General features: G+C 35.2%; 49 protein-coding genes and 2 pseudogenes (2 of these 51 running past the window's edge). 38 read left to right on the top strand and 13 right to left on the bottom strand.

The features are described 5' to 3' along the window. The 6 genes from rsgA to AC4BC5_RS07270 form a co-directional block, all read left to right on the top strand. On the top strand, positions 1 to 592 hold the 3' portion of the coding sequence (gene rsgA / locus AC4BC5_RS07245) for a ribosome small subunit-dependent GTPase A (protein ID WP_490497432.1). It extends 290 nt beyond the left edge of the window; the window shows 592 of its 882 coding nt (coding positions 291–882); its start codon lies off the left edge, out of view; it ends in the stop codon at positions 590 to 592. 10 nt (positions 593 to 602) lie between these two features. Further along, on the top strand, positions 603 to 1,253 hold the full coding sequence (gene rpe, locus AC4BC5_RS07250; RefSeq protein ID WP_490497433.1) for a ribulose-phosphate 3-epimerase: 651 nt from the start codon (positions 603 to 605) through the stop codon (positions 1,251 to 1,253). Beyond that, positions 1,253 to 1,888: a thiamine diphosphokinase gene (locus AC4BC5_RS07255; RefSeq protein ID WP_490497434.1), complete on the top strand. Its 636-nt coding sequence runs from the start codon at positions 1,253 to 1,255 to the stop codon at positions 1,886 to 1,888. Before rpe ends, AC4BC5_RS07255 begins: the two co-directional genes overlap by 1 nt. 130 nt (positions 1,889 to 2,018) lie before the next feature. After that, positions 2,019 to 2,876, top strand: coding sequence for a rod shape-determining protein MreC (gene mreC, locus AC4BC5_RS07260; protein ID WP_490497435.1), 858 nt, complete (start codon positions 2,019 to 2,021; stop codon positions 2,874 to 2,876). 2 nt (positions 2,877 to 2,878) lie between these two features. Next, complete coding sequence (gene mreD, locus AC4BC5_RS07265) at positions 2,879 to 3,388, top strand: rod shape-determining protein MreD (RefSeq protein WP_490497436.1); 510 nt, start codon at positions 2,879 to 2,881, stop codon at positions 3,386 to 3,388. Positions 3,389 to 3,588: 200 nt separating this feature from the next. Then, positions 3,589 to 4,980 carry a C40 family peptidase gene (locus AC4BC5_RS07270; RefSeq protein WP_490497437.1) on the top strand — a complete coding sequence of 464 codons (1,392 nt, stop codon included), beginning with the start codon at positions 3,589 to 3,591 and terminating at the stop codon, positions 4,978 to 4,980. A 36-nt stretch (positions 4,981 to 5,016) separates the two neighbouring features. Here the strand turns inward: AC4BC5_RS07270 and AC4BC5_RS07275 are convergent, their stop codons facing one another. Further along, on the bottom strand, positions 5,017 to 5,700 hold the full coding sequence (locus AC4BC5_RS07275) for a prepilin peptidase (protein WP_490497438.1): 684 nt from the start codon (positions 5,698 to 5,700) through the stop codon (positions 5,017 to 5,019). A 152-nt stretch (positions 5,701 to 5,852) separates the two neighbouring features. On the opposite strand from AC4BC5_RS07275, the gene AC4BC5_RS07280 reads away from it, so the two are divergent. The 3 genes from AC4BC5_RS07280 to rpsI all read left to right on the top strand — a co-directional run bounded on the left by AC4BC5_RS07280 (position 5,853) and on the right by rpsI (position 7,371). Continuing rightward, on the top strand, positions 5,853 to 6,338 hold the full coding sequence (locus tag AC4BC5_RS07280) for a Dps family protein (RefSeq protein WP_490497439.1): 486 nt from the start codon (positions 5,853 to 5,855) through the stop codon (positions 6,336 to 6,338). A 178-nt stretch (positions 6,339 to 6,516) separates the two neighbouring features. Beyond that, complete coding sequence (rplM, locus tag AC4BC5_RS07285; RefSeq protein WP_338070869.1) at positions 6,517 to 6,963, top strand: 50S ribosomal protein L13; 447 nt, start codon at positions 6,517 to 6,519, stop codon at positions 6,961 to 6,963. A 15-nt stretch (positions 6,964 to 6,978) separates the two neighbouring features. Next, complete coding sequence (gene rpsI, locus AC4BC5_RS07290; RefSeq protein ID WP_016173833.1) at positions 6,979 to 7,371, top strand: 30S ribosomal protein S9; 393 nt, start codon at positions 6,979 to 6,981, stop codon at positions 7,369 to 7,371. 157 nt (positions 7,372 to 7,528) lie between these two features. On the opposite strand, the gene AC4BC5_RS07295 is transcribed toward rpsI, so the two are convergent. From AC4BC5_RS07295 to AC4BC5_RS07305, 3 genes are all read right to left on the bottom strand, one after another. Then, complete coding sequence (locus AC4BC5_RS07295) at positions 7,529 to 8,764, bottom strand: tyrosine-type recombinase/integrase (protein WP_490497440.1); 1,236 nt, start codon at positions 8,762 to 8,764, stop codon at positions 7,529 to 7,531. Between the two features lie 70 nt (positions 8,765 to 8,834). Continuing rightward, the gene (locus AC4BC5_RS07300) at positions 8,835 to 9,110 is read right to left on the bottom strand and encodes a helix-turn-helix domain-containing protein (RefSeq protein WP_490497441.1); all 276 of its coding nucleotides are present in this window, start codon (positions 9,108 to 9,110) and stop codon (positions 8,835 to 8,837) included. Positions 9,111 to 9,163: 53 nt separating this feature from the next. Then, entirely contained in the window at positions 9,164 to 10,435 is a 1,272-nt protein-coding gene (locus tag AC4BC5_RS07305) for a replication initiation factor domain-containing protein (protein ID WP_490497442.1), read from the bottom strand. 143 nt (positions 10,436 to 10,578) lie between these two features. Between AC4BC5_RS07305 and AC4BC5_RS07310 the strand changes: the two genes are divergently transcribed. Beyond that, positions 10,579 to 11,382 carry a helix-turn-helix domain-containing protein gene (locus AC4BC5_RS07310; protein ID WP_490497443.1) on the top strand — a complete coding sequence of 268 codons (804 nt, stop codon included), beginning with the start codon at positions 10,579 to 10,581 and terminating at the stop codon, positions 11,380 to 11,382. A 316-nt stretch (positions 11,383 to 11,698) separates the two neighbouring features. Here the strand turns inward: AC4BC5_RS07310 and AC4BC5_RS07315 are convergent, their stop codons facing one another. Together AC4BC5_RS07315 and AC4BC5_RS07320 are read right to left on the bottom strand one after the other, a co-directional pair. Beyond that, a complete protein-coding gene (locus AC4BC5_RS07315) occupies positions 11,699 to 12,259 on the bottom strand; it encodes an SLATT domain-containing protein (RefSeq protein ID WP_490497444.1) in 561 nt (186 codons plus the stop codon). A 17-nt stretch (positions 12,260 to 12,276) separates the two neighbouring features. After that, positions 12,277 to 13,095 (bottom strand): SMODS domain-containing nucleotidyltransferase, encoded by an 819-nt coding sequence (locus tag AC4BC5_RS07320; RefSeq protein WP_490497445.1) that lies wholly within the window; start codon positions 13,093 to 13,095, stop codon positions 12,277 to 12,279. Between the two features lie 217 nt (positions 13,096 to 13,312). On the opposite strand from AC4BC5_RS07320, the gene AC4BC5_RS07325 reads away from it, so the two are divergent. The 3 genes from AC4BC5_RS07325 (at position 13,313) to AC4BC5_RS07335 (ending at position 15,493) form a co-directional block, all read left to right on the top strand. Then, entirely contained in the window at positions 13,313 to 14,470 is a 1,158-nt protein-coding gene (locus AC4BC5_RS07325) for a hypothetical protein (RefSeq protein WP_490497446.1), read from the top strand. Positions 14,471 to 14,676: 206 nt separating this feature from the next. Beyond that, on the top strand, positions 14,677 to 14,892 hold the full coding sequence (locus AC4BC5_RS07330) for a hypothetical protein (protein WP_207110722.1): 216 nt from the start codon (positions 14,677 to 14,679) through the stop codon (positions 14,890 to 14,892). Further along, on the top strand, positions 14,885 to 15,493 hold the full coding sequence (locus AC4BC5_RS07335; RefSeq protein ID WP_490497447.1) for a Fic/DOC family protein: 609 nt from the start codon (positions 14,885 to 14,887) through the stop codon (positions 15,491 to 15,493). Before AC4BC5_RS07330 ends, AC4BC5_RS07335 begins: the two co-directional genes overlap by 8 nt. A gap of 432 nt (positions 15,494 to 15,925) precedes the next feature. On the opposite strand, the gene AC4BC5_RS07340 is transcribed toward AC4BC5_RS07335, so the two are convergent. Next, positions 15,926 to 16,312, bottom strand: a complete 387-nt coding sequence (locus AC4BC5_RS07340) for a tyrosine-type recombinase/integrase (RefSeq protein WP_490497448.1) — start codon at positions 16,310 to 16,312, stop codon at positions 15,926 to 15,928. Between the two features lie 322 nt (positions 16,313 to 16,634). Here AC4BC5_RS07340 and AC4BC5_RS07345 point away from each other — a divergent pair, with 322 nt between their 5' ends. Beyond that, on the top strand, positions 16,635 to 19,424 hold the full coding sequence (locus tag AC4BC5_RS07345; protein WP_490497449.1) for a DNA methyltransferase: 2,790 nt from the start codon (positions 16,635 to 16,637) through the stop codon (positions 19,422 to 19,424). Between the two features lie 247 nt (positions 19,425 to 19,671). Here AC4BC5_RS07345 and AC4BC5_RS07350 read toward each other — a convergent pair. Beyond that, positions 19,672 to 20,356, bottom strand: a pseudogene (locus tag AC4BC5_RS07350) (transposase); the annotation flags it as partial. A gap of 179 nt (positions 20,357 to 20,535) precedes the next feature. Between AC4BC5_RS07350 and AC4BC5_RS07355 the strand changes: the two are divergent. From AC4BC5_RS07355 to AC4BC5_RS07380, 6 genes are all read left to right on the top strand, one after another. Continuing rightward, entirely contained in the window at positions 20,536 to 21,435 is a 900-nt protein-coding gene (locus AC4BC5_RS07355) for an AraC family transcriptional regulator (protein WP_490497450.1), read from the top strand. A 192-nt stretch (positions 21,436 to 21,627) separates the two neighbouring features. Continuing rightward, positions 21,628 to 22,935, top strand: coding sequence for a xylose isomerase (xylA, locus tag AC4BC5_RS07360; protein WP_490497518.1), 1,308 nt, complete (start codon positions 21,628 to 21,630; stop codon positions 22,933 to 22,935). Between the two features lie 19 nt (positions 22,936 to 22,954). Further along, positions 22,955 to 24,466: a xylulokinase gene (xylB, locus tag AC4BC5_RS07365; RefSeq protein WP_490497451.1), complete on the top strand. Its 1,512-nt coding sequence runs from the start codon at positions 22,955 to 22,957 to the stop codon at positions 24,464 to 24,466. After that, complete coding sequence (locus AC4BC5_RS07370; RefSeq protein WP_490497452.1) at positions 24,466 to 26,115, top strand: glycoside hydrolase family 43 protein; 1,650 nt, start codon at positions 24,466 to 24,468, stop codon at positions 26,113 to 26,115. Before xylB ends, AC4BC5_RS07370 begins: the two co-directional genes overlap by 1 nt. Positions 26,116 to 26,133: 18 nt before the next feature. Continuing rightward, positions 26,134 to 27,369 carry an MFS transporter gene (locus AC4BC5_RS07375; RefSeq protein ID WP_490497453.1) on the top strand — a complete coding sequence of 412 codons (1,236 nt, stop codon included), beginning with the start codon at positions 26,134 to 26,136 and terminating at the stop codon, positions 27,367 to 27,369. Positions 27,370 to 27,802: 433 nt separating this feature from the next. Next, positions 27,803 to 29,302 (top strand): cytosine permease, encoded by a 1,500-nt coding sequence (locus AC4BC5_RS07380; RefSeq protein ID WP_490497454.1) that lies wholly within the window; start codon positions 27,803 to 27,805, stop codon positions 29,300 to 29,302. Between the two features lie 107 nt (positions 29,303 to 29,409). Here the strand turns inward: AC4BC5_RS07380 and AC4BC5_RS07385 are convergent, their stop codons facing one another. After that, on the bottom strand, positions 29,410 to 30,369 hold the full coding sequence (locus tag AC4BC5_RS07385) for an ornithine cyclodeaminase family protein (protein WP_490497455.1): 960 nt from the start codon (positions 30,367 to 30,369) through the stop codon (positions 29,410 to 29,412). A gap of 208 nt (positions 30,370 to 30,577) precedes the next feature. On the opposite strand from AC4BC5_RS07385, the gene AC4BC5_RS07390 reads away from it, so the two are divergent. The 7 genes and pseudogenes from AC4BC5_RS07390 (at position 30,578) to AC4BC5_RS07420 (ending at position 39,245) form a co-directional block, all read left to right on the top strand. Then, positions 30,578 to 31,279: a TetR/AcrR family transcriptional regulator gene (locus tag AC4BC5_RS07390; protein WP_490497456.1), complete on the top strand. Its 702-nt coding sequence runs from the start codon at positions 30,578 to 30,580 to the stop codon at positions 31,277 to 31,279. Between the two features lie 350 nt (positions 31,280 to 31,629). Continuing rightward, entirely contained in the window at positions 31,630 to 32,787 is a 1,158-nt protein-coding gene (locus tag AC4BC5_RS07395) for an NAD(P)-dependent malic enzyme (protein ID WP_490497457.1), read from the top strand. A gap of 172 nt (positions 32,788 to 32,959) precedes the next feature. Next, the gene (locus tag AC4BC5_RS07400) at positions 32,960 to 34,198 is read left to right on the top strand and encodes a CapA family protein (protein WP_490497458.1); all 1,239 of its coding nucleotides are present in this window, start codon (positions 32,960 to 32,962) and stop codon (positions 34,196 to 34,198) included. A 266-nt stretch (positions 34,199 to 34,464) separates the two neighbouring features. Next, a complete protein-coding gene (locus AC4BC5_RS07405) occupies positions 34,465 to 36,063 on the top strand; it encodes a type I restriction-modification system subunit M (protein WP_490497459.1) in 1,599 nt (532 codons plus the stop codon). Positions 36,064 to 36,077: 14 nt separating this feature from the next. Then, complete coding sequence (rhuM, locus tag AC4BC5_RS07410) at positions 36,078 to 37,076, top strand: RhuM family protein (protein ID WP_490497460.1); 999 nt, start codon at positions 36,078 to 36,080, stop codon at positions 37,074 to 37,076. After that, a complete protein-coding gene (locus AC4BC5_RS07415; RefSeq protein ID WP_490497461.1) occupies positions 37,069 to 38,232 on the top strand; it encodes a restriction endonuclease subunit S in 1,164 nt (387 codons plus the stop codon). The genes rhuM and AC4BC5_RS07415 overlap by 8 nt, the downstream gene beginning before the upstream one ends. Before the next feature lie 84 nt (positions 38,233 to 38,316). Further along, a pseudogene (locus AC4BC5_RS07420) lies at positions 38,317 to 39,245 on the top strand (site-specific integrase). 44 nt (positions 39,246 to 39,289) lie between these two features. On the opposite strand, the gene AC4BC5_RS07425 reads toward AC4BC5_RS07420, so the two are convergent. Further along, positions 39,290 to 40,390 (bottom strand): restriction endonuclease subunit S, encoded by a 1,101-nt coding sequence (locus AC4BC5_RS07425; protein ID WP_490497462.1) that lies wholly within the window; start codon positions 40,388 to 40,390, stop codon positions 39,290 to 39,292. A gap of 101 nt (positions 40,391 to 40,491) precedes the next feature. On the opposite strand from AC4BC5_RS07425, the gene AC4BC5_RS07430 reads away from it, so the two are divergent. Further along, a complete protein-coding gene (locus tag AC4BC5_RS07430; RefSeq protein ID WP_490497463.1) occupies positions 40,492 to 43,554 on the top strand; it encodes a type I restriction endonuclease subunit R in 3,063 nt (1,020 codons plus the stop codon). 54 nt (positions 43,555 to 43,608) lie between these two features. On the opposite strand, the gene AC4BC5_RS07435 is transcribed toward AC4BC5_RS07430, so the two are convergent. Next, positions 43,609 to 44,658, bottom strand: a complete 1,050-nt coding sequence (locus AC4BC5_RS07435) for a serine hydrolase domain-containing protein (RefSeq protein ID WP_490497464.1) — start codon at positions 44,656 to 44,658, stop codon at positions 43,609 to 43,611. A gap of 267 nt (positions 44,659 to 44,925) precedes the next feature. On the opposite strand from AC4BC5_RS07435, the gene AC4BC5_RS07440 reads away from it, so the two are divergent. From AC4BC5_RS07440 to AC4BC5_RS07450, 3 genes are all read left to right on the top strand, one after another. Beyond that, complete coding sequence (locus AC4BC5_RS07440) at positions 44,926 to 45,885, top strand: tRNA dihydrouridine synthase (RefSeq protein WP_490497465.1); 960 nt, start codon at positions 44,926 to 44,928, stop codon at positions 45,883 to 45,885. Positions 45,886 to 46,032: 147 nt separating this feature from the next. Continuing rightward, the gene (rarD, locus tag AC4BC5_RS07445) at positions 46,033 to 46,923 is read left to right on the top strand and encodes an EamA family transporter RarD (RefSeq protein WP_490497519.1); all 891 of its coding nucleotides are present in this window, start codon (positions 46,033 to 46,035) and stop codon (positions 46,921 to 46,923) included. A 119-nt stretch (positions 46,924 to 47,042) separates the two neighbouring features. Beyond that, positions 47,043 to 47,591 carry a hypothetical protein gene (locus AC4BC5_RS07450; protein ID WP_490497466.1) on the top strand — a complete coding sequence of 183 codons (549 nt, stop codon included), beginning with the start codon at positions 47,043 to 47,045 and terminating at the stop codon, positions 47,589 to 47,591. A gap of 53 nt (positions 47,592 to 47,644) precedes the next feature. On the opposite strand, the gene AC4BC5_RS07455 is transcribed toward AC4BC5_RS07450, so the two are convergent. Next, positions 47,645 to 48,571 (bottom strand): LysR family transcriptional regulator, encoded by a 927-nt coding sequence (locus tag AC4BC5_RS07455; RefSeq protein WP_490497467.1) that lies wholly within the window; start codon positions 48,569 to 48,571, stop codon positions 47,645 to 47,647. A gap of 139 nt (positions 48,572 to 48,710) precedes the next feature. On the opposite strand from AC4BC5_RS07455, the gene AC4BC5_RS07460 reads away from it, so the two are divergent. The 5 genes from AC4BC5_RS07460 to AC4BC5_RS07480 are packed head-to-tail and all read left to right on the top strand — an operon-like array spanning position 48,711 to position 54,199. Next, positions 48,711 to 49,661, top strand: a complete 951-nt coding sequence (locus AC4BC5_RS07460) for an ABC transporter ATP-binding protein (RefSeq protein WP_490497468.1) — start codon at positions 48,711 to 48,713, stop codon at positions 49,659 to 49,661. A 5-nt stretch (positions 49,662 to 49,666) separates the two neighbouring features. After that, positions 49,667 to 50,713: an ABC transporter substrate-binding protein gene (locus AC4BC5_RS07465; RefSeq protein ID WP_490497470.1), complete on the top strand. Its 1,047-nt coding sequence runs from the start codon at positions 49,667 to 49,669 to the stop codon at positions 50,711 to 50,713. Between the two features lie 14 nt (positions 50,714 to 50,727). Then, entirely contained in the window at positions 50,728 to 52,362 is a 1,635-nt protein-coding gene (locus AC4BC5_RS07470) for an ABC transporter permease (RefSeq protein ID WP_490497471.1), read from the top strand. Between the two features lie 24 nt (positions 52,363 to 52,386). Continuing rightward, complete coding sequence (locus tag AC4BC5_RS07475) at positions 52,387 to 53,403, top strand: MBL fold metallo-hydrolase (RefSeq protein ID WP_490497520.1); 1,017 nt, start codon at positions 52,387 to 52,389, stop codon at positions 53,401 to 53,403. Position 53,404: 1 nt separating this feature from the next. Beyond that, on the top strand, positions 53,405 to 54,199 hold the full coding sequence (locus AC4BC5_RS07480) for a hypothetical protein (RefSeq protein WP_490497472.1): 795 nt from the start codon (positions 53,405 to 53,407) through the stop codon (positions 54,197 to 54,199). Positions 54,200 to 54,244: 45 nt separating this feature from the next. Here the strand turns inward: AC4BC5_RS07480 and AC4BC5_RS07485 are convergent, their stop codons facing one another. Beyond that, positions 54,245 to 55,393, bottom strand: coding sequence for a cobalamin-independent methionine synthase II family protein (locus AC4BC5_RS07485; protein WP_490497473.1), 1,149 nt, complete (start codon positions 55,391 to 55,393; stop codon positions 54,245 to 54,247). Positions 55,394 to 55,991: 598 nt separating this feature from the next. On the opposite strand from AC4BC5_RS07485, the gene AC4BC5_RS07490 reads away from it, so the two are divergent. Together AC4BC5_RS07490 and speE are read left to right on the top strand one after the other, a co-directional pair. Further along, on the top strand, positions 55,992 to 57,449 hold the full coding sequence (locus AC4BC5_RS07490) for an aminotransferase class I/II-fold pyridoxal phosphate-dependent enzyme (protein WP_490497474.1): 1,458 nt from the start codon (positions 55,992 to 55,994) through the stop codon (positions 57,447 to 57,449). Beyond that, positions 57,450 to 57,671: the beginning of a polyamine aminopropyltransferase gene (speE, locus tag AC4BC5_RS07495; RefSeq protein WP_490497475.1), read on the top strand. It continues 618 nt past the right edge of the window; only the first 222 of its 840 coding nucleotides appear in the window; it begins with the start codon at positions 57,450 to 57,452; its stop codon lies off the right edge, out of view. It abuts the gene before it with no gap.

Genomic DNA, 57,671 nt, shown 5'->3' on the forward strand with positions numbered 1-57,671 from the left:
TACCTTGGAGTATACAAATATTGAGCCGATTATTTATTTAAGTAAAACGGATTTAATCGAAGATAAAGAAAAGATACAAGAAGTCGTTACTTGCTATCAAGAAATTGGCTATACTGTGATTGCTTCAACTGAAAATACTGCAGCAATCAACGAATTAGAAAGATTGTTCCCCAAACAATTGACTGTTTTCATGGGACAATCTGGAGCAGGAAAATCAACTTTATTAAATCGTATTGTTCCGGGATTAGACTTAGAAACGGCTGAAATTTCAGAGTCACTTGGACGAGGTAAGCATACGACACGTCATGTAGAATTGATACCTATTGCGAATGGCTTGGTTGCAGATACTCCTGGATTTAGCTCGATTGATTTCCTAGAAATCGAAACACGAGAATTACCAAAGCAGTTTCCTGAATTTGTGGAAGCATCACATGATTGTCGTTTTCGTGAATGTATGCATATTAATGAACCACAATGTGCTGTGAAAGAACGTGTTGAAAATGGTAAAATCACTAAAACACGTTATGAAAATTATGTCCAATTTTTAGAAGAAATCGAAAAACGAAGACCCGTATATCGTAAGAAAAAATAGGAGGAATTTTATGAAAATCGCACCATCAATTTTAAGCGCAGATTTTGCAAATTTACAACGAGATATTGAGTTTGTTGAAAAACACGGAGCAGATTATATTCATGTCGATGTAATGGATGGCCAATTTGTTCCGAATATTACATTTGGTCCCAATGTCGTAAAAGCAATTCGCCCAATTACAAAGTTGCCGTTAGATGTCCATTTGATGATTGTAGAACCAGAACGTTATATCCATGATTTTGCAGTTGCTGGTTCGGATATTATTGGTGTTCACGTAGAAGCAACTCCTCATATTCATCGAGCAATTCAAATGATTAAGGCAGAAAATGTCAAAGCCGAAGTAGTCCTAAATCCAGGTACCCCCATTGATAGTGTGAAACATGTATTATCAATGGTTGATCAAGTCTTGATTATGACAGTTAATCCAGGTTTTGGTGGTCAATCTTTCATTGAGGAAGCCTTAGATAAAATTCGTGAATTGGCTACTCTTAGAAGCGAGCATGGGTATCATTTTGATATTCAAGTGGACGGAGGTATCGTACCTGAAACAGCAAAACGTTGTAAAGAGGCAGGAGTCGATGTTTTCGTGGCAGGTAGTTATATTTATGATGCCGAACATCCTGAAAAACAAATTCAGTTATTGAAAGAAGCGATACAATAATGAATGTCTTGATAGTTGGAGGAGCCCCGATTTCAACTTGGCCACAATTAGATAGGTATGATGTTTATGTTGGAATAGATCGTGGGGGTCTCTTTTTAATTGAGCAAAACTTACCGTTAACAATTGCTGTGGGAGATTTTGATTCTTTAAATGAAGATGAAACCCAATTAGTTTTTAGTAGGGCAGAAGAAATTAAAAAATCACCCGCAGAAAAAGATGATACGGATACCCAATTAGGCTTAGAGTTAGTCTTGAATCGTTATCCAGAAGCTACAGTGACTCTGATTGGTTTAACGGGAGGAAGAATTGATCATTTTCTTGCAAATTTATGGATGGTGTTGGAACCACGTTTCATGTCACACTGCCAACAACTTTTTTTAAAGGACCAACAGAATAGTATTCAATTCTTATTGCCAGGTATGCACACGATTCAACAGGAAGCTGGAATGCATTATTTAGCCTATTGTTGTTTAACGCCTGTTTCAAACCTGACATTAACCGGAAGTAAATATACGTTAACCAATCAAGAAGTAGCATATCCTACTTCTTATGCCAGTAACGAATTTCTTACCAAACAAGCAGAAATTTCTTTTAAAGAGGGAATTGTAGCAGTCGTTCAAAGCAAAGATAAGTAAAAAAGATTCCCACAAATGTTTTTTTCGAAAAGTTTTCAAAAAAAGCATTAAGAGTGGGAGTCTTTCTTTTGTTTAAAGGCATTTAGTGGTACAATTTAAGCTATCAGTTTGAAATTTTAGAGGTGCTTCGGTGAAAAAATTTAATCCAAATAAAAATATTATTATTACCTTGATTTTAGTTATTATTGCAGTCGGTGCATTAAGTTTAACTGTTGCACAGCGAGCAAAAGATGAGAAAACATCAATGGTACAAGTCGTTATCAATGATTCTGTAGGATTTGTTGACAAAGTTGTATTTGCACCAGCTCGTTGGTTTGATAATGGCGTACGCTCTGTACAAAATTTGTTAGTTACATACGAGGAAAATGAACGCTTAAAAGAAAAAGTCGATGCTTATGATGCACTCGAACGTCAAAATAAATCTTATGAACGAGAAGTTGCTGCTTTGAAAGAGGAATTGGAATTAAATGAAACGTTAACTAGTTACCAAAAAGTTACTGCCAATGTAATTACACGCTCACCAGACTCTTGGCAAGATATACTGGTGATTGATAAAGGCGCAAAAGACGGTATTGAGGTAAATATGGCTGTGATGGCCCAACATGGATTAATTGGGCGTGTGTTAGAAGTCAATGCAATGTCTTCTAAAGTGGAATTACTAACTTCAGAAAACCAAACTAGTAATCATTATCCTGTGCGTATTAGTACGGAAAAAGGAGAAGTATTTGGTTTGTTAAAAGGATACGATGTTGCTAGTGATACATTAGTTGTAGAGCAGTTGACAGGTAAAACAGCCATCTCTAAAGATGATATTGTTCAAACATCTGGGTTGGGAGGCAATTCACCTGCTGATTTGTTAGTTGGAACGGTCATTGAATCAGAAGTTGATAAGTTCGGTTTAGATCAAAAAGTTTACGTAAAACCTTATGCACACTCACATGATCTTTCAGTAGTTACAGTTATTGAGCGAACAGTAGGGGACGAATAAGTATGCTAAAAGAAGAATCTTTCAAATATTATGCAGCACCAATGTTCTTTCTGATGATGTTAGTTGATGCCCATTTAACACGAACTTTTCTTTCTTGGAGTCATGGAAATTACATTTGGAGTACTCATTTACTTTTACTTATAATGTTTTTTGCAGCTACTTGTCTATCACAAAGATATATGATTATTTCTGCATTAGTTATAGGGAGTATCTTTGATCTTTATTATCTTGGTGTCTTAGGGATTTATGCAGTAGCTTTTCCTTTAGTCGTTTGGTTAATGTATCTGTTGGAAGAGACACTTTATAGAAATCTCTTAACAGAAGGCTTTGGTTGGATTATCTTGGTAACTTGTCTTGAGTTGGTTACATTAGGAATCCAGCTGTTGTTTAAATTAACTGCAGTAGATTTTGTTTATTTCACGACGCATTTCTTAGGACCAACGTTATTAGTAAATAGTTTAATTTTTGTAGCATTATATTATCCACTATCGAAACTATTTTATTCAAAATAGTTTCTTTTTTATGGAAAAAATAGAAGAGTTTCAAAAATAGAAACCATTTATTTGGTCAAAAAGAAATATATTTGTAATATTTCTTTTATTTTCCTGTCATATGCGTATGTTACAATCTGTTTGTCGTTGAAATTAGAAGTTTAAGAAAATTTAAACTTAATTAACTATTTATTAAATGAAACCAGTCGGAGGAATGAAACGTGAAGAAACGTGTACTTACCGCTTTACTAGCATGTTCATTAACATTTACAGCTGTTGCACCTAGTATCGTATTAGCTGATGACTTTGATCAACAAATTGAACAAAAGAACAAAGAAATTAGCAATTTACAAGAGCAACAAGCAAGTATCCAAGGTCAAATTAGCTCATTAGAAGGTCAAATTTCTGATATTAATAACAAAGCTGAAGAATTAATTGCAAAACAACAAGAATTAGCAACACAATCTCAAAAATTACAAGAAGAAATTGCTGATTTAGAAGCACGTATTGAAAAACGTGAAGAAGCAATCCGCAAACAAGCACGTGATGTTCAAGTAAATGGTGCAGATACTAATCTTGTAGAAGCTGTTTTAAATGCTGATTCATTAACTGATGCAATTGGTCGTGTCCAAGCGATGAGTACTATCGTAAACGCAAACAACGAATTGGTTAATCAACAAAAAGAAGATAAAAAAGCTGTTGAAGCTAAAAAATCTGAAAACGAAACAAAACAACAAGAAATCGCTGAAAATCAAACTGCTTTAGAAGCACAAAAAGGTGAAATTCAACGAAGCCAAGCTGACTTAGATGTTTTGAAAGCTGATTTAGCTTTACAACAATCTTCAAAAGAAGATGAGAAAAAAGACATTCAAAAACGTAAAGAAGAAGCGGAAGCGGAAAAAGCTCGTATTGCAGAGCAAGAACGTTTAGCAGAACTTGCACGTCAAGCAGCCGCAGAAGCAGCTAAACAGGCTGAAAGAGAATCAGTAGCTAAAGCTCAAGAATCAGCTACTCCAGCTTCTCAAGCGCAAACAGAACAAGCAGCTTCGGTAGAATCAACCACTGAAGCGCCAGTTGAAAGTTCTACAACGCAAGAACAATCTGTAGAAGAAACAACTGTAGAATCAAATAATGCACCAGTTGCAGAATCAACTACTCAAACTAGCTCAAATACTGGACAATCAACACCGAACACAACACCAGTAGAAACACCGGCTGTTCAAAAACCAGTCGTTGAAACGCCTAAAGTAGAATCTTCTCAACCAACTGGTTCAGTTGTAGCAGAAGCTTACAAATACATTGGAGTACCTTATGTATGGGGTGGAAAAGATCCAAGTGGATTTGACTGTTCAGGTTTCACAAGCTATGTTTATCGTAAAGCAACAGGTCGTGAAATTGGTGGCTGGACTGTTCCTCAAGAAAGTGCTGGATCAGTAATTTCTGTAAGTGAAGCACAAGCAGGTGACTTGTTATTCTGGGGTTCACAAGGTAGCACTTATCACGTGGCAATTGCATTAGGTGGCGGACAATATATCCATGCACCAGCACCAGGACAATCAGTAACAGTAGCTTCAGTAGCTTACTTTGCACCAAGTTTTGCAGTACGTATGTAATTTCAAAGCTGACGAATTTTCGTCAGCTTTTTTCTTTTATAAAAAATAGGCAACAAATAACCCCAAACTTAAAAAAGGAACAAAAGGCAGACGTTGAAAATGTGTCCTTCGCAAGAAATAACTAACGAAAAAAACACCTAAAGCAGAAACACTTGCTACAAATAGTAGTAAGGAGAATTGCTCAATTGTTAACCAAGGCACCCAGACCCCCAATAATAACCAATCGCCCATGCCCATAGAATCTCGCAAACTAAACCAAAAGAAAATTCCTAAAATCATCAATAATGAAATAGTTGACAAATAAAATGGTTGATGGAAATAAAACATGGTACCCCATAATAACAAATGAAGTGGATAGAAAATTTTTGGCTCAACTAAAAAATAAAAATAATCGGTTAACGAAAGTAAAGTGGCTGTAGTTAGCCAGAAAAAAGCGATTAACTGCATAGCAATCGTAGGTTGTATCCAACAAAAATAAAACAGACCCCCGTAAATGATTTCAACGAACCACGTAATTACTGGAATACGCATCTTGCATCGTTGACAACGAAATCCTAAGAAGAAGTAGGAAAAGATAGGAATTAATTCCCAAAATCGTAAGGTATTTTTGCAATGATCACATTGTGAACGTGTGGTAACAAAATTTTTTTTGATGGGAACACGTTGCGCTACCACACATAAAAAAGATCCAAAACAACTACCAATAAAAAAACAAAACATTAACTTCACTCCTTTATTATTAAGTACGTAAAACACATGAAGAAAACGTTAAAGAACATTTGAGAAATTTTCTCAAATAGAGGCTTTTGTTGTACATTTTAAGCAATCCGTAATATGCTAAATATGTAGAAAATTTTAGGGAGGAATCAGATATGAGATACGAAAAAACAAAAGAAATTTTAAATCAATTGGTTGCTGACTTAAGCCAATTTTCAGTTGTAATTCACCAAACTCACTGGTATATGCGTGGGCCTGAATTTTTAACTTTACACCCTTTAATGGATGAATTTATGGATGAAATCAATGAGCAATTAGACGTGATTTCAGAACGTTTAATTACTTTAGATGGTGCACCATACTCAACATTGCAAGAATTTGCGGATAACACTGGAATCAAAGACGAAATCGGCACATACGATCGCACTATTCCTGAACGTATGGAAAGATTAGTGGAAGGTTATCGTTACTTATCAGACCTTTACAAAGAAGGTATTGAAGTTGCTGGAGAAGAAGGCGACGATAGCACACAAGATATCTTCACTGGTTTCAATACAGATGTAGAGAAAAAAATCTGGATGATTCAAGCAAAATTAGGTTTTGCACCAAATATTGATCCAGCACACGAAAAAGTAAACTAAGAATGAGAGTAAGAAGCACGCTTTTTAAAAGCTTGCTTCTTTTTTTCGTTTTATAAGAGAAAAACGTTGACTTTATGCATTATTCTAGGTAATATATTAAATGGTATTGTTTGCCCCACAAGAGCCCCGGAAACTCAAGTGTATGTCAAACATTCGAAATCGAAATTGGAGGAAAAAAATCTTGCGTACAACATATATGGCCAAAGCTGGCGAAGTAGAACGTAAATGGTATGTAGTAGATGCAACTGATGTTCCTTTAGGACGTCTATCAACTGTAGTAGCATCTGTACTACGCGGTAAAAACAAACCAACATTCACACCACACGTGGATACAGGTGATTTTGTAATCGTAATTAATGCAGATAAAGTAAAATTAACAGGTAAAAAAGCGACTGATAAAGTATACTACCGTCACTCAAATCACCCAGGTGGATTGAAATCAATCACTGCTGGTGAATTACGTGCTAAAAATTCTCGTCGTTTGATCGAAACTTCTGTAAAAGGCATGTTACCTAAAAACACTTTGGGCCGCGCTCAAGGCATGAAATTACATGTATATGCTGAAGGAACTCATCCACATGCAGCTCAACAACCAGAAGTTTTAGACATTACTAACTTAATCTAATAGGAGGGAATTTCATTGGCACAAGCACAATATACAGGCACAGGCCGTCGTAAAAATGCAGTTGCTCGCGTACGTTTAGTACCAGGAACTGGTAAAATTACTGTAAATAAAAAAGATGTTACTGAATACATTCCACACGCTGACTTGCGTGAAGTTATCAACCAACCTTTCGGCGTTACTGAAACAAAAGGCGCTTACGATGTATTCGTAAACGTTAACGGTGGTGGATATGCTGGACAATCTGGCGCAATCCGTCATGGTATCGCTCGCGCTTTACTAGAAGTAGATCCTGATTTCCGTTTAGCTCTTAAACGCGCAGGCTTACTTACTCGTGATGCACGTATGGTTGAACGTAAAAAACCAGGTCTTAAGAAAGCTCGTAAAGCTTCTCAATTCTCAAAACGTTAATATCGCTTATATATCAGCGTTTCAAGGCACTTTCCAATCTTTGGAAAGTGTCTTTTTTTGATGAATAGGTACGAAAATAGGTACGGTTTTTTCTACTTACTGATTTTTTTGAAATGGAAAATCAACTTAAATTTGTTCTTTGACAATTGTTTTGTTGTTATTTTATTTTTCGTACCTCCTCTAAACGTTTTTCAAATTTTTCATAGGTCGATAGGTCAACTACATTAGGTGTGTTGACATAAATTTCTGTCGTTTTAATATCCGAGTGGGTGAGTACTTGAGAAATCTGTTCCATAGTAGCACCACCTTCACGAGCAAGAGTACTAAAGGTGTGTCGCAATTTATGTGGATTTGCTGGTACCAATTCCGAATGCCTTCTACGAATTGATTTTAGACGATAATTCAGATAATCCACATGAACGGGAACATTAAGTTCTCCACTACGATTCGCATAAGTAAAAAGAAATTGTTCTTTGGATTGCTTAACACCAATCTGCAAAAGTTCTTCTTTTTGCTTATTCTTCCATTCCTTTAATAGAGCTAGCATTTGTGCAGAAATTTTAAATTTTGTTGATTTACGACCTTTTGTTGATTTTAAATTACCCAGTTTATCCCGGCTTTGAATGAGGCTGACATATCCTTTTTCAGAATCAATATGTTTCCACTGTAAAGCATAGGATTCGCTCTTGCGGTCACCTAGATTCAACGTAAGCATGAACAGAACATAATCTTGCATAATCAAACTACCATTGTTGTAATCCTCATTGGTTGCGTCTAACCAAGCAATCAATTCTTCTGCCGAAAGAGATTCACCATTTAATTGCCGTTTCGCCTTTAATTGTTGTTTTTTCGGATCTCCTACATAACGAATCACTTTAGCAATCCGATTGTATTCGATATATTCTAATAGTTCAGCAATATCAAATAGTTGATTCACATAACTCTTAATAATTTTGATATTGGCATAAGTTTGCGACTTTTTCATTAAAGATTGGAGTACAAAATCCTTATTGTCATTTAAAAATTTGAGTGAATAGTCGCCAAACATTGGAAGAATATGCAAGCGAAATACATCTTTGGTATTGCTAACTGTGGCTTCGCTCGGAACTTGTCGAGACCTTCCAGTAGAACCAGCGATATACATATCTAACCAAACAGTTTTGTAAAAATCTTTGAATTTGATGTGACCATTTAATTCAAAGGAACGAACGCTTTTTTCATTGATGACACGTTGAATTTTTTGTTCAATTTCTTTAACTGCCTTTTCTGCTTCTCTTTTCGTTTTGAACGTTTTACGAAATCGTTCTGCGCTTACTCCAAGAATCTGTCGCACTTCTTTTGGATAAAAAATTTCTACTTTGTAACTTTTGCTTTTAAGTTTTTTTATTGCCATTGTATTTCCTACTTTCTTTTCAAAGCAAACCAGAACGTAGGACTGACTACGTCCTAATTATAGCGTGCACCTAGCAACTAAAGCAATTTAGCCATTCATCGACAACTTGTCGATCAAAACGAATGACGCCTTCAATCGTGATTTTGGGCAAGCCTTGTTCAATCCATTTGTCTAGTGTATTGTTAGAAATATGAAGGTATTGGCAAGTTTCTTTCTTTGTTAAGTAACGTTTATCGATCGCGGTGTCTTTACGTACTTGTTTGATATTAGTTAACATAATCGTATAGATATTTTTTCCAAGGTGAGTCATTTGTTCCTCACTTAGCTTAATTTGAACTTCAGTCATTAAACTTCCTCCTTTATTTGTTGGGAAGTACTGCAAAATGTGGTATACTCAACTTATCGAGGGCGGAGTATACTTACACTTTTAATGGTGTGAGCAGTACTTTGCTTTTTTTGTTTGTCGGTTAATTCTTTTGTATAAATATCGATTTCTTCTTGAAACCACTTCGGTTGTTCTTTGATTGTGTCTAACAATTTTTGTTTATCTTCACTTAATTTTCCAGTCTCTACAATCATACCTAATAAATCCACATCATAAATTTTTCCAATTAATTCAACGAGTTTCATCGCAGGGGAAACACTTTGTATTAACCATCGGATACTCTTTTCTAAAGACATCGGATTACTTGTTAAGCTAATCTGTAGCGTTCCATGATTTCCGATAAAATTAGCCCAATCCTTATCAATTTTCGCCTTAGGATTATCTGGTGTTCGATCATAAAAACACAATGAGTGATTCATTAATTCAAAAATAATTGTTTCAAATTCTTTATTTGAAAGTAAGTAATTGGCTAATTCTTGTGCTTTTTCATGTCGAAAGCGTAACTCATAACGATTGATAATTGGAGAATCTTCTAATGGAGTTCCATTCTTTCTACGCTGCTCATAATTTTTTTGATAGAAGCAAAATCTTAATTGACTTTTTGGTGAACCAAAATAAAGAGTGGTACCATCTGATGAACCATCCATTAAGTTTTTCCCATTGTAAATATCTCCACGTCTAAAAGTAGAAGTGAAATGATTGTTTTCTACTTGCTTTGCCATTTTAGGTAAGTCGAGTAAACCCTCATAATCATTCATTGAAAAGTCAATTCGAGTAAAATTTCCTCCAAAGGTAAATACTTTTTGAATAAAATCTGGCCATGTTTCTTTTCTAGCTTTTAACCAACCAGAGAGAAATCGACAGCCCTTACCTTTTAATTCGAATAGAGTTCCTTTTACCGTATCGTTTGAAATACGAATATCTATCGCATTTAGTAAATTAAATCTTCCTGTATATCCTAAAGTAGTAATTTCACTGAAAATCATATGTTTCATTGAAATACCTAAAACTTCTTTTACCAACTCTTTGTAATTTGTAGAGAAGAAATGAATCGTCAGGTAGTCGATAATTCCTTCCACTTGATGTTCATTTTTAGACTCTTGAAGCAAACAATCAAGTAATTGATTCACTTGTTCAGAAGTCAACTTTCGTATCCCTAATTCATATTTTGCTAGAGCCGAACGAGTGATTTTGGCTTTTTGAGCAAGCTGTTGTTGCGTCCAACCCTTTTGTAAACGAGTTTCTCGAATAGCTTGCCCTAATTCAAGTGCATTGAAGTCTGTCATCTATTCCTCCTATTCTATTGTCAAAGAACTTAATTTAAGTACACTTCAATTATACATTTGTACTTAAAATAAGTCAATAACATTGGACTTTTTTTAAGTACATGTTATAATAGAAACAAATAAAGTGAAAAAGGAGGTTCAGGATGGAAGTAAATAAGCAAGAAGCAGGGCAACGTATTAAAGAAGTTCGTCAAATGTTAAACCTTAGCATGGATAAATTTGGCAAGCTATTAGGTGAATTGCCACGAAGTACTGTCAATAACTGGGAACGAGGCATTAATTTACCGAAGCTAGAGACCCTTAATCGAATTGCTGAAGTGGGAAATGTTACCAATGAATATATTCTTTATGGTAATCAAGAGGATGAGTATATTGCGAATCTTTTGAGAAAAAAAGCAAGTGAAGTTGATCCAAAGATGACGAAAGTATTGACTGATTTTGTGAAGAAAACGGAGTTAGAGGATAATCAAGAATTAAATCGGATAGTGACATTTTTTGCTGAAAACCTTACACCACCAACTGAGAAAGATTATTTATATTATCATCAAATTGATGATGAGAAAAATCTGTACCTTGCCTCCAGCAACTTTGGAAAAATAGCAAAATTCTATCTGCACTACGACATGATAAATGAGATGATTCATATCATGCCATTTACATTTGCTGAACAGTCTATCAGTCGACTTATGATTTTTTTGACGAATTTTGAGTCAATAAAATATTTCAGCAAGAACTTAGAAGAGGAGATGCGTGGAAAGTCTGTCGTATTGTATTCTTTAAATGAAGAAAAACAGGAATTAAGTCTGTATCCTTTAACTTTTTCTGAAGGTAGTCAAGTTTATCAATTTGAAGAACAGAATTTTGAAAAAATAGAAGGTAAATTATACTTGCCATTTGTTGAAGAGGTTGCAAAATTAAGAATTTTTAATCAATCGTTGGTGGAATAAATTTGTGTTCCGATGGAAAGTGAGTGTTCCAGTGTGAATTGATAGAAATGTTGTTATATCAGCCTTAAAATAGGGATTAGGTATTTTAAATAGGTTTAGTTAGCCCCCTGTTAGAACTCGGGGCTAAAAAGCATGCATAGCGGAATAGCTGCTATGCAAAAGGCAAAATCACCACGAAGGGTAGTTCGCCTTGGGGCGAACTACCCTCCGTGGTGATTGCCTAATAATAGAATAAAGTGTTTGAAAAATTATCATTAATGCTGTTTTCTCCAGTTGAATTAGTAATTTAGCATATTTTGGAAAAATTTTATTTAGCTTACTTATTACTTTTTCTTAAGTGTTTAGGCAACATTCTGTCTAATTCTTCTTCTTCAAAAAATTGCTCTTCTTCATTTTTCAAAGCATTTTGAGCTTCAGAATAACTCTTACTATCTGTTTTTGGTGATTCCGTGTAAATCACATGGGTTTCATCTCTTAATTGGTCTCTTTCTAAAGCAATCTCATCCAAAGATAAAGTTTCTAAATCTGTCAATAAAGTGATGTACTTTTCTCTAATAAGCCAAAGCTTATCAGAAGCGATTTGATGTTGTTTAGACTCCTCAGCTAGTTTAAAGTCTTTAAAATAAAGGTTTAAGCCGAGAGAAATTGCGGATACCAGTCCAGCAATAAAAGTTAATATCCTCTCATCAAAAATAAGAGTACCTAAAAAACCACCGGTAGTAATTGCAGAGAGAGTAATTTGCACCGACTTTAAACATTTATTTTTTTTATCAAGTCTGTTCATGAGTTTTAGATGAGCTGTATAGGTGTATGTTACGCGCCCATAGGCCTCTCGAAGTTGGACTTCCAAACTATGTTTTTGTTGTATGGTATCCATGTTAACCCTCCAAATAATTATAGCGCTATTTTTTTAATGACTTTTTCTAAGCATTCAATACTACTGGAAGCATCTACAAGTTGATTACCACCAGGAGACGATAGGTTTATGGATCCCCAAGTTCGATTGTTATTGTAGTAATTTAACAAAACATTTTCATAGTCGCCTTTATTGGAAGCTGAGCTATCTCCTTCGTCTAGATATTTCCAGTTTCCCATGGCGGTGTAAACAAAACTATCTATTACAATTCCAGAAAGATGGTAACTGCTAAAATAAGTATCTCTGATATGACGGAAATGTTTGCATGTTGCAAACAAAAGTCCGTTGCTGTAGTCTGTACCATTTTTTGTCTTCATTGCGTTTTGTTCAATTTTAGGATTTGTGGCTTTCCAGTTCCCACCCATATTTGAATCTGGATAGATGTATCCTTCGGGATTCCCCAAATAATCAGTTTTTAAAAATGCTGGTAAAATTTCAAATTTAATTCCATCATGGAAATTAATTTTGACTACTTGACCATCGGCCCTAATATCACTTCTAGGATAAACAGTTTTAATTGTATTTCTGATGGACTGTAACAAACGTGATGGTCCATTTCCCGTTGATGAATTGAATTTATCGTACTCAGTTAAAGGAATTTCAACTAAAATATCTATATCACTAGTACTAATAGCAGTCCCTCGTCCATAAGAACCAACATAGAAACTATGAGCGGAATCGCTAACGGAATTCCAGAATTCTCTATTAATAGCTTTAGTTATCACATGGTATCTTCCAGAAATCTTTTTTCTAATTTCTAATGGAATAAAGTATGAATTAGTTACTAAAATACCCATATTAATGATGCCCCTTTACATTGTCAAATTTTTCGTTCCTTTAATTACTCATTATAACATAATTAGGGAACTCTTGTTTGCTATATTTAGTATCATACTTTTTTAATTTTCATTGTAAGGATTAATATCAAAGATAAAATAATTTTTAAGTATTTAATATTTTCAAAATATGGTTGTGATATTATTTAATAAAAGTTATACAAAAGGGAGAGTTATTATGGATGAAATCATGGAAGAGTTACTTGTTTCAGAGACGCCTTGGGAAGTTTTTAAAGACAACTATTACTTAGCACAAAATATTAGATTAATTTGTTTTGATAATAATTCTAATAATCTTGGGTCAGATTTTATGAAACAAGATATTGAAAAATACGTGGTTCAAAGCTTTTCTAATATGGAAAACACTTTATTGATTGATAAATACAATTTTGAATCCTATTTGAGAAGAATAGAAGTATATAGATGTTTTGATTTTGATTCAAATATTGTTGGCTATCTCAGAGATTTTCTTTTGTACAAAAGAGTGAGCGAATCGTTTAAAAAGTTTTTATCTTATATAAAAGAAAAGGAAGTTCAAATAAGTTGTGGACCGTATATTTTGGAAGTTGCAGCCAATAAACATGAGATAGACAAAAATTATGTTCGTGAAAGCTTAGTGTCTTTTTTTGCGTTTGATAAGTCACGAACTTTGGAGGAGTTCGAGAATTTTGAACTGGAGATCCTATCAGAAGATAGTGATATTGAAAATATGGTCAACCAAGCATTGAAGACTGTTCATGAAGGTATTGCAGATAAAGATTTAAATCAATATTATTTAATATACTGTATTCTGTTAAAAATGTATGAGATCAATTTTAAATCCAATAAAAATAGTAAAAACAAAATGATGGAACTCATTCAATGCGTAAATAAAGAATTATACGCCTATGCTGAACAAGAACTATTTTTAGCATATTTACTTTTTTCAAAAGATAGTAGAGTGAATTCTTTTTTTGGAGCAATTCAAGCTAATTCTAAAAATGTCATCTCAAAAATAAGAGGTATGGCTTGGGATTTATTTCATCTTCGCAGTTTGGAATCTCAAGTAGCAGATAGAAATAACAACACTAAACATATGTATATGCATTATTTTTGTTCTAGAGATAATGGGATTAACGATATTTTATCATTGAATCCAATAAAGCGAATGATCATTAAGGATGGAAGATGTTATCCGTTGCATGAACAGAATATCTTTCAAACTGAATTTGGGGAGGCTATTTATGACAGTCTAAATGAATATAAGCGTTTTAGAAAAGATAATAATAAAAACGCTAAATTGTTTAAAGTAGCATCCAGATATGAACAAACATTAATTAATCAACTTGGAAAATAACTAACTGACCATTCAATTGAGCTTAATGTTCAATATAAGAATTCTCTATTTTATAAGCGTTAATTATTGTCAGATAAGAGTATCTCCTGAAATACTAATGGTATTTATCTAATTTTTATTATACTATTAATTTTAACTATGCGTAGAACTATTGAAAATATGATATAATATGTCTTATTAGGTAGGTCAAAAGGAGTTGACGAGATATGTCTGATTATAAATACTCAGTAAAAAATACGACTAAAATCGAGCGTGAGAAGCTCCGTAACGTTGCTTTAAGCTATTCAACTTTAGATGCTGCGGAACCTTCGGAAGATGCAATGAAATTGGTGGAGGAGTATGTAGCAGGAAATATCGAAATTGCTGATGCTCTAGAAACCGTTATTGAAAAATATCGTTCTTTGGGGTTGCAAAATGTATGATCCTTATTTAATTCCAAATACTGATGTTTTACAAAATAAACTTGATATATCAGATAAAGAGTTACTTGAAAAAGCCGAAGCGGATATTACTTATTTTAAATTGTTAGATATTGATGCTTGGTTTGAAGATAAGCCACTTAATTATGAAACATTTCTTGCTGTCCATAAATATATTTTTGGCGATATTTATGATTGGGCAGGTGAAATTAGAACGATTCCTATATACAAGGAAGAAGCTGTTCTTGCTGGTTTGTCTTTAAATTATGGCGATATTTCATCCATTCAGGTTCAAATTGAATCACTTATTGATGAGATGAATCAGATAGAATGGTCTGAAATTAGTGTAGAGGAGATGATTCCTTTATTTTCAGATTTGATTGCTCGACTATGGTTGCTCCATCCGTTTAGAGAAGGAAATACTCGGGCGGTTATGCGTTTTGCTGGTTTATTTGCAAATGCGAAAGGATTTCCGTTAAACTCAAGGCTTTTACGTGATCATGCCAGTTATGTAAGAAATTCATTGGTTTTGTATTGTGTTGAAGAATCACCTGAGAAGGAGCACTTTTTAAGAATTATGACTAATGCGATTAATGATTTTTAGATTAAATTTCTTTGTTATATTATTAAAGTAGTCTTGTTCTGGTTTGCAAGGTAGTTTTGTGTACGTTATTAGGTACGGATAGCTTGAAATTATGTGAAACTGTTTGAAATTTAAACTTTTACGAATTGTCTAAAACGCTTGGTTTTAAAGCATATTCAATTTTTTCAGTTATTTATAGGCGAAACCAGGTCTTAAGAAAGCTCGTAAAGCTTCTCAATTCTCAAAACGTTAATCGTTGTTATACCAACGATTCAGACACTTTCCAATTTTTGGAGGTGTCTTTTTTTTATGCTATTTTTGGCAACTAGTCATGTAATGTAAGTGCCGAATAGGTTCTTTTCATGTAATTAGTCATATAGAAAAATAACTGTTAATCATACTTTTTTGCGTACATAGAAAGGGGCGCAAGTTACAGTGAAAGAAAAGAGTTGGTTATAGAGCGTCAAGATAATGGGAAAGTTTTTCTATAGCCTCTATGCGACGTTCATTAGATACATGAGTATACACACTAAATGCGTTATGAATATCTTTTGTCGAATGTCCTAAACGTTCTTGTACTTCTTTCATCCCAGCGCCACTTTCAAACAATAGTGTTGTATGTGTATGTCTAAAGCCATGTGGTGAAATCTTCTTCATGGTAGTGTTTTTCTTATAGAAGGTTTTCAAGATATTGTTGGGATAATCAGGATAACACCGCACAATTTCATTGTAATAATTAAGATAAGTGAATACAGGACGTTCTTTCATAGGTGGCGGAGTAAGATTGATTGAATGATACAATTCTTCTTGTTCCTTTTGCCAAGTATTCAAAAAGTGCATGTATTATTCTCATGTTCTTTTCCGATTGCCCTTGACAATAGTTCCTAACTGTGTGGCAATAAAACGAGGAGTCTCTTATTTTCTATGGAAAGTTCAAAATACTATCGACTCAATAAGACACAAGATTTATTAAAAATTTCTTTAATGAAACAGATTAATTTAGAAGGTAACTTCTGATAATTGCCACTTTCATATCAATACATGTTAGTGAATTTTTTTAGAATAGTGCAGTTGGAAAACGGTGCATGTTATAATGGTTAATAAATTCTATTTAGAAGAATATTTTTAGAATTAACTAACTTTTGAAGGTGAGTAATAATATATGAATCTTAGAGAACAAAAGAAGAGAGCACGTGAATTTATCGAACGATGGAAGGATAAAGGAAATGAAAGGCAAGATAGTCAACCATTTTGGTTAGATTTATTGCAATCCGTATATGGTTTAGAAAATCCTAGTGAATATATTACTTTCGAAGATACCGTTGTGCTTGATCATACAAGTTTTATTGATGGATATATTGATAAGACAAAAGTCATGATTGAACAAAAGGGGAAGAATAAAGATTTAAACAAAGCAATCAAGCAGTCTGATGGTTCATATTTAACACCATTTCAGCAGGCCAAGCGTTATTCAGCAAATTTACCTTACTCTCAACGTCCTCGTTGGATAATTACTAGTAATTTTAAAGAATTTTATATTTATGACATGGAGAAGCCTAATAATGAAGCAGTAATTATTCAACTTACTGATTTAGACAAGGAATTTTATCGTCTAGAATTTTTGGTAGATAAAAGCAATGAGCATATTGAACGCGAAATGAAAGTATCCATGCAAGCGGGAGAAATTGTAGGTGAAGTATATAGTGGTTTGCTTAAACAATATATAAATCCAGAAAGCGAAGAAAGTTTACATGCAATCAATCAGTTGATAGTTCGCCTAGTATTTTGCTTTTATGCAGAAGATGCTGGACTATTTAAATGTAAAGCGATATTTCATAACTATCTTTCTCAATTTGATAGTAGACAGTTTCGTAGAGCATTAATTGATCTTTTTGAAATATTAGATACACCGACAGATAAACGAGATCCTTATTTGGAAGATGATTTATTAGTCTTTCCTTATGTAAATGGTGGGATGTTTGCTGAGAAAAATCTAGAAATTCCTAATTTTACTGATGACTTGCGTCAATTAATTTTAGATCATGCATCGTCTAATTTTGATTGGTCAGAAATTAGCCCTACTATTTTTGGAGCAGTATTTGAATCGACGCTGAATCCTGAGACACGCCGAAAAGGTGGTATGCATTATACTTCTATTGAAAATATTCATAAAGTAATTGATCCATTATTTATGGACTCTCTATGTGAAGAATTAAATGAATTACGTACCTATAAACAACCAGCGGCTGTAGCAGCAAGGGCTAAGAATTTTCAAAGAAAGCTTGCAAATTTGGTATTTTTTGATCCGGCATGTGGTTCTGGTAACTTCTTAACGGAGACGTATATTTCCTTAAGGAGGTTAGAAAATGAAGCTATTAAACTTTATAAAGGTAATGAAGTAACTCTTGATATTGGCGAAGAGTTGGTACAAGTTAAACTAAATCAATTTTACGGAATTGAAATAAACGACTTTGCTGTCTCTGTTGCAAAAACGGCTTTATGGATTGCAGAAAGTCAAATGCTAGAAAAAACAAAGGAAATTGTCTATGCAGATATTGACTTTTTACCGCTGAAATCATATACAAATATTATTGAAGGTAATGCATTGTCTCTTGATTGGGAGAAAATTGTACAAAAGAATAGGTTGACTTATATAATTGGAAATCCACCATTTATTGGAAAAAAAGAGCAAACTACCCATCAAAAATTCGAATTAATTGAAGTGTTTGATCAAAAGAAAGTTGGTAATATCGATTATGTATCAGCATGGTATTATAAAGCTTTAAAAATGATTAAGAATACAGATATTCTTGTTTCTTTTGTTTCAACAAATTCTATCGTTCAAGGAGAACAAGTTCCTATTTTGTGGCCAATATTAATAGAAAGTGGGATTGAAATTATATTCGCACATTCTTCATTTGTTTGGTCAGCAGAAACTAAATCAAAGGATATTGCAAAGGTTCATTGTGTGATTATTGGGTTCAAACATAGTTTAAATAAGAAAAAAACAAATAAATATATTATTTCTGATGAGCTAAAAGAAGAAGTAGACTTTATTAACTGTTATTTAGTAAATGCTAAAAATTCAATGATTACAAGTAGGACTAAACCACTTTTTAATGTACCATCAATGAATTATGGTAGTATGCCTATAGATAATGGACATTTGATTTTAAATGAAGAAGAAGTAAAGGAACTGATTTCAGAAAATGCTGAAAACAAAATATTGGTTCGCCAGTATGTAGGAGGTCAAGAATTACTAAAAGGTAAGAAACGATGGTGTTTATGGTTGCAAGGGGTTAGTCCTTCTGTTTTTTCGAAATCTAAAATTGTAATGAATAGGTTATCATTAACTAAAGTATTTAGGGAATTAAGTAAGAGACCACAAACAATAAAGATGGCTGATTACCCATATCTTTTTGGTGAAATACGTCAACCAACTAGCAATATGCTAGTTATACCAAAAGTATCATCAGAAAAACGTAGATACATCCCTTTAGATATGTTAACACCAGACATCATTGTGAATGGTAGTGCATTGATTATTCCTGAAGCAAATTTATATATATTTGGTATCATGACCTCAAACGTTCATATGTCATGGATGAGAACAGTAGCAGGAAGGATGAAAAGTGATTATCAATATTCAGCGAATATTGTGTATAATAATTTCCCATGGCCAGCAGAAAATGCGAAAATTAAAGAAAAAATAATTAAATCTGCACAAGCAATTTTAGATGCGAGGAACAGATATTCCGATAGTTCACTTTCAGAAATGTACGATGAGTTAACTATGCCTGTTGAACTTAGAAAAGCCCATCAAGCCAATGATAGAGCAGTGATGGAAGCGTATGGAATGATAAAGACGGTAAACGGGAAGAAAACATGGCTTAGTGAAACAGAGACAGTCGCAAAGTTATTTGAAATGTATGAAAAGATTGTGACGAAGTAGAAAAATAAGAGAATTGTAAAATTATGAAATTGGTTCGTTTAGAAAATAAACCACTAAATTATGTAACATTTCTTGCTGTCCATAAATATATTTTCAGTGATATCTATGATTGGGCAGGTGAAATTAGAACGATTCCTATATACAAGACTAACTATATAAAGTCAAGTGAAAAATGAACAAAATTTTCTGAATGAAACATAACGTATAAGTGCATCACAAATAAACCTCAGAAAGATCATTTTTTTCACTACTGACGAATTTCATAGGGTTCATTCTTTGTTAGAATGGCATGAATAATATAGCATAGCTTTCTTGAAACAGCTCCAATCGCTGTAAGATGGTGTATCCCTTCTGCTCGTTTCTTGTCATAAAAGGCTTTGAAAACTGGGTCGCATCTGGAAGCAATGAGTGTCGCTTGAAACAACGCTTTTCTTAAGTAAGGAGAGCCACGTTTACTCATCACGTTGTGAGTGGCTTCATATTCACCAGATTTTTTAACAGAAGCATCGTTGCCTGCATAAGCAACTAATTTTTAGGATTAGAAAATGTCTGGATAGCACCAATTTCACCTGAAATCGTAGCACCAAGAACCAGAAACGCAATTGAAACACAAAAGCATCTGGCGCAAAACGAACACTAAAAGACTGAGCTGCGAGTGTTTTAAGCGTTTCTGCTTTACTCAGTCCAACGCGATTTCGACTCGCTAAGCGATATGTCTCAGCTAATATTTCGCAGATACTTGATTGAATTCATCAGGTGAAGAAAACTCAGACAGCACTACTTTTGTTGAACGAACCATAACTTATAAAATCAGCAATTAACACAGAGTCAATACGATCATTTTTTTGCTTACCAATTTCGGTGCTTTTTCTCCATCCCTCGTGTCGACCAACATTTGGTATAGTTACACATTGTTTGATGTTATGGCTAAACTAAAGAGTGAAAAAATTTTTCTACTTAGCAGTAGCTTCATTGCGAAGCTGTCTAATTGCTTAATTAACTTAAGATATTGTTTAAAAATTGCTACTCCGTCATTAAAGATTACATTCGAATGTAGATTGCATAGTATAATAAGTGTCAGGTACTTAATAACTGTGAACGGGAGAATAATATGAATGAAAAACCGGAATGGTTGAAAAAGCTAGCAAATCTGCCCGAAATCGACATGAACATGAAATTTTTTGGTGGACATCAGCAAAAAGTTTCCTTTGGTTGGGCAGCGGAGCGTGAAACACACTTTGCGTTTGAAATTATGATTATTCTAGAGGGGATGCAGCGAACCAATTTTGAGGGACGTTTTTACGATTTTTATGAAAATGATATTGTCCTTATCCCTCCCGGAACGGCACATGAAAATTCTTGTGTTTCGAAAGACGGGATGCGTTATTTTTGTGTCCATTTTGATATCGATGATCCTGGAATTCAGCAGAATCTTTTGATGTATTGTCCAATCAAATTGAGTAAAGAGAATAAAGTATTTCAAGAAATTGAAAGAGTACTGTATACATACATTAAACTTTTGGAACAAGATCATTTTTCTTTGAGAGAAAAATTACTTGTAGAAAAGTTGTTAATAGAATTAGTATTAAGTTTGCTCGATTATGCAACAGTTGAGCAAGAGAAGCTGGATGCGTCAGATAATTCTACTTTGGTTTTAGCAAAGTCGATTGCTGACACGATTCAACAGAATTTTCGTACATTTACTGGATATCCATTGGAAGAGAACCGCCAATTGATTTCCATGAACTACATCGCAGATTCGTTGAATATAAGTGAGAGTACGATGTTGAAGGTCTTTAGGAAAGTCTATTCGGTTAGTCCTAAAAAGTATCTAGATCAATTACGTTATAATGAGTCAAAATTTTTATTGCACCAACCAAAGCTTTCTGTAAATGAAATTGCTGAAATCATTGGTTATCAAAATATGTCTCATTTCTCACGCCAGTTTAAAAAATGGAGTAACTTATCACCAAAAGAATATCGAGAAATGAATAATCAAAAAACAAAATGATATAGACAAAAAGCAGAATTCTTAACTAAAAAAGTTAAGAATTCTGCTTTTTTACGGAAAATGGTAAAAAGTGACTGGATTTCGATATATAATCATCGCTTGAAATCTTTTATGATAAGGACACAAATAAAAGTAAGCGATTGCATATAAGGCTAACAGTTTTTTGTAATCGCTCGCAAAAGGAGAAAAATGATGAGTTATTTTGATCAGGTTGGAAAGATTAAGTATGAGGGCACAAAAACAAGCAATCCATTCGCATTTCGACACTATAATGCAGATGAAATAGTGATGGGAAAGACAATGAAAGAGCATTTGCGTTTTGCAATTGCTTATTGGCATACCATGACTCAAGATGGTTCGGATCCCTTTGGACAAGCAGTTAATCAACGAAGCTGGTTTGGAGCCACGCCAATGGAAACAGCCAGAAATAGGGTAGAGGCATTTTTTGAAATTTGTGAAAAATTAGGAGCGGAGTATTTCTGTTTTCATGATGTCGATGTTGCACCAGAAGGCGAGTCGTTAGCTGAATTCTTTGAGAACTTAGATGAAATCACTGATTTTATTAAAGAAAAGATGGATAAAACAGGGATTAAGTTACTTTGGAATACAGCAAACATGTTTTCAAATCCTCGTTATATCAACGGGGCAGCTTCAACGAATAATGCAGACGTTTATAGTTATGCGGCTGCTCAAGTAAAAAAAGGGTTAGATATTTCCCAGAAATTAGGTGGTGAAAATTACGTATTTTGGGGCGGTCGTGAGGGATATGAATCGTTGTTAAATACAGATATGAAATTTGAACAGGACAATATTGCTCGATTATTTAAAATGGCAGTTGCTTATGGTGAAAAAATTGGTCACAAGCCACAATTTTTATTGGAGCCTAAACCAAAAGAACCTTCTAAACATCAATACGATTTTGATGCAGCAACTACGATGGCTTTCATCCAGCACTATAATTTAACTAATGACTTTAAACTGAACTTGGAAGCCAACCATGCAACGTTAGCAGGACACACTTTTGAACATGAAATAGCTGTGGCACGGTCGTACAATGCTTTGGGCTCGTTAGATGCAAACCAAGGAGATACATTGTTAGGCTGGGATACAGACGAATTTCCTACCAATATTTATGATACGACTTTAGCTATGTATGAAGTATTAGAAAACGGTGGAATTGCACCTGGCGGAATCAACTTTGATTCTAAGGTAAGACGTTCTTCTTTTGAAATGGAAGATTTACTGTTGGCGCATATTGCGGGAATGGATACCTATGCTCGAGGATTAAAAGCAGCTGCAAAATTAAAAGAAGATGGTTTCTTTGATGACTTGAAGGCAGAACGTTACAGCACTTTCAAACAGGGAATTGGAGCTGATATTTTAGCAGATAAAGAAGACTTAGAATCTCTAACTGAACATGCCTTGAGTGTTTCAAAAATTAACTTAACATCTAGTCATATTGAATATGTGAAATCACTTTTAAATGATTACTTAGTGTAATGCCTCGGGAGGTAGAAAAATGCGTTATGTATTAGGTATAGACTTAGGTACCAGTAGTTTAAAGGGGATTCTGATGACTCCTGAAGGACAACTCGTTAGTGAACAAGGCAGTGAATATCCAATAGTCAGTCCGAAAACAGGGTACGCACAACAGAATCCGGATGATTGGATTGTAGCCTGTGAATCTGTATTGAAAAAAATAGCATCAGATGTCGCTGATTTCACAGATGGACTAGAAGGTATTAGTTTTTCAGGACAAATGCATTCACTAGTCGTATTAGACAGACAGAATCGACCAGTATATCCTTCAATTCTTTGGAATGATGTACGAACAAGTAAACAATGTCGTCAAATCACTGATCAATTTGGTGAACGGCTACTCCAGATTACCAAAAATATTCCATTAGAAGGATTTACTTTGCCTAAAATCCTATGGCTACAAGACAATGAGCCGAAAATCTGGCAGAAAGTGGCAAAACTATTATTACCAAAAGATTATCTACGTTTCTGGTTTACAGGTGAATTAGCAACGGAATACAGTGATGCAGCTGGAACATTGCTCTTAGATATAGAAAAGAAAAGTTGGTCAAGAGAGGTGATTGAGGAATTTGGTATTTCTGCCCAGATTTTACCCAAATTAGTTGCTTCGTTGGCAGAAGTTGGAAATGTTCGACCAGAAATCAAGCAAAAATTCGGTTTCAAACAAGAGGTTCGTATTTTTGCTGGAGGCGCTGATAATGCATGTGCAGCGTTAGGCGCGGGGCTTGTTAATGAGGAAACTGGCTTACTTTCAATTGGAACAAGTGGTGTTTTAAGTAGTTATGAATCAGAACTTCGAGATTATGATGGTAAGCTACATTTCTTTAATCATATTTTAGCGAATATGTATTATTCAATGGGTGTCACATTAGCAGCAGGAAACTCCTTGTCTTGGTTTAGAAATACTTTTGCAAAGGACCGTAGTTTCTCGGAACTTTTAGAGGGCATTTCGCAAATCTCACCGGGAAGTGAGGGCCTTCTATTTTCACCCTATATCGCAGGGGAACGAACGCCTTATTTTGATAGTAAAATTCGTGGTAGTTTTATTGGAATAAGTTCAGAACATTCTTTGACACATTTTTCACGAGCAGTTTTGGAAGGGATTACCTTTAGTTTAAAAGATTCGCAAGAAATCATGCATCGAAAAGGAAGACAGTTTAAACGATTGATTTCAGTTGGTGGAGGAGCCAAAAATCCAGAATGGCTGCAAATGCAGGCGGATATTCTTAATACAGAGATTGTTTCATTAGCAGTAGAACAAGGACCTTGTGCTGGAGCTTGTATGATTGCGGCATTAGGTTGCGGCTGGTTTGATGATATTCAGAGTTTAAGCGAGCAATTTGTAGTCTATAAGAAGCATAGATATCGACCAAATAAACAAAGTGTAGAACAGTATCAGCGTATTTATCAAATATGGAAGAAGATGTATGCGGCTACAAAAGAGATATGTCATTTAGAAAATGATTGTCAAATGGGAAAGGAAGAGATGTAATGAACAAAATTCAAAATCCAATTATTCCAGGAATGGCTCCGGATCCTTCTATTATTCGTGTAGAAGATACTTACTACATTGCCACATCAACATTTCACTGGAATCCAGCGATTCAAATTTTTCAATCTAAGGACTTAGCAAATTGGGAATTGATTGATTATGTACTAAAAAACGACGAAGTGAATTTAAGAGGAACAAATACACCGGCTGGTATTTGGGCACCACATTTATCCTATGATCCTGCAACCAAAAAATACTGGTTGGCATACTCTCATATGGTTAACATGGCCGGACGTGAATTCAATTCTGATTCTTATGCGATGTGGGCAGACGATATTATGGGACCCTGGTCAGAACCAATCTTTTTAACTGCTATTGGTTTTGATCCAGCGATTTTCCATGATGAGGATGGGAAACATTATTTAGCCATTTTAGAATGGGAGACTCGAGAAGGCTACCAAGCCCCGGGGCACATTGTAATTGCTGAAGTTGATTTAGCTAATGGCGGAATTATTGGAGACTGGCATCGTATCAACCATGGTTTTACTACACGTGGGTGTGCAGAAGCACCACAAATTTATAAACGTAAGAATTATTACTATTTATTGATTGCAGCAGGAGGTACCGGTTATGGACATGGTGTAGAAATAGGGCGTTCAAAAAATGTTTTTGGGCCGTATGAAGCTCATCCATCAGGCGAACCAATCATTACTTCTTCTCCAAAGCATATGTTTTCACTAGGCGACCCAGATGCTGGGCATTTTGAAATGTATAATCCTAACTCTGTAATGCAAAAGGCCGGACATGGTTCGTTAGTAGAAACGCCAACAGGTGAATGGTACATTCCCCATTTGATGTCAAGACCGCTCGAAGGAACGTTGTTGAATCCACTAGGTCGAGAAACCTCGATTCAAAAAATGCATTGGACAGAAGATGATTGGTTAGAAATGGCAGATGGATCCAATCTAGCTAAGATGGAAGTTGAAGGACCGGATAATTTATTGCCTCTTGAAAAACACGCTCATGATGTAAAAGATGATTTCGATGGGAACTATAGTTTAAGCTTTATGACGCCCTATCGTAATCAAGAAGAAAAATGGGTAAATACAAGTGAACGGTCAGGATATTTACGAATCCATGGTGAAAATTCTTTCTTTTCACAAATTAATCCAGCAATTATGGCGACCAGAGCAACTTCATTTTCTTATGAGGTACAAACAAAGGTGTCCTTCAAGCCAAATCATTATTCGGAAACTGCTGGTGTGGGGCTTTATTATGATTCAAACAACTGGTTGTATCTACATTTAACGTATTCAGAGGAACACAAGTCTACGATATTAACTGTTCTACAGGCGAAGTTGGGAGAACGAATTGAGTACAGTAATCATCGCCTTATTGTGAATGATGACACAATTGAATTAAAGATTGACTACAATCAAGGAGTTGCATCATTGCTGTATCGACAAGCAGAAGAGTGGAATATCTTTGTTGAAGGAATTGATGTCTCCTACCTATCCGATGAAGGGGTGAACGGTGAACCAGGAGAGATTGGTGGTTTTACTGCATTATTCAACTTCATTGGTTCAGTCGACGCTCACCAACGTGATTCTTATGCTGATTTTGATTATTACTACGTAACAAATGCGTAGCTTTGAGAGGAGAAAAAAATGAATACAACTGTATCTTTAAAGCGTCTAGTTCTAGGATTGATTATTGGACCAGCTTCTTGGCTAGGACCATATATTGCTGCGGCTAGTTTGTTCTTACCAGCATTGATTCAACAAATTGATGCACAAAACAAAATACAATTAGTTGCACTGTTTTCAACTTGTGGCATGATCGTAGCTGCTATTTCCAATATGGTTGCCGGATATCTATCTGATCGTACACGTTCCCGATTTGGTAAAAGAACCCCCTGGCTTGTCGGTGGAGCTGCTGTATTTATGGGCTCCATGATCCTTGCCTCAACAGCTAATAATATTCCTTTTCTACTAGTGAGTTGGATGTTGGGACAAATCGCATTGAACTTTATTGTTGCTCCAATGGTCGCATGGTTGGATCTTGCGCCAGAAAATGGAAAAGGAACAGCTTCAGGTGCGTATGGTGGTTTAGGCATGGCTTTGGGAAATAATGGATTTACAATCTTTGCTGCAATGTTTTTAGGACAGTTTCGTTTAGGATTTATTATTTTCGGGATTATAACTTTTGTCGGTACTCTAATTGCAGCAATTATTGTGCGGGAACCTTCAAATTTAGATGAAGAACGAATGGAACTTGATAAAAAAGAAAAGACATCAATTAAAGCCTCGATGAAAATATTTCCTAGCTGGGAAATTGGACGTGATTATTATTTAGCTTTAATCGGTAAGTTATTTCAAGGAGTTGGAAATTTCTCTATTACAGGTTATCTGCTATTCATTATGACTGATTTCTTGCATAAGGGGACAGGAGCTACGCAACACTCCATTCAATTGATTAATATGATTATGTTGGTATTTGGAATCGCGATGGGCTTTATTGCAGGTCCTTTATCAGATAAATACAAGGTTTTGAAATTACCAGTTGGTCTTTCAACTATTTCATTAGGGGTTGGCGCACTAAGTATGTTCTTTTTACAGAATGATCTGGGGATTCTAATTTATGGTTTTACAGCTGGTTTGGGAATGGGTATTTGGAATTCATTGGATAATCTATTGAATTTAGAAGTGATTCCAGATAAAAATCGTGTTGCTTTTTTCTTAGGCGTCTACAATTTAGGAAATACGGTTACACAAGCGATTGCTCCAGTCATAGCAGCTTTTGTCATTTCTCAATTTAGTTTTTCTGCGATTTTTATTGTCTCATTCATTTTCTCGATGATTGGTGGTTTATCTATCTTATCCATTAAGTCTGTTGCCAGATAGTTTGGTTAGCAGAATCTAATTGAAAAAGAGTGCTAAGTAGTAAAAAAATTAGCAGACAAGGTGAAGAAACAATTAAAAAGCTTAAATGAAAACAGCCGACTAAAAGTAGTTGGCTGTTTTTTCCTGTTCAAGAAGTATATGGTGAAAAATTTATAGCTCGGAAGCGTTTGATAACCTATTTTTTTTCAAAAATTATTCAGAATAATAAGCAGGAAATAAACATTATGTGAATAATAAAATTTGTTTATTTGTTTTGTATATCAACACTTATTGTTTTTAAATCTATTTTTTTAAAATTAATTGTGAAAAATATTTCAATGAGAAAAAGTCTGTGCTATAATAAAAATAATCGTTGGATATAAAAAATAATCACTTGATTAAAAAACTTTGCAGAGTAAATTTAATTATATTTTATTTTTTAAGGAGAATGATTATGGAAAATACAGATTCCACAACGGGGATTTATCAGATTTCTGATGAAAAATATGATCAGTATGTTAAAGCTCAAGCAAATGAAGATTTGAGACCGCTACGTACGGATAAACGAACTATGAACTTTAGTAATTACTTTACTCTATGGATGGGTGGCATTCATAATATTGCCACTTATGCAACTGTTGCCGGATTTTTATTATTAGGCGCACCTATGAAGCATATTATCGCTGCCTGTTTTTTAAGTTTTATTGCTTCAGCATTAATGAATACGTTGAACGGACGTGCAGGGGCTAAATATGGTATTCCCTCTTCTATGCACTTGAAAGCGGTTTACGGTGAGAAGGGAGCGATTTTACCAAGTATTTTACGTGGAATATTCTCAGGCTTGGCTTGGTTTAGTTTACAAATTTATACTGGTTCTCGTGCTTTGTATATTTTAATTTGTGTTATTTGGCCGGAATTTGCCAATCTAGGAGGCAATTTTAACTTTATTGGTATCAATTTACCTAATTTAATTAGTTTTATTTTATTTTGGATTTTTACGTTAGTTATTGGTTTGGGTGGAACGAGTCTAATTAATAAATTTAATAATATATTGAATCCTTTGATTTATATCTTCTTTATTTCAGCAGCAGTTTGGGCATTACATGTTGCCGGAGGATTTGGAAATATTTTGGCGTTTACACCACCAAAAGAGTTATCTTATAACTATCCAACTATTTTAGTCTATTTTATGGTTTTTAATTCTTGGCTAGGATTTTGGTCTTCTCCAGCAGTGAACGTTGCCGATTTTAGTCGTAATGCAAAATCAAACAAGGCAATTTCAAGTGGAATGACAGCTGGTTTTGGTGTGGGTTACCTTGTTTTTGGTTTTACGAGCGTCATTATATTAGTCGGTGGAGCGTTGCATTATGGTGTGACAGATTGGGCTGATTTTCAACAATTTGGAATCTTATCTATCATGCAACAATGGGATAAACCTTTAGCAATTATCGGTGGAATTCTGGTATTATTATTAGCTACTGTATCAGCAAATGTATCAAGTAATGGGATCTCTGCGACGTATCAATTAATTGCTTTGTTCCCTAAATATCTAAACTACAAAAAAGCAATGACGCTTTCTGCTATAGTCGCTTTTGTTTTGATTCCTTGGAAAACAATGGCTGGAAATGGTGGTGTAATGGCATTTATGAATATGATTGGTGTGATGCTTGGACCAATCGTAGGGGTAATGTTGGCTCATTATTTCTTTGTAGCCAAACAGGAAATTGATTTAGATAGTATTTATTTGGATAAAGTAAATCCAGAAAAAAATAATAAATACGCAGGAATCAATAAAAATGCTTATATTGCAACAATTGTAGGAATTCTTGTAACGATGTTAGGTTATATTGACGGATTACAAGTCATCAATCAACTAAGTGTATTTGTCGGAGCTGGTGTTGGTATATTCGTGTATGCGTTGCTAGCACGTATTTCATCAAATAAAGTGAGATAAAACTACGGATTCTAAAAAGAAAAAGGGCAGATCTTTGAAATGAAGGTCTGCTTTTTTACTGTCCAAAAAAACTCTCTGTCAAATTTGGACAGAGAGTTTAATCATTATTATTTTGTTAATTGTTCATAAATTAAAATCGATAAAGCGATATCTAAGACGCCAGAACCGACGCTTTCATGAAGTGTAATTTCTGTCTCTGATTCTCTCAAAGGAATTTGATTGGTTACTGCTTCTCCTAGAGAACCGGTCACGGCCTCTTTTGTAATTAAGCCATTATCAAAAGGAATCAGAATATCACCTGCAGCATCCCATAGACCATCTACATGTTCTGTAACAATTTTACTTGCGCGAGTGACGGTTGTTTCATCAATCTCTTGCATAAATGGTGTATAAGAACCAATAGCATTAATATGCGTACCAGGTTTGATTAATTCGCCATTAAATACCGGTTTGTGAGAAGTAGTACAAGTGCAGACGATATCAGATGCAGCTACTAATTCATCGCTAGAACTTGCATGAACAATTTCATAGTCACGATTTTTAATCTTATTAATTTCTTCAATAAAATCTTCGACACGTTGTGGAACTAAATCAGAAACAATTAATTTTTCGATTGAACGAACTTCCTGAATGGCTTTAACTTGAGAAATAGCTTGTAGACCTGTACCGATAATTCCAAGAACCTTAGCATCTTTACGAGCATATAAATCGGTTGCAACCGCAGCATTTGCTCCGGTTTTAACTGCAGTTAGATAATTTGCAGCAATCAGTGCTTTTAATTCTCCTGTTTCATTAGAATACAGACTAATAGTTGAAATAACACTAGGTAATCCAAGTTTAGGATTTTCAGGAAAGCCAGATGAAAATTTAGAGCCAAAATAGGGTTTTGTTTCATTGTTTGCTACTAGCCATTGCCCTGAATTTTCAGGACCTCGTACTGGAAAGACAATTCGTCCTCCAGGATAAAAGGTGCCTGCAGCATTTTCTCGATACGCTTGTTTTACTGTAGGAATCACGGTATCCATAGATAAAATATTTTGTACTTGTTCTTCTGTAACTTGCAACATGTTAAAACTTCCTTTCATTAGTTCGTTTTCATCATTGCTTAAAAAATAAATTTGATGGCTTGCAGAGTAATAATATAATCATTTGATTACATTATAATCTATTGATTTGTTGATAGCAATGATATTGTGAAAAAAATTCAAAAGAAGCCTTTCTTTTTTTAAGCAATCTCTTATGCTAAAATGAGAAAGAAGAAAAGGATAGGTGAACATGGCAAATAAAGAAATTCGACGACAACGAGTGTATCAATATTTTATTCAAGCATGTCAACAATTGATTGATGAGGGAGGGGTAGAGGAATTAACTATTCGCAACATCTCAGATCGAGCTGGTTATAATAGTGCAACATTGTACAATTATTTTGATAATTTAGAGCAATTGATTGCTCTAGCATTAATTGATAATGTGAAACCATATTTAGATGCTATCCAAGAATTATATAAAAGTGAGTTGTCTGCAGACTTAAGATTTTTAATTACTTGGCGTGAATTTTCAAGATATTCTTTTCAAACGCCGTATACCTTTAAAAGGGTCTTTGAATCGAGTCATTCAGACAGCATTCTATCTTATATTGATGTATACTTCGATTATTTTCCAAGTAAACACTATAATGAGGTACGGAAATTTATTTTTGATCAAAATATGCAGACTCGTGATAAAAATTTAATGGCTTACTTAATTGAAGAAGAAATTATTCAACCTGAATCAGCTGTCTACTTAAATGATTTTGCTTATGCGTTACATTTAGGAATTTGCGATCGGATTATTAATGGTTATTACAAAAAAGATGAGGATGTATTGCGTTTATTTATGGCGTATCTAGTTGATTTTTTTGCTATTTACTCAACAAAAAAAGTCGATAAGAATCAATTATTAGAGGAAGTCTTAAGTTTCAAGATTAATTATTCATAGCAGATAACCAGATTCTGGGGAAATTAAACTCAACAATACTTATTGCTGCAACACAAAGAAAGTATTGTTGGGTCTTTTTAATATTACGACAATATTTTGTTTCTTGTTCTGCTCACACAGTTGTTAAGCAGCTCAATCACTTTAGAATGTAATCTGTGATAGAACTTTCGAAAAAATCGAGTATTTTTCAATAAACAGTTTAAACCATTTTTCATTTAGAAGTTTGTTGGGTGTTTCTTATTACCATCCAATGTTGCAATTGCTCTAAGAAAACTATCAAGTTCGCTATTTTATGGTAAGATAATAAATAAAATGTTTTGTATCCGTTTTCTTTTTGTGGAGGGAAAATAATGAATAAAAACGTAAAAGAAGTGGCATTAGAACAGGTAAGGGAAAACGGCGGACTGCTTTCAGTAGTTCCCAAAGCAGATATTGATACCCCAGACGACTTAGGTATTGTTTATACACCAGGAGTGGCGGCTATTACTTCGGCTATTGTTGAGGATCAGTCGCTTGCTCGAGAGTTAACGATGAAAAAAAATACCATAGCCATGGTGAGTGATGGTTCAGCGGTATTGGGTCTAGGAAATGTTGGTCCTGAAGCAGCTTTACCAGTTATGGAAGGGAAATCTGCTTTGTTTAAACGCTTTGGAAATATTGATACGGTTCCTATTGTATTGGATACACAAGATGTCGATGAAATTATTCAAACTGTCAAAGCTATTTCTCCTACATTTGGTGCTATCAACTTAGAAGATATTGCGGCTCCGAGATGTTTTGAAATTGAGCGAAGGTTGATTGATGAATGTTCTATTCCAGTTTTTCACGATGATCAACATGGCACGGCAATTGTGGCTTTGGCAGCAACTTTCAATAGCTTAAAATTAATCGGAAAAACACTAGATGAGGTTAAAGTAGTGATCAATGGTGGCGGGGCAGCTGGTATTGCAATTACCAGAAAGTTCTTAGCAGTAGGCATTCAAACGATTCTTGTGGTAGATAAAGCGGGCATTTTAAATGAACAAGAAGGTCAGAAGTTGTTACCACATCATCTAGAAATTGCCAAAGTGACAAATCGTGAATTTGTTTCTGGCACATTGCAGGAGGCTTTGGTTGATGCAGATATTTTTATCGGTGTTTCTCAGGCAAATGTTTTAAAAGCAGAGTGGATTGCTCAAATGGCAGAAAAACCCGTCATTTTTGCGATGGCCAATCCGATACCAGAAATTTTACCAGAGGAAGCATTAGCAGCAGGAGCATATATTGTAGGAACCGGACGGAGTGATTATCCGAATCAGATTAATAATGTATTAGCTTTCCCTGGCATTTTTAGAGGTGTTTTAGATGCTAAAGCGGCTAAAATCACCGATGAAATGCAAATTGCTGCGGCAGGGGCAATTGCTAATTTGATTTCTGATGATGAATTATCACCAACCAATATCATACCCAATGTTTTTTTAGACAATGTCGCCCAAGTTGTCGCACAAGCTGTAATTGATGCTATATAGTGTCATGGATAACACTATTAAACTATTGAAATCTTCAGTATAATAATTTATAGAAGACGTTAAAAAAGGTTAGAAAGTTTTATTATGTAGTTTATTTTAATAGCATTTTTAGAAATCAGGAGTATCTAATGTAAATTTGTTTCCAAGTAAGACAGTTGAGAGGAGATAAAACATGAATGACGAACGTCGGCTTTCCAGTCGTGAAAAGAAGATAATCTTTGCTATTTTAGTAGTACTATTATTTGTCTCAATTATTAGTACCGGGTATTTTATTGTTTACAAAGGATTGAGCTCACCTAAAGAAACAAACGTTGTGAGTGATACAAAAACTACGAAAGAACAAAATCAAGAGCCACAAACAATTACAGTCACTGCAAGTGGCGATATGTTATACCACAGACCGCTCTATTTGAGTTCATTTGATGGTGTAAACTATGATTTTGGCAATGATTACGAGCAAGTTAAACCACTGATTTCTTCGGCAGATATCGCGCTAGGTGATTTTGAAGGAACGATTAATCCTAATAAAGAAATAGGTGGCTTTCCTTTGTTTAATGCTCCTCCAACGGTTGTTGAGAGTATAAAAGATGCCGGTTTTGATGTCATTGATCTGGCACATAATCATATTCTTGATACCGGGATAGAAGGTGTAACAACGACGGCAAAAGCCTTTCATGATGCAGGATTGGATACAATTGGAGTCAATGTTGACGATACTGGTATTCTAGTAAAAGAAGTTAACGGCATCAAGGTAGCGATGTTGGCTTATTCCTATGGGTTTAACGGAATTGAAGCAAGTATTAGTCAAGCAGACTATGACAAATATTTAAACGATTTATCAATCGACAAGGTGGAAGCCGATATTAAAGAAGCGGAGAAAATTGCGGATATTACGATTGTTATGCCACAATCTGGTGTAGAGTATTCGTTAGAACCAACTGCCGAACAGCAAACTGTGTATCGTCAAATGATTGACTTTGGGGCCGATATTATTTTTGGTGGCCATCCCCATGTCGCTGAACCAACTGAGGTAATCGAAAAAGATGGTGAAAAGAAATTTATTATCTACTCGATGGGAAATTTATTATCAAATCAACGGTATGAAACCGTTAATTACGATTACTGGACCGAAAGAGGCGTTATTCCGGAAGTGGAAATTACTAAAGAAGGCAAACGCACGTATTTGAGTAATATCACCTTACATCCAACTTGGGTTTCCAGAGAACCAATTGCGAATCATACCTATTATGATTTTGAGTATGGCGATATGCAAGCCTATGATTTTCAAGTGGTGTTGGCAGAGGATTATTTACCAGATGGAAAATATGCGAATCAAGTACCAGAAGCCACACGACAACGCATCGAAACAGCGTATCATGAAATGCTGAGTTTGTTGAATTTGGAATGGTAGGGATGGACAAGAGACACTTTTTCAATTTGAAAAGGTGTTTTTTTTTATGTTTGTTTTGCTGCCTATTAAAATGGACAGACTAGATATTTACAACAGGTATTGAGATTAGTTGGAGACTAAAAATGACCTCAATAAGTTGGCGATAGTTTGGACTTATTGAGGTTATTTTTTTGTGGAAATGTTATAGGAATAACAAAGTAAAACTAGTAAAATATCTCAATCATTGTTAATATTAAAGTAAAACTTATGATGGGAGAGAGTGTAAGTTGGTAGAACAAACATCAAAAACACTTTATCAAGCATTATGGAATAGTGCAGATATATTGCGTTCAAAAATGGATGCAAATGAGTATAAAAATTATTTATTAGGCTTAGTTTTTTATAAGTATTTATCAGATAGGCTTCTTTATTATGCAGCAAACCTTTTAGAAGAAGAGGTAACAGATCTTAACGCTGCTCAAAAAGTTTATGAAGCTGCTTTTGAAGATCTTGAGATTAAGGATGATTTGATTGATGAATTGAAGGATGACTTTTCTTATGCTTTAGAACCGCAACTAACTTTTACGGCAATGGTTCAAAAAGTCTACAAAGGTCGCTTTGAATTAGAAGATTTAGCACAAGGCTTTAGAAATATCGAACAAAGCAGTGAGCTATTTGAAAATTTGTTTGAAGATGTTGATTTATATTCAAAAAAATTAGGCGCAACCCCACAGAAGCAGAACCAAACTATTTCAGCAGTGATGAAAGAATTAGCTTCTCTAGATATTGCACATGAAGGCGATGCGTTGGGCGATGCGTATGAGTATTTGATTGGACAATTTGCTTCTGACTCAGGGAAAAAAGCAGGTGAATTCTATACTCCTCAACCAGTCTCTACGTTGATGACGCAAATTGTTCTGGCTGGCAAGGAGAATCAAAAAGGATTCAGTGTGTATGATCCAACTATGGGGTCAGGTTCTTTATTACTGAATGCAAAAAAATATTCCAATGAACCGGGAACGATTAACTATTTTGGCCAAGAATTAAATACATCTACGTATAACTTAGCGCGAATGAACATGATTCTACACGGTGTAGACATTGCGAATCAGCATTTACATAATGGTGATACTCTTGATGCAGATTGGCCTACAGAAGAACCAACGAATTTCGATGGCGTGTTAATGAATCCACCATATAGTGCAAAATGGACAGCTGAAAAAGGATTTTTAGATGATCCACGTTTTGCCTCTTACGGTGTTCTAGCACCAAAATCGAAAGCTGACTTTGCTTTCTTACTACACGGTTATTATCATTTGAAAGATACTGGTGTGATGGCTATTGTATTACCGCATGGTGTCTTGTTCCGAGGTGCAGCAGAAGGGAAAATTCGTAAAATTTTACTTGAAAACGGCGCGATTGATACAGTGATTGGGCTTCCCGCAAATATTTTCTTTAATACAAGTATTCCTACAACGGTTATTATTTTGAAGAAAGATCGTGAAAAGAAAGATGTCTTATTTATTGATGCGTCAAATGATTTTACAAAATCTAAAAATCAAAATTTATTGGAATCTGAACACATTGAGAAAATCCTAGAAACATATACGAAACGTGAAGATGTAGAAAAATATGCACATGTCGCAACATTTGAAGAAATTGTCGAGAATGATTTTAATTTAAATATTCCACGCTATGTGGACACTTTTGAAGAAGAAGAACCAATTGATATGGTTGCTTTAAGTAAAGAAATGGTAGAGTTAAATCAGGAAATAGCAAAAGCGGAATCTGAATTTCTAGCGATGTTAGATCAACTGGCTGTCACAGATGCTTCAAGAGATTTGATAGAAGCAACAAAAGTAGTGTTTTCTCATGAGCAACACTGAGAGGAGAAGGGCGAATGACAGATGATATTATTCTTTATAATACCGAAGATGGACAAACAAGAATTGAGCTTCGGTTACAAGACGGAACAGCTTGGCTATCACAATTAGAAATTGCTGAGTTGTTTCAAACTACAAAAAATAATGTGAGTCTTCACGTGAAGAATATCTTTTCAGATAAAGAGTTAGAGCCTGAAGCAACTGTTAAGGATTACTTAACAGTTCAAAAAGAAGGGAACAGAGAGGTTAAACGAACGATTACTATTTACAATCTGGATATGATTATAGCAATCGGTTATCGAGTACGTTCTGCTCGTGGGGCACAGTTTAGAAGATATGCTTCGACAATCTTAAAAGAATATTTGATTACTGGAGCAGCGTTAGATACGGAGAAACTGACTAATAATCTTACGTACTTTAAAAACATACAAAAACGGATTCGTGATATTCGTTCAAGTGAGCGTTTATTTTATCAACAGGTGCTAGATATATTTGCAACAAGTATTGATTATGATGGTTCTAGTGAAGTGGCACGTGAATTTTTCCAAACGGTGCAAAATAAAATGCTTTATGCAGTAACAGGACAAACAGCACCTGAATTGATTTTTTCAAGAATTGATGCAAGCAAAAATAATTTAGGGCTCATTAACTATAAAGGAAATTACCCAAGAAAATCTAATTTGACTATTTCTAAAAATTATCTTGATGAAAAAGAGTTGAATCGTTTAAATTTAATTGTTTCGGGATATCTAGATACTGCGGAGTATCAAGCAGAGACACAAACAGCGATGACTATGGCAGATTGGAAAGCGGAATTAGATAGATATTTAACTTATCAACGAGCGAATATCTTGGAAGGACGAGGAACGGTCAGTCGAAAAAATGCGAACCAAAAAGTTGATGATGAATACAAAAAATATCAGGAAAGTAACCATGAGATAACAAGAGTTGACGAAGATTATTTCAAAGCACTTTCACAAGATATTCATCGCTTGAAGGGGGAAAACCATGAGTAACAAACAGAAAAAAATGATACCCGAAATTCGATTTTCAGGGTTTAATGACGATTGGGAACAGCGTAAGTTGGGGAAAATACTAGATGTTCGTTCTGGGCGTGACTACAAGCACCTGGATTCAGGTGATATACCTGTTTATGGTACTGGGGGATATATGTTAAGTGTTAGTGACGCATTATCTCATGATGAGGATGCAATCGGAATTGGTCGAAAAGGAACAATAGATAGGCCTTATATTTTGAAAGCTCCTTTTTGGACTGTAGATACGTTATTTTATACAGTTCCTAGAAGAGATTCTGATTTAAATTTTATTCATTCTATTTTCCAAAAAATAAATTGGAAGTCTAAAGATGAATCTACAGGTGTTCCCAGCCTTTCAAAAGCGACCATCAATGCTATCTCTGTTTTTATTCCAAGCTATAGTGAACAAAAAATAATCGGTCACCTTTTCAAACAACTAGATGACACTATCGCTCTTCATCAGCGTAAAATCGAAGCCTTAAAGCAGATGAAGAAAGGTTTTTTACAACAACTTTTCCCCGAAAATAAGCAGAATGGAAAAAATATCCCCAAACTACGGTTTACTGATTTTGAGGATGTATGGGAACTGCGTAAGTTAAGTCAAATGACGTCATATAGAAATGGTAAGGGGCATGAAGATAAACAGTCAGACAAAGGAGAATTTGAACTAATCAATCTAAATTCTATTTCAATTGATGGAGGTCTAAAAAATTCAGGGAAATTTATACATGAAGCTGATGATACTTTACAAAAAGATGATTTAGTTATGATTTTAAGTGATGTTGGACATGGTGATTTATTAGGTAGAGTAGCGTTAATTCCTGAAAATAATAGATATGTACTAAATCAGAGAGTAGCATTGTTAAGACCTAATGAATTTGTAGACTCAAAATTTTTATTCACTTATATTAATTTTCATCAAAAGTACTTTAAAGGACAGGGTGCAGGTATGTCTCAATTGAATATTTCTAAAGGATCTGTAGAAAATTTCAAAGATTATGTACCCACCTTACAAGAACAACAAAAAATCGGTTCATTCTTCAAACAACTCGACGATACTATCGCTCTTCATCAAAGCAAACTTGACCAATTAAACAAACTAAAAACCGCCTTTTTACAGAATATGTTTATTTAACTAAATATTTACACAAAAATAATCCCCTTAGATAATAAGTAAGATGATTCATTCATCGACTTATTATCTAGGAGGTTTTTTATTATGGCAGCCAAAAAAAGAAAAGAACAACTGTTTCACGAGTACTTCAAGGAGTGGGTAAGTCTTTATAAAGAGGGAGCAGTTCGCTCAATTACTTTGCAAAAATATCATATTGCAGAGCAAAGACTACAAGAACTTGTCCCCCACTTAAAATTAAAAGAGCTTACCCGTGCGAATTATCAGCAATTACTGAACGATTATGCATCTACACATGAAAAACAAACCACTATGGATTTTCATCATCATTTGAAAGGCGCTATTTTGGATGCAGTTGATGATGGCACACTTACTCAAAATCCTACAAGAAAAATTGTTATCAAAGGCAAAACACCGCGGCCTAAAAAAGCAAAATTTCTCAACCAATTTGAAGTACAAGCACTATTGAAAGAACTTGAATTAACGGAAGAGATTAATTGGGATTGGTTTGTTCTATTGGTTACAAAAACAGGACTCCGCTTTTCAGAAGCGCTGGCATTAACACCAAATGATTTTGATTTTTCTCAACAAAAGATAACTATTAATAAGACTTGGAATTACAAAAATCAAATGGTGGCTTTCAACCAACTAAAAATGAATCTTCAAAAAGAAAGGTGCAAATCGATTGGCAGTTAGCTATGCAATTTTCACAATTAATTAAAATGAGAGAATCTGATAAACCAATTTTTATAAAAAATAGAGTGTTTAATTCAACCATTAACAATCGTTTGAAAGTATTATGCAATCGCGCAAACATACCTATTATCACTATTCATAGTTTACGACATACACATGCTTCTTTATTGTTGTTTGCCGGTGTTTCAATTGCCAGTGTAGCCAATAGATTAGGGCATTCTAGTATGACAACAACCCAAGAAACTTATCTACACATTATTCAAGAATTAGAAAATCAAGACAATGATAAAATTATTCGACATTTATCACTGTTAATGTAATAAAAATTTCCACCTAGACTTAGAATAAACTAGGTGGAAATTTTTTATATAAACATATTTTGTAGAAAAGCGGTTTTTAGTTTTCTTAGTTGATTGAGTTTAGTTTGATGAAGAGTGATAGTGGAGTTTAATTCATCCAAAAATATTCCAATTTTGCTTTGTTCTTCAATACTCGGAGACGGAATAGGCATTGTCTTAAAAACAGAATCTTTAATTGCAAAACGATCTGCTCGTGCCCCAGAGTCTCCCTGTAATTTCATAAATCGATGCCAAGTAGTTGTATCAAAATAATACTCTAAGAATGTTTTATCAATATTATGAGTCCTAAAAATATAGTAAAGTGGAGACATTACTCCAGTTCTTCCTAATTTATTCCGCTTAATTGGTCCAACCGGTGCATAATTAGAAATTCTTGGATTATAAACAAAGTCATCTTTTCGAACAACGTAATATCCGTTTAAATTCTTTTTGTTTGATATATCTTTATCAAAAAATTCACGCTGATTAATAATTCCATATTCTGCCGAATTAGTTAAAGTTTCAATGAATTCATTATTTATATTTTTTTCGGTAACTTTATCAGATATTTCATCCAACTTACGCAGTTCCCATTCACCCTCAAAATTAGTAAACCGTAGTTTGGGGATATTTTTTCCACTCTGCTTATTTTCGGGGAAAAGCTGTTGTAAAAAGCCTCTTTTCATCTGTTTTAAGGCTTCGATTTTACGCTGATGAAGAGCGATAGTGTCATCTAGTTGTTTGAAAAGGTGACCGATTATTTTTTGTTCACTATAGCTTGGAATAAAAACAGAGATAGCATTGATGGTCGCTTTTGAAAGGCTGGGAACACCTGTAGATTCATCTTTAGACTTCCAATTTATTTTTTGGAAAATAGAATGAATAAAATTTAAATCAGAATCTCTTCTAGGAACTGTATAAAATAACGTATCTACAGTCCAAAAAGGAGCTTTCAAAATATAAGGCCTATCTATTGTTCCTTTTCGACCAATTCCGATTGCATCCTCATCATGAGATAATGCGTCACTAACACTTAACATATATCCCCCAGTACCATAAACAGGTATATCACCTGAATCCAGGTGCTTGTAGTCACGCCCAGAACGAACATCTAGTATTTTCCCCAACTTACGCTGTTCCCAATCCTAAGTATTCCCAATTTAGCAATTCTCTCCATCTCTTTCTATGCTATAATTTGATTAATACTTACAAAAAACGGGGTGTTTAAATGGTGCGTTTTACAGGGGAGCAAGTGTTAGAAAATAATTTGATTGAACGGTTAATCAGTGGAGATTCACAATGGACGTATCGAGATGATTTACATACAGAAGAAGAATTATGGGCGAACTTTCGTCAAAAGTTAGAAGTGAATAATAAAGACGTATTACAAGGTGTACCATTGACTGAACAGGAGTTTCGCCAAATCAAAAATCAGTTAAACTTTTCTAGTTTCTATAAAGCAGCAATTTGGTTAGCTGGCGAAAATGGTGTAGCAAAAGTTGAGGTTCAACGAGAAGATGCTAAATTGGGAACGATTCGACTACGTGTGATTAATCGTCAAGATATTGCTGGCGGGATATCTTCATATGAAGTGATTAACCAATTCAAGTCAAGTAAACGTTCATTAGAAGATATGAATCGTCGTTTTGATGTGACCTTATTGATTAACGGCTTACCGATGATTCATATTGAATTAAAAAGTCGTGCCCATCCATATATGGATGCTTTTCGTCAAATTAAAAAATACTTGAAAGAAGGCAAATTCACAGGGATTTATTCAACAGTCCAAATGTTTGTGGTGACTAATGGGACGGATACGAGATATATTGCATCGGCACAAGATACCAAATTAAATGAGCAGTTTTTGACAAAGTGGGTTGATTATGACAATCAACCAGTGACAGATTATTTAGAATTTACACAAGATGTATTATCTATTCCGATGGCGCATAAAATGGTGACACAGTATACAGTGATTGATAACGAGAAGAAGGCTTTAATTCTATTACGACCGTATCAAATTCATGCCATTGAAGCAGTGAAAAGAGCCTCTGGACAGCATAAATCAGGTTATGTTTGGCATACGACGGGTTCTGGTAAAACATTGACTTCGTATAAAGTTGCACGGAATTTATTGCAAATTCCATCCATTAAAAAAACTATTTTTATTGTTGATAGAGTTGATTTAGATCAACAAACAACGACATCATTTACTTCGTATGCTGAAAATGATGTAATCGAGATTGACGAAACAGAGAATGTCAACGATTTGATTAAGAAATTATTGTCTGATGATCGTACAGTGATTGTCACAACTATTCAAAAGTTGAATCATGTAATGCGACGTTTCGCTAATCAAGTCGGATCGAAACGCTATGAACAGATGACGCAATTAAAAGTTGCGTTTGTCGTTGATGAATGTCATCGTGCTGTTAGCGCCCAAAAAAAGCGTGAAATTGAAGAATTTTTTGTTCAATCGTTATGGTATGGATTTACTGGTACACCGATATTTGTCGAGAATGCCAAAAAAGCTGTTGGGGATTTAGCACGGACAACAGCACAACAATACGGAGAACGATTGCACGAATATACGGTGAAAGAAGCTATTCATGATAATGCTGTCTTAGGTTTTCAAGTGGAGTATAAATCTACTTTTTCGGAAGAACAGTTAGATAAAGCAATTCTGGCTGCAGATGCAACAGGAGAGCTAGATGTAGACTTGCTTGGATTAGAAGATAAAGAAGCACGATTACCTAAAAAAGTATATGAAGATGAGCAACATATGTTAGAAGTACTTAATTCTATTTTTAATAAATCATGTAAAAAACTTGGGTTTACGAAGGGTGTTGGCCAGACGTATAACGCTCTTTTAACAACATCCTCTATTGCACAAGCGCAACGCTATTATGAGTTAATTCAAAAAGTTAAAGCAGGTGAGACGTCTCTTGTGATTGATGAGGAAACAAAGCGAATTTTGCCAGATTTTCCTAAAGTAGCGATTACTTATTCAATTTCTGAGAATGAAGAAGCATCTATTAATAATCAAGATAAGATGAAAGAAGCGCTAAATTTATACAATAAAGAATTTGGTACTAGTTTTAAAATAGATACGATGCGTGCGTACAATCGAAATGTGAATGATCGATTAGCGCGTAAAAAAGAAAAATACTTTGCCCGTTCCGAGCAGTTAGATTTAGTCATTGTTGTTGACCGTTTACTGACCGGATTTGATGCGCCGTGCTTGTCAACATTATTTATTGATCGTGCACCGATGCAACCACATGATTTAATCCAAGCTTTTTCTAGAACAAATCGTCTATTTGACAAGTATAAAAAATATGGACAAATCGTCACTTTTCAAACGCCAAAAACATTTGAAGAAAAAGTAAAACAAGCGTTGGTTCTTTATTCAAATGGTGGAGAAAATGAGGTGTTAGCGCCAAGTTGGGATGAAGCCAAAGAAGCTTTTCTCGAAGCTATTCGAGAATTACGTCATACGGTGACTTCACCTCAGCAAATTGATATTGAACGTATGAGTCTTGCGGAATTAAAAAGATTTGTGAAAACCTATCAAGGTCTAGATAAAACATTTACTGCGGTTCAAGTTTATACAGACTATGATGCTGAACAGATGGGAACAGATTTCCCAATTGAATTTTCTGAGATAGAAGAATTTGCTGGAAAATACCACAATGCTCTAGAAAAAATCAAAGAACTCACAGTGTCTACTGGTGATGAAGTGGTAGAGATTGATATTGCGTATGAGTTGGAGTCAATTAAAACGGAAAATATTAATTACGAATATATTTTGATGTTAATTCAAGCTTTTGTACCGAGTGGAGATGACGAATACGAATTATTTGGTCGTGAAGATGCTAAAGCTTCCGCTGAAGTAAATCGTTATATCAATGATTTAGCTAAAAATAATGATAAATTGGCGAAATTAGTTCAACATTTATGGGATGATATTCAAATAAATCCAGAAAATTATCGGAATCAAAATGTGTCACTCATCTTAGAAAATATGCGACAAGAGACAGAATACGAAGCAATTCATACCTTCTCTCAAAAATGGTCTATCGAAGAAGATGCTGCTTCATATGTTGCATTAAATTATAATCCTAAAAAAACGAAACAGAGCGGAGAAAATGAGATGAAGCGCTCAGCAAACTATGAAAAATATAAGCAATCAGTGGAGAATCCAGTCCCTAAACTTAAATATTGGAAAAGCGTACGTACAGACTTTGTAGAAATGGTTCAAGAAGAGATCTTACCTTTAAGAGACAACTAAGTATAATAAAGCATGAATCAAATGGGCAACCATTTGATTCATGCTTATTTTTTCCTATACTGTCTGCAACATCCGTACCAATTCACTTCTCCAAATAGACCGTTCGTCCATGGATAGCTGATCTAATTCACTTTCGGCTTCTAAGTTATATAGCATGATTTTTCCGACTTTTGTTTCGCGATGAAGAAAGATTTCGGCATAAAATCCGAGATATTCGCCACCGTGGTAATACCAGTCGTCGAGAGCCATCCAGCCGAACCCATAGTGATCGTGCCAAAGAGTGAAGACACGGTCCCAATCGGTTGGGGATAAGAGTTGCTGGTTCAATATGGCTTGCATCCATTTCAGCATGTCTGCAACGGTCGAGACCATGCCCCCATCTGCGGAATCTAAGCACCCTGTTTCAAAACGTCTTCGTTTGCCATCGACCCAGCGGTAACTAACAGCCCGGCTATCAAGTGATGTGGTAGAAGTATGGTTCATCTGCAAAGGGGTAAAAATAGTTTCTTGGAAATAGTCTCCAAAAGATTTACCGCTTATCCGAGAAATTATTTCGCCCAACAAGCCATAATTCGTATTGCTATACGAAAATTTTTCGCCTGGTTGAAAAGCGAGTGGTTGGCCATTGAGTAAGTCGATGATTTCCGCCCAAGTGCTAGAATTATCATCAAGTTCTTTGGTTGCAAGGTAATGTGCTTCGGCTTCAGAGAGACCCTGGGCACGTGCTTTTTTTAAGCTTTCATCGTATATGATATCTGTGTAATTAGGGATTCCTGAAGACATATGAATCATTTGTAGCAAGGTAATATCCTTTGCATGAACATAAGTTGGATAAAATTCAGCGAGTGTAGCAGTTAGATCAATTTTATGTTCAGCTGCTAACATCAATAGGGCGGTTGCTGTAAATTGTTTGGTAAGCGAACCGATACAGGTTTTGGTGGTCGTAGTAAAAGGGTTTTTTCTGTCAAAATCACTGTACCCCATCGCATGCACATGTAAAATTTCTTGATCCGTCACGATACCATACGCACCGTTATAATTGGTTTTTTGATAGATATCATCTAGTTGTTTAAAAAGTTTTTGTCGTTGTTTGTTTTGTTGCATAATATTCTCCATTCATTGAACGAAAGCAACGGGTCAACAAAATTAATTTGTCATTGGGATTCACCAACCTTTGTTATTTATAAAGCTAGTATGACATATTTTTGAAAAAAGTAAACGTTTACTTTGTTTTGGGAATATTTTATAAATAGATATTATAAAACAAACTAGATAATCCTCGCCTTTGCATCTCGTTTCCATTCCTAGTATAATAACCATGTTTTCAGTCAGGAGAACCCATAAATGGGGAGATGGAAGGAAGTATATATAATGAGTAATAATTTTTGGGCGGAATTACCAAAACCATTTTTTGTTTTGGCACCGATGGAAGATGTGACGGATGTGGTCTTTCGCCATGTGGTAAAAGAAGCAGGCGCACCAGATGTCTTTTTTACGGAATTTACGAATTCAGATAGTTATTGTCATCCAGATGGTATTCAAAGTGTTCGGGGACGTTTAGTCTTTACTGAGGATGAACAGCCGATGGTTGCGCATATTTGGGGAGATAAACCTGAATTTTTCCGTCAGATGAGTATTGGTATGGCAGAAATGGGTTTTAAAGGCATTGATATTAATATGGGGTGTCCGGTACCCAATGTTGCAGACCGTGGCAAGGGCAGTGGGCTAATTCGTCGCCCAGAAGTCGCAGCAGAATTAATCGAAGCTGCAAAAGCGGGCGGTCTACCAGTGAGTGTGAAAACGCGAATTGGTTTTACAGAAACCGATGAATTAGCAGGTTGGATGACGCATTTATTGCAACAAGATATTGCTAATTTGTCTGTTCATTTGCGGACACGTAAAGAAATGAGTAAAGTCGACGCCCATTGGGAGATGATTCCCCAAATCGTGGAACTTCGCAATCGTATTGCGCCACAAACAACGATTACGATTAATGGTGATATTCCGGATCGTCAAAAAGGCTTAGAATTGGCAGAGCAATATGGGGTAGATGGTATTATGATTGGTCGCGGTATTTTCAAAAATCCGTATGCGTTTGAAAAAGAACCTAAAGAACATACTTCACAAGAATTGTTAAGTTTATTAAGTTTACAACTTGATTTACAAGACCAATATGCTGAATTAGTCCCACGTTCTATTGTTGGCTTGCATCGTTTCTTCAAAATTTACGTAAAAGGTTTCCCTGGAGCGAGTGATTTACGTGTACGTTTAATGAATACGAAATCAACAGATGAAGTTCGGGCTATTTTAGATGAATTTTTAGTTTTATAATTAAAAGGTAACCACTTTTCAGAAATGAGAAGTGGTTTTTCTGGTTTTTTTCAGGAAGTGCTATAAAAAAATAAAATTTCCGCTATAATAGATATAATTCAATGAGGAGGAGTTGCTTTTCAATTTATGGAAAAGCAAGAAGACAGGATGAAAAATAAGGGAATACTATTTGGTATTGGGGCATATGTTTTCTGGGGATTAATCACGCTTTATTGGAAATTACTTCCAGATGTCTCGCCGCTTGCAATAATGTGTTATCGTATTATTTGGTCATTTATATTTATGCTTGCTTTTATAGTTGTCAGCGGGAATTGGTCGCAATTTGTCAAAGAGTTAAAGCGTTTATGGGAAAACAAAAAATATATATTGCTCATGATTTTAGCTGCTGTTCTAATTTCAATTAACTGGTTTACATTTATTTTTACAGTAAGTGCAGGGCATGTTATGGAAGCTAGTTTGGGATATTATATTAATCCGTTGGTTAATGTTTTATTGGCAACACTAGTATTAAAGGAAAGTCTAAGTCGCAGTGGAAAAATTGCTTGCAGTTTAGTGGTGGTTGGCGTAGTTTTACTGGCTCTTCAAACAGGGAAAGTTCCTTACGCATCTTTAGTTATGGCCTTTTCTTTTAGTGTTTATGGCTTGATTAAAAAACGTATTCCAATTAGCTCGATGACAGGGTTGACAGTCGAAACGTTTGTCATGTTCCCTTTCTCATTCCTCTATATTTTGTTGGTTTCACCAGTTGGTTTTATGCATTATTCGTTACAGTCAAATCTTTTGTTAATAGGAGCCGGAGTTGTAACCGCAATTCCATTGTTATTGTTTGCCGAGGCAGCGAAGAGCACTTCTTATATTACATTAGGTTTTATTCAATATCTTAACCCAACTATTATGTTATTGTTTGCTGTTTTCTTATTCCATGAAACATACTCTATGGCGCAATTTACAGCATTTGGTTTTATTTGGTTAGGCATTCTAGTCTTTACCTATGGAACGACGCGTACAGCAATGAAAACTAGAAAATTGGCTAAATAAGAAGTATCTTTACCGAAGATGCTTCTTATTTTTTTTCTTTGTCACGTCTTTTCTCCAACTACTGATAAATCTACGGTACAATAGATAAAACAATAATAAATTATAAAGGAGTGGGTGTGATGAGAAAGAAAAGTATTTATGCTAACTATAATTGGGTAAGCTATTTATTAGTTGGAATGGGAGTGCTATTTTTCATTCCAGCATTCATTATGCAAGTTGTCACCTTGGGTCCGGATAATTTTAACTTTACATTAAATGGGGTACGACAGCCTTATACAGAGGAAAATTTACGACTATTTCGTCGGATTTTCTTATTTGCTTTTGGAACACCAGCCCTGATTTTAGTCATCATTGGTGCCACTATTTTTATTATTCAATGGCGCAAAAAGAAACGGGCGGAGTATTTAAAGCAAAATGGCAAGATGATTGTGTGTCAAAATTTAGAAATCGGGTATTCATCAATTCAGGTTAATCATCAGTATCAAATGTTGTTAACTTGTTCTTATACAGAGAAAAATGGCGATATTTATCTTTTTAAAAGTCGTACCTTACGTTATGATCCACGTCCTTATTTAAATGGGCAAGTAAAAGTCTATCATGAACGTGAAAACATTAAAAATTATGTGGTAGATGTGGAAGGTAGTATGAGTAATGTTTACGAGGTATAACCAAGACACTCCCTAGGTGGGTAATTACCTATGGAGTGTCTTTTGCTTTTATATCAAGGCTTAAAAGGTGCGTTTGCGCCTTGTTTTAACTGAGGGTTCACCGTGAGTTCACCAAGTAACGTTTTAAAGTTCAAACTGATGGCATCATCAAAGAAGGCTTTGTTTTTCACCAAATAAATAGTGCGTGTTAAGCCGATTTCTGGCAGATTTCGTGTAGCTAATTTGTTATTAGCGAGTTCATCTTGCACTAATAATTCTGAAATAAAGCCAATCGTCTGTCCGTATTCCAATACTTTTTTCATAGAGGTAACGGAATCTAATTCAATGCCGTTCAATTCTTTAATTGGATAATCCAACCATTGTTCGAGAACCGATTTACTCGAACTTTGTTTTTCGTGGAATAAGATGGTTTGATTTAAAATGTCTGCCTTGGAAATCGTTGCTTTTTTGGCAAAGACATGCTGAGTACCAAACACTAATTTTAATTGATCGGTTCCTAATTTCTCGTAAACTAGATCTGGATGTTTTTTAGGGGAACCAATCAAAATACCATAATCTAATTGGAAACTGGCAATTAATTTTTCGATTTCAGGTGAAGTATCAGATACAACGGATAAACGGATTTGTGGGTATGCTGTCGAAAACTGATGAATAATCTCAGGTAAAAAAATCTGATTCGCTAATCCACTCACACCCAAACGGAACATGCCACGGGTTCCTTGTTGGCTTGTTTGGGCAAAATACATCAATTCTTCTTGCAGATGGATAATGCGTTGGGCATAGCGATGCACAACTTCTCCTTGTTTGGTTAAAATGAAATGCCCAGATTTTCGATAAAATAGTTGAAGACCTAATTCATTTTCCAAAGATTGAATATGAAAAGAAACTGTAGAAGGGGTAATGTCGAGTTCTTTAGCGACAATTGCGCCTTTTTTGCGTTCACATAACTTGCAGAAAACTTGTAATTTAAAGTAATTCATAGAAACTTCCTTTCAAAAATTCGAATAATTGATTGTTTCTTCTAGTTTATCGTAGTTATTTTGATTTAATGTTAACAATTCGTTAACGTTAAATCAAAATTCAACCAGTATGATGATTACGAGGGGGAATGAGTGACACATGACGATTCAATTAAAAGGAATTCAAAAAAATTACGACAACAAAATTGTTTTAAGGAATATTACTCTAAATTTGACGCAAAAATTCACAACGATTTTAGGCGAATCGGGTTGTGGTAAGACAACGTTATTAAAATTATTATCCGGATTGGTGGAACCAGATGAAGGGGAAATCATTTTTAACCAACAAACAGTTTTTTCAAAGACAGAAAAAATAAATATTCGTCCCAATCAACGTGATTTAGCCATGGTATTTCAAGATTTTGCTTTATGGCCACATATGACTGTTTTTGAAAATGTAGCCTATAGTTTATCTGGAAGCAAACAAGAAAAGCATGACCAAGTGATGACCGCGTTACGTATGGTGAATTTAGAAGACTTTGCTAAAAGAAAACCAAGCGAACTATCAGGTGGGCAACAGCAACGTGTTTCATTAGCACGTGCCTTGGCACCTAGACCGAAAGTAATCTTATTTGATGAAGCTTTATCAGCACTTGATGCTGTTTTACGTGAAAAAATGCAAATTGATATTGTGCAATTAATAAATCAAACAGAAAGCCAAGCCGTTTTCGTCACGCATGATCAGCACGAAGCGATGTCGATGTCAGACGAAATTATTGTGATGGAAAAAGGTCAAGTGAGCCAAATTGGTTCACCGAAGCAAATTTATGAAACACCAGCCAATCATTATGTGGCGCATTTTATTGGCAAAATCAATCATATCGAAGCAGATGTGCTCGTTCGTCCAGAATTTATCCAACGCGTACCTAGAGAAAATACCTTAAAACGTACAATGCGGGTTTTACGCAGTCAATTTACTGGGCAACATTACATTATTCATGGTGTTGTAGACGACTACCCATGGTTATTTTACTCAGAAGAATCATATGCTACAGATACTTTTTGTGATGTGTATTTTGAAGAAAAACATTTAATTAAAATCGGAGGATAATAAAAATGAAAATGAAGAAATTAGGTGCATTATTAGTAGGAATGGTTGCTTTAGCTGGTTGTGGCAATAGCAATACGACTGAAAAGAGTGTAGACAGCACAACTAAAGCAAGTGAAACAACGAGTGGCGAAGAAGCAACGATTGAAGGAAAAGAAATTACGGTCTATTCTGCTGGACCAGATGGGTTATCGGAAAAAATGAAAGTCGCGTTTGAAGAAAAAACAGGTGTAAAAGTAAATCTATTCCAAGGAACGACTGGCAAAATTTTAGCGAAATTAGAAGCTGAAAAAGGCAAACCAATTGCAGATGTACTCGTTTTAGCTTCATTAAGCTCAATGGATAGTTTAAAACAAGCAGGCGAACTACAAGCATATCCAGATGCACTTGGTAAAGAACATTTAGCGGTTGAGTGGACAGATGCCGATGATTTTTATTTTGGCTATAGTGCGTCTGCTTTAGGCATCACTTATAACACCAAAAATGTCACAGATATTCCTAAAGATTGGTCGGATTTAGCAGATGCGTCTTGGCAAGAGACGTTTAACATGCCTGACCCAACATTGTCAGGTTCAGCTTTAGATTTCTTATATGGTTATACAACGACAGATCAAGGTTGGGAGACGATTACTTCTTGGTTTGATAATGGGATGCAAATTATGGGAGCGAATAAGAGTGCGTTAGATGCTGTGATTACTGGTGAAAAAAATGCCACTATTTCAGGTGTAGATTATATGGCGTATAAAGCTAAGGCGGATGGCGAACCGGTGGATATTGTTTATCCCGAAAGTGGTACAGTTGTGAGTCCTCGTGCAGTAGGGATTACGAAGTCTGCAAAAGAACTTGTAGCGTCACAAGCCTTTGTTGATTTCTTGTTATCAGATGAGGGCCAAGAATTAGTAGCCGATGCGTATTTATTACCAGGAAATAGCAACATTGCTGTCAAAGATCGTGCAGCATTAGATGAAATTAAACAAATTGATGTTGAATGGAAGGATTCTGAAGAAAAACAAATGGACGTATTGCAAAAATTTGCGAGTATTTCTCAAAAATAAAAGTAGGGTGTTAGATGATTACGAATAAAAAATATTTTTTAGCTGTGTCTGTAGTGCTAGGCTTTTTCACAGTTTTACCAATTGTGGCTTTATTTCAATACGCTTTTTTTCCCGAAGGACGTTTTTCCTTAAGTGAGATGATTCCTGTTATAACGAATGAGCAAACCTATCGTTTGCTCATTCAATCTTTAAAGTTAGGGGGATGGGTTGTTTTAGGTACTTTGTTGATTTCATTTCCTTTGGCATTAATTACCACCAAAACAACGCTACGAAAATATGAATGGTTAGATATTTTATTTACATTGCCCTTTATGACACCGCCCTATATTGGCGCGATGGGATGGATTTTATTCATGCAAAAAAATGGCTTTTTAATGCAGTTATTTCCTAAATTATCGGGGTTTTCCACACAGTTCTTCTCGTTATTTGGGATGGTAATGATTATGAGTTTACACTTATTTCCAACGTTTTATTTGATGTTAAAAAACAGTATGTTGACATTGGAAGGTTCTTTTCAGGATGCTGCTAAAATTTATGGAAAAAATAGTGTGCTGAACTGGTTAAAGATTTCGTTACCACTTTTAGTTCCTAGCTTTCTATTAGGTGCCCTATTTATTTTTGTCAAAACGTTGGCTGAATTTGGCACACCCGTTACTTTTGGTACGCGGATTGGTTATAAAGTGTTTACTACAGAAATTCATACAAATCTTGCTTCTTGGCCTGTGAATATTCCCAAAGCTACATTTCTTTCAGTAGTTTTGTTCGTTTTGTGTTTTATTCTATGGTTGATTCAAGTGAAAGTCATTCAACGATTTGTTTATGGAACCATTTCAGGTACAACCAAAGAAGCAACAGTGGTGACGAATAAATGGATACAAGGACTCGCTGTTGGATTTGTTGTTATTCTCTTTTTCTTGGCGATAGGTATTCCTTATTTCTCTATTTTAATGACATCCTTTATGAAAGTTCGCGGCGATGGTTTAGCATTAGATAATTTAAGCTTTGATGCCTATATTCAGCTATTTGCCAACCAAAATGGCGGCTTGTCTGCCTTTGTCAATAGTTTTCTATTTGCTGCATTAACTGGAATCATTACAGCAACTATCGGCTTTTTTGCAGGTGTCTATATCTATAAAGGGACACGTTATTCACAAAAGGTCGTCGATTTTTTAGGCTTGATTCCTAACATTGTTCCCGGAATTGTGTTAGTGGTGGGATTAATGCTCTTTTGGAATGCGGCTTGGTTACCAGCTACTTTTTATAATACCAAAGCGATGGCTGTTTTGACGTATTGTGCTTTGTTTTTACCGTATGCAATTCAATATGTCAAAAACAATATGATGCAATTAAGTGAAACTATTTTTGAAGCAACGGATGTATTTAGTCGCACCAAGCGCAGTGCTTTTATGCAAGTTTATTTCCCTTTGTTAAAACGTGGTGTGTTAACCGGAATGATAATGACGTTTATTATTTCCATGCGTGAATTAGTGGGTTCGTTATTGATTTTACCGCCGTCTGTTGAAACGAGCGCAACGTTTATTTACCGTCAGTTTGAACAAGGAAACGTCAATGCAGGGATGGCAATGGCTGTGCTAACGATTATGATTACTTGCTTTTTTGTTATTGTGATTGAAAAAAGCAAAAAATAGGAGGAAAAAACCATCAATATCGAGATATTAGGCGGTTGTGCAGAATATGGCAGAAATTGTTTTTATGTTGAAGTTAATCAACAAGCCATTTTATTTGATTGTGGTGTGATGAATGATGAAAGTCAACGTTTACCCAATTTAGAAAAACGCCATGTCGAAAAGTTACAGGCAGTGTTTATTTCACATTTACACAAAGATCATGTTGGTGCGCTCTCTTTCTTAGCAGAATTGGGCTATCAAGGTCCAGTCCTCTTATCAGAAACGACGAAGGACTGGTTACCTTTTACGGATACTTTGCAGTTCGTTTCTTTTCAAACGACCCAACAAGCGGTATGGCAACAAGTTACGCCTAATTTAAGGTTTATATGGGGAAATTCGGGGCATGTCCTTGGAAGTGTTTGGTATAGTGTCCTCTTTCAGGAAAAACAAGTTTTCTTTTCGGGCGATGTTTCTTTAACGTCTTCGTTGTATCCTGTTGATGCGCCCCCACGATTGGCCTATGATGTGGCATTTATTGATAGTGGCAATGCCGGACAACTCATCAATAATTTGGGGAGTAAAGAAGAGATTCATCAACTGATTGCAGAGGAATCCACGCTTTCCTTTAAGATTGAGAGTAAATTTACCTCCAAATGTGTGGAAATTTTATTGTATTTATTTCAAACGACTAAAACCAACTTATTTGTCGATGAGGCGATTGAGCAATGGTTACATTTCCATTGGAAACACCGAGATAATCTTTTAAAACAAGCGCAAATGGATCTCCAAAATTTGTTAGCAAGTGACCGTTTGCAACGAGCGACCAAGCGGGAAAATGGCGTTTATTTTCTAACCAAAGAACAGTTTTTGGCGACGGAAATGGAAGAATGTTTGAATCGTATCCCGTTTAAAAACCATTTGGATACTAGTGATATTTATTATGTCAGTACCTATCTAGGCGCAACAAAAACCATTTATTTTCATAGTGAAGCATGTACAGCAGACACAACATTAGCAGAAATTATCGCATTAAATCAAACCGGAAATTGGAAGGATGTTTAAGATGAAAAAATTAAAAGTAATGTTAGGAACAACCATCATTTTAGGTATTCCCACACTAGGGATAACGCCCGTTGTATCTGGTGCATCCATCGAACCAGCAGTGGAAATTAAATACAATTTAGAGCCAACAGTATTTTCTAAACAACAAATTAAAGCTATTTTTTCGGCGAAAGAAGAGGATCGAGTAAAAGTCTATTTCTTCGATACTGCAGAACGGACATTTTTTGCAAATGATTCCATTCAACGATTGCGTGTATATGAAGGGAAAGACACATATGATATTACGTACAAAAAGAGACTGCAACAGCTATCGTTAGCAGAAGCAATTGAGGAGCTAGAAATTCATGGGTTTACAGGTTCAGAAAGCAATTATAAATTTGAAGTTGATAGTAAAAATGGACAAGACCCTTTATCAGTGAGCCGTAAAGAAAAAATAAAAACTACGAAAAATATTTCGTATAATGTTGTTGATGAAAAAGCTGCCATCAAAGCAGTCCAAGAAAATGTACCAAAGAAAATTGAAAATTGGGATACAAAAAATTGGTTTAAAACGATTTTACAAGCAAGTCAAATGACTGATCCTGCCAATGTTCAAACCTATACGGGCGTGTATCAAGGAATTGATGCAGAAATTGAGTATTGGGAATACCACGGGAATACCATGGTAGAATTGTCAACGAAAACAAGTGTCGAAAATGCCACCCAAGTGAAAGAAAACTGGGGAAAACAGTTACAAGAGAGTAATTATTTAAGTGAAGATCAGCGTGGAAAGACTAATTTTGTTTTGTTTGAATAAGTAAAAAAATAAGTGGACTTCTAACAATCAGAAGTCCACTTATTTTTATTCACCCCAATAAGCAGTAGCAATTTTTTTCCCTTGGTCAATTTTTGCCCATTGTTGTTCAATCGATAATTCATTTCCGCAGTCGCATGAAGCGAAGCCGCATTGATGTGATAGGAACAATCGTTCTTTGGGTAAAATTTCACTGGCTTTATCTAATAAGGTAATGACGCGCTCTTCATCATCTAAAGTAGCTGTTTTACTTGATAATAATCCTAACACAACTTCAACTTCAGGACGGTCTTTTAAGACTTCTAAGGCAGAAATGTCCCCAGCACGCTCATCATCCCATTCCAAAAAGAAGCGGTCATAATGTTGATCACGTAAGAATTTTTCAGCAATTGCTTTATAGGTACCACTTGCAGCGTGACGACTTTGGTAATTACCTCGGCAATTGTGTGTCCAAACTTTTAGCCCCAATTCATGAGCAAAGTCTGCTACTTCATTGTTAATTGCTACAAACTCATCAGCTAAATTTTCCAGTCCGCCATTGCCTTCAGCAAAGAAACTTTTATCATTATCATCTGCAAATAACTCCCATAAGCAGTCATCAAATTGGACGATTGTTCCACCAGCTTCTTGGTATTCTGTTAGGAATTCTTTGTAGGCGTTGATTAGACCAGTTCGTAGAGCTTCTTTGGTCGCATAGACTTGTCCTTCGCCAACAAGATTATTAAAAACAGTCAATTCGGTAAAAGCATGGGCAGCACCCCAGACGGTAATTTTAACATCCTGTTCCCCAGCTTGTGCTTGCGTGTCTTTGTATAAAGTTAGATAATGGTGGTTTTTACCGGATAAAGGCGCTGTGATACGGATTCCGATGTCTTTGCGGGTTTCAAAATCGCCACCATCTAGGTCTTCAAACGCATATCCATGATCAGAGATATAACGTTCAACCCCAGCTAGTCCCCATAAGAAATCAAGGTGCCACATGGAGCGTCCATGTTCGCCATCAGTCACAACTGTTAAGTCGTGGGCTTTTTGAGCGTCAATAATTTGTTGAATAGCGGCTGTTTCGACTTCTTTGTACCCAGGGAACGCGTCGTAAAAAGGATATTGAATATCGTCACGGTGCTCAATTTTCGTTTTATAATCTAATAAATCGGTCGGTCGTAAAAGTGAACCAACTAGTTGAAATTTATCTGTCATATGTAATTCCTCCAATAAAATAATTGATGTATTCATTGTAGCAATAAGTAAATAATATAGATAATACGTTTTATTTTTAGATAGTTATAGATTTTATTTATAACGTAGCGATAAGTATCGTTATTTAATTATGAGATATTAAAGAAAGGTAGATTAAAATAAAGTATCAAAAAAATAATAAAAAATATTGTACAATGTTTTTTTTCGTGTTATTATTTCCGTGCAGTTAATCTGCAAGACGAGAGAGGCGAGTTTATCTTTGCCAAACTTATTGCTGTTGGAAACAACAGATTTGATGTAGTAAAGGGGCTACCGCGCCCATTGAAGAGATAGTGAAGGCTGTCGACTCAAATTTTTTATAAGGTAATGACTTGGATAGTTAATCTAACATTATGCTTGTGAAAACGATTAGTAAGAGTGGTAAAAGTAAACCTACTAAATAGACTCTAACGTTCTACCGGTAAACGCGATTTTATTTTCAGCAATTATTTGAAGATAAGAAGACAATGATGGAGAAATCGAATGCACTCAAGTAATAGATGACTATTGCTTGGGTGCATTTTTTTGTTCCCAAGCTTCCAAAAAAGAGGTGGGGAAAATGTATACAGAAAGACAGGAAAAGATGCCAATTGTTGAGGCATTACAGGAATTGAAAAGACAACGCTTAGTACCCTTTGATGTTCCCGGACACAAAAGAGGAAAAGGTAGTCTTGAATTAACTAATTTTTTAGGCGAAAAGGCTATTTCACTAGATGCTAATTCGATGAAATTATTAGACAACTTAAGTCATCCAGTATCAGTAATTAAAGAAGCTGAAGAAATTGCGGCGGAAGCTTTTGGTGCTAAGCACGCATTCTTTATGGTGAACGGCACGACTGGAGCCGTACAAAATATGATTTACGCTACCTTGAAAGAAGGAGAAAAAATACTGCTGCCAAGAAATGTGCATAAAAGTGTAATTAATGCACTGGTGATGTGTGGAGGAATTCCAGTGTACATTGATACACCGTTACACCTCGAACTAGAAATTTCTACGGGTATGCCATTGTCTGAAGTTGAAAAAACGATGCTTGAACATCCAGATGCCAAAGCGATTTTAGTGAACAATCCTACTTATTATGGCGTCTGTTCTGATTTGCGGCGAATTACGGAACTGGCACATGCACATGGTATGAAAGTACTGGTTGATGAAGCACATGGCGCACATTTGTATTTTGGTGAAGGACTCCCAATGAATGCAATGGACGCTCAAGCAGATATGTCCGCAGTCAGTATGCATAAATCAGGGGGATCATTAACCCAGAGTTCCTTTTTACTTTGCAACAATGACGTTGATCCAGAATATGTTCGGCAAATTATTAATTTAACGCAAACAACAAGTGCAAGTTATTTGCTGATGTCTAGTTTGGATTTGGCGCGTCACAATTTAGTGAAAAATGGCAGAAAAATTTTTGAACGAGTGATTCAATTATCACAATACGCTCGTGATGAAATCAATGAAATTGGGGATTATTATGCTTATTCAACAGAAGTAGTGAACCGTACCTCAATTTACGATTTTGATGTGACAAAGTTGTGTGTAAAAACAACAGATTTAGGTCTGACAGGTAGCGAGGTTTATGATTTATTGCGTGATGAATACAATATTCAAATTGAATTTGGTGATACTGCCAATATCTTAGCTTATGTTTCGGTGGGCGATCGTTCGCATGATATTGAACGTTTAGTAGGTGCATTATCGGAAATAAGACGGCGCTTTAAACGTGATAAGAAAGGGTTGTTAATTTTTGATATTGCCAAAACAGAAGTGTTGATTTCACCTAAGGCTGCTTTTTTTGCACCACATGAGAGCTTAGCCATTGCGCAAAGTGTGGGACATATTTCAGCAGAAATGGTGATGTGCTATCCACCGGGAATTCCAATTGTAGCACCAGGTGAATTAATTACCGAAGCGGTGGTAGAGCATATTTTATACGCACAGGAAAAGGGATGTTTCTTAATGGGAACAGAAGATGCGACATTACAAACGATTAAAGTCGTCAAGGAGGAGAACTAAATGGATCTATGGTTTTCAGAGTATCATCAGGATGGCGTAAAATTGTCGATTAATGTTGATCGTGAAATCGTCAGTTGTCAAAGTGACTATCAAAACATTGCGTTGTTCGATTCAAAAGAATTTGGACGCATTTTAACTTTGGATGGGCAGTTAATTAATACTGAAAAAGATGAATTTTTTTATAGTGAAATGATGGTACATGTACCTATGGCAGTCCAACCA

Source organism: Enterococcus sp. AMC2644 (assembly GCF_058216475.1).

What these genes read in the sequence shown, in the direction of transcription:
- rpe (WP_490497433.1), top strand. Translation starts at nt 603, where the DNA reads ATGAAAATCGCACCATCAATTTTAAGCGCAGATTTTGCAAATTTACAA.
- AC4BC5_RS07255 (WP_490497434.1), top strand. Translation starts at nt 1,253, where the DNA reads ATGAATGTCTTGATAGTTGGAGGAGCCCCGATTTCAACTTGGCCACAA.
- mreD (WP_490497436.1), top strand. Translation starts at nt 2,879, where the DNA reads ATGCTAAAAGAAGAATCTTTCAAATATTATGCAGCACCAATGTTCTTT.
- AC4BC5_RS07275 (WP_490497438.1), bottom strand. Translation starts at nt 5,700, where the DNA reads ATGTTTTGTTTTTTTATTGGTAGTTGTTTTGGATCTTTTTTATGTGTG.
- AC4BC5_RS07280 (WP_490497439.1), top strand. Translation starts at nt 5,853, where the DNA reads ATGAGATACGAAAAAACAAAAGAAATTTTAAATCAATTGGTTGCTGAC.
- AC4BC5_RS07295 (WP_490497440.1), bottom strand. Translation starts at nt 8,764, where the DNA reads ATGGCAATAAAAAAACTTAAAAGCAAAAGTTACAAAGTAGAAATTTTT.
- AC4BC5_RS07300 (WP_490497441.1), bottom strand. Translation starts at nt 9,110, where the DNA reads ATGACTGAAGTTCAAATTAAGCTAAGTGAGGAACAAATGACTCACCTT.
- AC4BC5_RS07305 (WP_490497442.1), bottom strand. Translation starts at nt 10,435, where the DNA reads ATGACAGACTTCAATGCACTTGAATTAGGGCAAGCTATTCGAGAAACT.
- AC4BC5_RS07310 (WP_490497443.1), top strand. Translation starts at nt 10,579, where the DNA reads ATGGAAGTAAATAAGCAAGAAGCAGGGCAACGTATTAAAGAAGTTCGT.
- AC4BC5_RS07315 (WP_490497444.1), bottom strand. Translation starts at nt 12,259, where the DNA reads ATGGATACCATACAACAAAAACATAGTTTGGAAGTCCAACTTCGAGAG.
- AC4BC5_RS07320 (WP_490497445.1), bottom strand. Translation starts at nt 13,095, where the DNA reads ATGGGTATTTTAGTAACTAATTCATACTTTATTCCATTAGAAATTAGA.
- AC4BC5_RS07325 (WP_490497446.1), top strand. Translation starts at nt 13,313, where the DNA reads ATGGATGAAATCATGGAAGAGTTACTTGTTTCAGAGACGCCTTGGGAA.
- AC4BC5_RS07330 (WP_207110722.1), top strand. Translation starts at nt 14,677, where the DNA reads ATGTCTGATTATAAATACTCAGTAAAAAATACGACTAAAATCGAGCGT.
- AC4BC5_RS07335 (WP_490497447.1), top strand. Translation starts at nt 14,885, where the DNA reads ATGTATGATCCTTATTTAATTCCAAATACTGATGTTTTACAAAATAAA.
- AC4BC5_RS07340 (WP_490497448.1), bottom strand. Translation starts at nt 16,312, where the DNA reads ATGCACTTTTTGAATACTTGGCAAAAGGAACAAGAAGAATTGTATCAT.
- AC4BC5_RS07345 (WP_490497449.1), top strand. Translation starts at nt 16,635, where the DNA reads ATGAATCTTAGAGAACAAAAGAAGAGAGCACGTGAATTTATCGAACGA.
- AC4BC5_RS07355 (WP_490497450.1), top strand. Translation starts at nt 20,536, where the DNA reads ATGAATGAAAAACCGGAATGGTTGAAAAAGCTAGCAAATCTGCCCGAA.
- xylA (WP_490497518.1), top strand. Translation starts at nt 21,628, where the DNA reads ATGAGTTATTTTGATCAGGTTGGAAAGATTAAGTATGAGGGCACAAAA.
- xylB (WP_490497451.1), top strand. Translation starts at nt 22,955, where the DNA reads ATGCGTTATGTATTAGGTATAGACTTAGGTACCAGTAGTTTAAAGGGG.
- AC4BC5_RS07370 (WP_490497452.1), top strand. Translation starts at nt 24,466, where the DNA reads ATGAACAAAATTCAAAATCCAATTATTCCAGGAATGGCTCCGGATCCT.
- AC4BC5_RS07375 (WP_490497453.1), top strand. Translation starts at nt 26,134, where the DNA reads ATGAATACAACTGTATCTTTAAAGCGTCTAGTTCTAGGATTGATTATT.
- AC4BC5_RS07380 (WP_490497454.1), top strand. Translation starts at nt 27,803, where the DNA reads ATGGAAAATACAGATTCCACAACGGGGATTTATCAGATTTCTGATGAA.
- AC4BC5_RS07385 (WP_490497455.1), bottom strand. Translation starts at nt 30,369, where the DNA reads ATGTTGCAAGTTACAGAAGAACAAGTACAAAATATTTTATCTATGGAT.
- AC4BC5_RS07390 (WP_490497456.1), top strand. Translation starts at nt 30,578, where the DNA reads ATGGCAAATAAAGAAATTCGACGACAACGAGTGTATCAATATTTTATT.
- AC4BC5_RS07395 (WP_490497457.1), top strand. Translation starts at nt 31,630, where the DNA reads ATGAATAAAAACGTAAAAGAAGTGGCATTAGAACAGGTAAGGGAAAAC.
- AC4BC5_RS07400 (WP_490497458.1), top strand. Translation starts at nt 32,960, where the DNA reads ATGAATGACGAACGTCGGCTTTCCAGTCGTGAAAAGAAGATAATCTTT.
- rhuM (WP_490497460.1), top strand. Translation starts at nt 36,078, where the DNA reads ATGACAGATGATATTATTCTTTATAATACCGAAGATGGACAAACAAGA.
- AC4BC5_RS07415 (WP_490497461.1), top strand. Translation starts at nt 37,069, where the DNA reads ATGAGTAACAAACAGAAAAAAATGATACCCGAAATTCGATTTTCAGGG.
- AC4BC5_RS07430 (WP_490497463.1), top strand. Translation starts at nt 40,492, where the DNA reads ATGGTGCGTTTTACAGGGGAGCAAGTGTTAGAAAATAATTTGATTGAA.
- AC4BC5_RS07435 (WP_490497464.1), bottom strand. Translation starts at nt 44,658, where the DNA reads ATGCAACAAAACAAACAACGACAAAAACTTTTTAAACAACTAGATGAT.
- AC4BC5_RS07440 (WP_490497465.1), top strand. Translation starts at nt 44,926, where the DNA reads ATGAGTAATAATTTTTGGGCGGAATTACCAAAACCATTTTTTGTTTTG.
- rarD (WP_490497519.1), top strand. Translation starts at nt 46,033, where the DNA reads ATGAAAAATAAGGGAATACTATTTGGTATTGGGGCATATGTTTTCTGG.
- AC4BC5_RS07450 (WP_490497466.1), top strand. Translation starts at nt 47,043, where the DNA reads ATGAGAAAGAAAAGTATTTATGCTAACTATAATTGGGTAAGCTATTTA.
- AC4BC5_RS07455 (WP_490497467.1), bottom strand. Translation starts at nt 48,571, where the DNA reads ATGAATTACTTTAAATTACAAGTTTTCTGCAAGTTATGTGAACGCAAA.
- AC4BC5_RS07460 (WP_490497468.1), top strand. Translation starts at nt 48,711, where the DNA reads ATGACGATTCAATTAAAAGGAATTCAAAAAAATTACGACAACAAAATT.
- AC4BC5_RS07465 (WP_490497470.1), top strand. Translation starts at nt 49,667, where the DNA reads ATGAAAATGAAGAAATTAGGTGCATTATTAGTAGGAATGGTTGCTTTA.
- AC4BC5_RS07470 (WP_490497471.1), top strand. Translation starts at nt 50,728, where the DNA reads ATGATTACGAATAAAAAATATTTTTTAGCTGTGTCTGTAGTGCTAGGC.
- AC4BC5_RS07480 (WP_490497472.1), top strand. Translation starts at nt 53,405, where the DNA reads ATGAAAAAATTAAAAGTAATGTTAGGAACAACCATCATTTTAGGTATT.
- AC4BC5_RS07485 (WP_490497473.1), bottom strand. Translation starts at nt 55,393, where the DNA reads ATGACAGATAAATTTCAACTAGTTGGTTCACTTTTACGACCGACCGAT.
- AC4BC5_RS07490 (WP_490497474.1), top strand. Translation starts at nt 55,992, where the DNA reads ATGTATACAGAAAGACAGGAAAAGATGCCAATTGTTGAGGCATTACAG.